This is a genomic window from Georgenia sp. Marseille-Q6866, from assembly GCF_965111665.1.
The window spans coordinates 1-50,440 of record NZ_CBCOOR010000023.1 but is presented as its reverse complement, the minus strand read 5'-3'; the positions used below and the strand labels follow the sequence as shown (position 1 = coordinate 50,440).

Below are 50,440 nucleotides of genomic sequence, written 5' to 3'. Positions count from 1 at the left end.
GGGTGGCAGCGACGAGCTGCGCGAGGGTCGCGGGCCCCGCCTCGAGGGCACCGAGAACCGTGGCGGCCTTGTCAAGGACGCCGACTCCGCTAGAGTTGTCCATGTGGCGATATTGGCATCTCACTCACTGAGATGCAAGCCCCCGGACCGAACAGGGTCCGGGAAGGGACGGAGAAGGGCCGCGGCTACCGCCGCGCCCGAGAGGTGGAGAACATGAGCGGCACCCTGGCGGAGAAGGTCTGGAACGCGCACGTCGTGCGCGAAGGGAGCGACGGGGCCCCCGACCTCCTCTACATCGACCTGCACCTCGTGCACGAGGTGACGAGCCCGCAGGCCTTCGAGGGGCTGCGGCTCGCGGGACGCCCGGTGCGCCGCCCGGACCTCACGATCGCCACCGAGGACCACAACACGCCCACGCTCAACATCGACCTGCCGATCGCGGACCTCACCAGCCGCACACAGATCGACACGCTGCGCCGCAACGCCGAGGAGTTCGGCATCCGCATCCACTCCCTGGGCGACGCCGACCAGGGCATCGTCCACGTCGTCGGCCCCCAGCTGGGGCTCACCATGCCAGGCCTCACCGTCGTGTGCGGCGACTCCCACACGAGCACCCACGGCGCCTTCGGTGCGCTCGCCTTTGGCATCGGCACGAGCGAGGTCGAGCACGTGCTCGCCACCCAGACCCTGCCGCTGCAGCCCTTCAAGACGATGGCCATCAACGTCGACGGCCAGCTCACCGAGGGCAGCACGGCCAAGGACATCATCCTCGCGATCATCGCCAAGATCGGCACCGGCGGCGGCCAGGGCTACGTCCTGGAGTACCGCGGCGAGGCCATCCGCTCCCTGTCGATGGAGGCGCGGATGACCATCTGCAACATGTCGATCGAGGCCGGCGCCCGCGCCGGCATGATCGCGCCGGACGAGACGACCTTCGAGTACCTCAAGGGCCGCCCGCACGCCCCCGAGGGCGCCGACTGGGACGCCGCCGTCGAGTACTGGAAGACCCTGCGCAGCGACGACGACGCCGTCTTCGACGTCGAGGTCCACCTCGACGCCTCCGAGCTCGAGCCCTTCGTCACCTGGGGCACCAACCCCGGCCAGGGCCTGCCGCTGTCCGCGACCGTGCCCAACCCGGCCGAGATCGGCGACGAGGGCGACCGCGTCGCCGCCGAGCGCGCGCTGGAGTACATGGGCCTGGAGCCGGGCACCCCGCTGCGCGACATCCCGGTCGACACCGTCTTCATCGGCTCGTGCACGAACGGCCGCATCGAGGACCTGCGCGCCGTCGTCGACGTCATCAAGGGCCGCAAGAAGCACGACGACGTCCGCGTCCTCGTCGTGCCGGGCTCGGCCCGCGTCCGCCTCCAGGCCGAGGCCGAGGGCCTGGACCGGGTCTTCCTCGACTTCGGTGCCGAGTGGCGCAACGCCGGCTGCTCGATGTGCCTGGGCATGAACCCCGACCAGCTCAAGCCGGGGGAGCGCGCGGCCTCGACCTCGAACCGCAACTTCGAGGGCCGCCAGGGCAAGGGCGGGCGCACCCACCTCGTCTCGCCGCTCGTCGCCGCCGCGACCGCCGTCCGGGGGACCCTGTCCTCGCCCGCCGACCTCGCGCCCGCCCGCGAGCTCGTCAACGCCTGAGAGAAGAAGCGCCATGGATAAGTTCACCCAGCACACCGGCGTCGGCGTCCCGCTGCGCCGCAGCAACGTCGACACCGACCAGATCATCCCGGCGGTCTACCTCAAGCGCGTCACCCGGACCGGCTTCGAGGACGCCCTGTTCGCCGCCTGGCGCGGTGACCCGGACTTCGTCCTCAACCAGGACGCCTACCGCAGCGGCTCGGTGCTCGTCGCCGGCCCGGACTTCGGCACCGGCTCCTCCCGCGAGCACGCCGTGTGGGCGCTCAAGGACTACGGCTTCAAGGCCGTCCTCGCCTCCCGCTTCGCCGACATCTTCCGCGGCAACTCCGGCAAGCAGGGCCTCGTGGCCGGCATCGTCGCCCAGGAGGACATCGAGCAGATCTGGAAGGTCCTCGAGACCGCCCCGGGCACCGAGGTGACCGTCGACCTCGTCTCGCGCACCGTGAGCTGCGGCTCCGTCGTCGCGCAGTTCGAGATCGACGACTACACCCGCTGGCGCCTCATGGAGGGCCTGGACGACATCGGCCTCACCCTCCAGCACGAGGAGGACATCACCACCTTCGAGGAGTCCCGCGCCGCCTGGCGGCCCCAGACCCTCCCGGCCAAGCACCTGCCGCCGGTGGAGATCGTCGCCGCCCGCCCCGTCGACGACGGCGTCCCCGCCCACGAGCAGGCCCCCTCCGCTGACAGGGCGCCCCCGACTCGCGAGAGCCGGATTCCTCCGCCGAGGAATCCGGCTCTCGTCTGGGCCTGTGCTGACCTCCCCGGTTCTCCTCCGACCTTCCCCGTTCGCACGGGTCCTGATGAGGGGGACCGGGTAGCTCAGTGCGGCGTGGCAGCGGCGGGCGACGCCGGGCCGACGGAGCCGCGGCGGACGACGGGGCAGGGGACGAGCATCTCCCCGGCGGGCTCGGCGCCGTCGCGCTCGGCGATGAGGGCCAGGGCGGCGAGCCGGCCCATCTCCCGGTGCGGCAGCGCCATCGTCGTCAGGCCGGGGGTGAGCTCGCTGGAGACGACGTAGAGGTCGTCGAAGCCGATGACGGACAGGTCCTGCGGGATGCGCACGCCCCGCGCGGCGGCGGCCCGGTAGACGCCGATCGCCATCTGGTCGTTGAAGGCGAAGATCGCCGACGGCGGCCGCTCGGAGTCGAGCAGCACCCCCGCGGCGCGGTCACCGCCCGCGGAGTCCGAGCGCTCCCGCACGACGAGCCCCGGATCCACCTCGAGCCCGTGGGCGGCCAGGGTCTCCTCGTAGCCGCGCAGGCGACGGTCGACGGCGGGGCCGTCGTGGAGGTCACGGACGAAGCCGATGCGGCGGTGCCCGTGCCGCACGAGCTCCTCGACCGCCGACTGCGCGCCCTGCTGCTCGTCGGGCACGACGAAGGTCGTCGCGCCCTCCGCCGGCCGCGAGTCCAGAAGCACGGTGGGCAGCCCGTCGAGCACCCGCGGAAGCGTCACCGAGCGGTGGTACATCGTCGCGTAGAGCGCGCCGTCGACCTGCTGCTGGCGCAGCGCCCGCACGGCGTGCTCCTCGAGCGTCTTGTCCCCGCCCGTGTTGACGAGCATGAGGAGGTACCCGGCCTCCCAGGCGGCGTCCTGCGCGCCCTGGATGAGCTGGCCCGCGTAGGGGGTGGTCGCGATGACGTCGCTGATGAAGGCGAGGGTCCCCGAGCGCTGCGTGCGCAGCCCCCGGGCCAGCGAGTTGGGCACGTAGCCGAGCTCGGCCGCGGCCGCCCGCACCCGGTCCCGGGTGCTGCCGGCCACCCGCGCGCCCTCGGTGTCGTTGAGGACGACGGAGACGGTCGACGGCGCCACACCGGCGAGCTCGGCGACGTCGCGGATGCGTGGCCTCCTCGTCACCCCGGTCCTCCCTCGTCGGCTGCTGGCCCCCACACTTTATGCCGGACGGGTCACCCGGATCGTCCCGTCCTCGTCCACGGACACGGGCATCGGGTCGCTGATGCGGCCGCCGAAACCGCCGTCGTCGTCCACGTGCTCCCATGCGAGGAGGTACCAGCTCCCGCTGTGCTCGACGAAGCGCCCCGCGTAGAGGCTGGCGGTCGCGTCCCCGAGGAGGAAGCGCTCGGTCTCGAGGCGGAACGGGCCGAGCGGGCCTGGGCCGGTGAGGACGTGGGTGCCGCCCTCCGCGACGAAGCCCGCGCGCGCCCGGCGGACCGCGCTGTGCTCCCCGGCGGTGAGGCAGAAGGCCACCCGCCACGCGCCGCCGATGTGGAGGAGCTGGGGGACCTCGAGGTGGTAGAAGTCGCCCGGCTCGGAGACCGGGGGCAGCGCCTCCCAGGTGCGCAGGTCGTCGGAGACGGCGTGCCCGACGACGCCGCGCCCGTCGAGCGGCCCGTGGTCGGCCCGGGCGGTGAGGTACATGTGGAAGCGGCCCGTCGTCGGCTCGTGCCACACCCATGGGTCGCGCCACGCCTCCTCCCGCACGCCGTCGTGGAGGCGCTCGTACCAGCGGGGGTCGGCCTCGAGGACCATGCCCTGCTTGGTCCACGTGAGCAGGTCGGGGGAGGTGGCCAGGCCCACGCGCTGGACCGCGCCGACCTCCGCCGTCGAGACGCCCGTGTAGAACATGTGCCACACACCGTCGTGGCGCATGACGCTTCCGGTCCACGTGGCGAGGGAGTCGAAGTCGTCCCCCTCCCCGGGACCGAGCGCGTCGGGCAGCACCTCCCAGCTGCGCAGGTCGCGGCTCACGGCGTGCCCGACCGTCGCGCTGTGGTGGCGCAGGTCGGGGTCGCCGAGCGAGCGCGGCGCCTGGAGGTAGAAGACGTGGACGTCGTCCCCGTCGTGGGCGAACCAGAAGTCCCAGACCCAGCGGTCGGGCAGGGCGAGAGGCATGCAGCTGCTTTCTTCTTGTGCGGGGAAGTGGGCGGGCGTCAGCCCTTGAGGCCCGAGGACGCCAGGCTCTGGACGAACCAGCGCTGGAAGAGGAGGAAGACGAGGAGGACGGGCAGCACCATGAGGACGCCGAAGGCGAAGATCTGGCCCCAGTCGTAGGGCGGCTGTCCCTGGAACACCGCGATCGCCAGCGGCAGCGGCCGCTTCTGCGGCTGGTCGATCATCATGACCGGCCACAGGAAGGAGCCCCACGTCGTGAGGAAGGACAGGATCGCCACCGTCGCGAAGACCGGCTTGGACATCGGCACGACGATGCGCAGGTAGGTGCGCCACACGCCGGCGCCGTCCAGGCGCGCGGCCTCCTCGATCTCCTTCGGCAGGCCGATGAAGAAGGAGTAGAAGAGGTAGATCGAGAAGGCGCTCGCGACGAAGGGCAGGATCTGGATGTAGTACGTGTTGCGGTGCTCGTTGAGGGCGTAGAACAGCGGCACCGCGATCGCCTCGAAGGGCAGGATCGTCAGGGCGACGACGCCGAGCATGACCGCGTCCCGCCCGCTCCAGCGCAGCCGCGCGAGGGAGTAGGCCGCCATCGAGTTGACGAGCAGACCGAGGACGACGACGCCGGTCGTGACGAGCAGCGAGGTGAGGAAGAAGTCGGAGAAGTACCCGGTGGCGGGGCTGGAGAAGCGACCGAGCATCCCGGTGTAGTTGTCGAGGGACAGGTCGCGGGGGACGAAGCCGCCGACGCCGTCGATGACCTCCGAGGACGGCTTGAAGCTGCCGACGACGAGGTAGGCGATCGGCGCGACGAAGACGAGCGCGAGGACCGTGAGGAGGAGGTAGCTGCCCGCGGTGCGCGCGGGACGGGAGCGGTGGGTGGTCATGCGATCTCACGCTCCTCGCGCAGCACACGGCGCTGGATCAGGGTGATGGTCAGGACGATGAGGAAGAACAGCACGGTGATGGCCGACGCCCGCCCGACGTTGTTCGCCGTGAAGGCGGTCGTCACGGCCTGGTACATGACCGTCGTCGTCGCGTCCTGCGGGCCGCCGCCGGTCATGATGTAGACCTGGTCGAAGACGCGGAAGGACAGGATGGTCGTCACCATCGCGACGAAGATCAGGGTGTTGCGCAGGCCCGGCAGGGTGACGTGGCGGAAGCGCTGCCACGGGCCGGCCTTGTCGAGGGCCGCGGCCTCGTAGAGCTCGCCCGGGATGCCCTGGAGGCCGGCGAGGAGGATGACCATCTGCAGCCCGACACCCTGCCAGATCGACATGATGATGATCGCGGCGAGCGCCGTGCTCGGGTTGCCCAGCCAGTCCTGGGAGGGGATGAGCCCGAAGGAGACGGTGTCGAGGACCGAGTTGAGCAGGCCCAGCTCGCCGCGGGTGTAGATGACCTTCCAGACCACGGCCACGAGGGCCATGGGGAAGACGACGGGCATGAAGAAGAAGGTGCGGAACACCGGCATGCCGCGCAGCGGCCGGTTGAGCAGGACGGCCAGCGCGAGGGCCAGGGACGTCTGCACCGGCACGACGACGGCCGCAAAGATGAGGTTGTTGCGCAGCCCGGTGAGGAACTCGCCGCGGAAGTCCGGGTCGAGGAGGATCCGCCGGTAGTGCTCGAGCCCGAACCACGACGGCGGCTGCGGGGTGTCGAGGCGCACGTTCTGCGTCGACAGCCAGCCGGCGAGCAGGAAGGGCAGCAGGACGAACAGGAGGAGCCCGATCGCGGCGGGCGCGATCATCGCCCAGCCCGCCAGGGTCTCCGGGCGCCGGGCGCGGGCCCGGCGCGTCACCGCAGTGGTCATCGTTGCTCCTCGTGAGGTGCCGTGGGCGGGAGCGGCGTGCTCCCGCCCACGGCGGTGTGTCAGCGCAGGCCGTAGCCGTCGTTGTCCTGGAAGTCCAGGTCGATGGTGCGGGCCGCGGTGTCGAGCAGCTCCTGGGCGTTGCCGCCCTCGTAGGCGCCGAAGAAGGCCTCGGAGAACTGCTGGCTGATGACCGGGTAGGCCGGGGTGATCGGGCGGGGGACGGCGACGCAGTCGGCGCTGGGCGCGGCGTCACCGCACGTGGCCTGGAGCGACTCGGCAAAGATCGCGAGCGGGCCGTCCGCACCGTAGAGCTCGCTGGACTCCAGGACCGTCGTCGTGGCCGGGGGAGCGGCGTTGGCGTCGGTCATGGCCGCGACCTGGTCGTCGGTGGTGAGGAAGTCGAGGAACGCCGCGGCGCCCTCGGCGTTGTCGCTCTCCGGGTTGACGCCCCACGCCCAGGAGCCCTGGCCGCTCTTGGGGCCGGCGCCGAAGTCCGGCAGCGGCAGGACGACGAGGTCCTCGCCCAGCGCCTCGGCGTACGGGTTGTACATCCAGTGGCCCACCCAGCTCATCGCGACGCGGCCGTCGAGGAAGGCGGCGTCGTCGGTGTTCGGGTCGATGTACTCGCGCCAGCCGGCGAAGCGCTCGACGGCGGCGACGACCTCGGGGCTGTTGAGGCTCCCGTCCGCGGCGTTGTCCTCGATGATGTTCTTCCCGGTCGACCAGGCGACCGGCAGGAAGCCGTATGTGGGCCACTCGGCGCCGTAGTTCTCCTTGATGTCGAGGACCTGGCCGTCCTCGTCCTCCGCGGCGAGCGCCTCGAGGGCGGCCTCGAACTCGTCGACCGTCCAGGCGTCCTCCAGGCCCTGCGGGTACTCGGCGCCCGCGGCCTCGAGCTTCGAGGCGCTGGCGTAGATGCCGAGGGAGGCGTCGAACTGCGAGACGCCGTAGACCTCGCCGTCGACGGGGTAGGTGTTCTGCGCGAGCGCGGAGTCGGTCTGGTTCTCCAGCGTCTCGGCCGCGACGAGGTCGCCGACGGGGGCGAGCTTCCCGGCGTAGACGAGCGAGGCCATCATCGGGCCGTCGTACTCGAGGACGTCGGGCAGCGAGTCGGCGGCGGTCGTCGTCACCGTGCTCGTGTAGTCGGCCTCGGGGACGAGCTGGAGGGTCGCCGTGTACTCCTCCTGGGAGGAGTTGAAGCCGTCGACGGCGGCCTGGAGGGCGTCGACCTCCGACTCCTGGCCCTGGTGGGCCCAGACGGTGATCTCACCGCCGCCCTCGCCGTCGCCCGACGAGGCGCCGTCGTCGTTGCTGCACGCTGTCAGTGCCAGTGCCGCCGCCAGGGCGATCCCGATGGGTGTCCGTCGATTGTTCATCTGCGCTCCCGACGCCTGTGTCCGATGGGGGTCCCGACCCGGCCGCTCCGGCGTGCCGAATCGATTCGGCAAAAGCGTGACACCGGTCACCGGGGCTGTCAAGACGACGGGCGCGGGGCCGGCGGGCCCGTCAGCGGCGACCTCCCCTGTTCTCCTCCGAGCTCCCCCGTCCGCACGGGTCCCGGCGAGGTGAACCGGGGAGGTCACCGCCGCGAGCCGGGCCGGGCCAGACGCGTGAGGTTGGGCACCTTCACGGACCCTTCACGTCCTCCCATCCCTCCCTCACATCGGCGGCTTATGCTGGACTGTCCGGGCCGCGCGGGTCCGACGTCGGCGATGAGGTGGGTATGAGCGCAGTACTGCAGGTGAACGGCGGGACGCCGCTGAAGGGCGAGATCAGCGTCCGCGGCGCGAAGAACTTCGTCTCCAAGGCCATGGTCGCGGCGCTGCTCGGCGAGGACCCGTCCGAGCTGCGCAACGTCCCGCAGATCAAGGACGTCGAGGTGGTCTCCGGCCTGCTGCGCCTGCACGGCGTCACGGTGGACTACGACGTCGAGGCCGGCGTCATCCGCCTGGACTCCAGCGACGTCGAGACCGCGCACGTCGCGGACATCGACGCCCACGCCGGCTCGAGCCGCATCCCGATCCTCTTCTGCGGCCCGCTGCTCCACCGCCTCGGGGAGGCCTTCATCCCCGACCTCGGCGGCTGCCGCATTGGCGACCGCCCGATCGACTACCACCTGTCGATCCTGCGCGAGTTCGGCGCCGTCGTGGACAAGCGCCCCCAGGGCATCCACATCACCGCGCCGCGCGGGCTCACCGGTGCCAAGATCCAGCTGCCCTACCCGAGCGTCGGCGCCACCGAGCAGCTCCTGCTCACCGCCGTGCGCGCCAAGGGCAAGACCGAGCTGAGCAACGCCGCCACCGAGCCGGAGATCATGGCGCTCATCGCCTTCCTCCAGCGCATGGGCGCGATCATCTCCGTCGACACCGACCGCGTCATCCGCATCGAGGGCGTCGACCGCCTCGGCGGCGCCACCTACACCGCGCTCACCGACCGCATCGAGGCCGGCTCGTGGGCCTGCGCGGCGCTGGCCACCGGCGGCGACATCATGGTCCGCGGCGCGGACCAGCACGGGATGATGGCCTTCCTCAACACCTTCCGGAAGGTCGGCGGCGACTTCGAGGTCACCGACGACGGCATCCGCTTCTGGCACCCGGGCGGCGAGCTCAAGTCGATCGTCCTCGAGACCGACGTCCACCCCGGTTTCATGACCGACTGGCAGCAGCCGCTCGTCGTCGCGCTCACCCAGGCCACCGGCCTGTCGATCGTCCACGAGACGGTCTACGAGAACCGTTTCGGCTTCACCGAGGCGCTGCGCGGCATGGGCGCCCAGATCCAGGTCTACCGCGAGTGCCTCGGCGGCTCGCCCTGCCGCTTCGGGCACCGCAACTTCAACCACTCGGCCGTCGTCTCCGGCCCGACGCCGCTCAAGGCGGCCGACATCGAGGTCCCCGACCTCCGCGGCGGCTTCTCCCACCTCATCGCGGCGCTCGCCGCCGAGGGCACCTCGCGGGTGAGCGGCATCGACATCATCTACCGCGGCTACGAGGACTTCATGGGCAAGCTCCACGCCCTCGGCGCGGACGTCCAGCAGCTCGACTGAGCAGGTCCACGGCCGGCCCATGACACGTGTCATGGGCCGGCCGTGCGCGTTCCACCCGAGGCGATGACGCCGCGCACTGCTGCGCGCGCGAACCCGGGTGGAGGGTGGAGACATGACCACCACCGACACCAGCTCCGTCATCACCGTCACCGGCATCCAGCGCCGCTACGGCTCCGGGAAGGCCGCCTTCACGGCGGTCCGGGGCGTGGACCTCACGGTCCGCCGCGGGGAGCTCTTCGCGCTCCTCGGCACCAACGGCGCCGGCAAGACCTCACTCCTCGAGGTCGTCGAGGGCATCGCGCCCGCCAGCGCCGGCACCGTCCGCGTCCTGGGCCGCGACCCCTACCGCGAGCGGCACCTCGTGCGCCCGCGCACCGGGATCATGCTCCAGGAGGCCGGCTTCCCCGCCGACCTCACCACCGCCGAGACCGCCCGCATGTGGCACGGCACCCTCGGTGCGCCCATGCCCGTGGCGCAGGCCCTCGAGCTCGTCGGACTGCGCCACCGGGCCACGGTCCAGGTGAAGTCCCTGTCCGGCGGTGAGCGGCGCCGCCTCGACCTCGCCCTGGCCATCATGGGCCGCCCCGAGATCCTCTTCCTCGACGAGCCGACCACCGGCCTGGACCCGCAGTCGCGCCGCGACGCGTGGGAGCTCGTGCGCCGGCTCCTCGAGGCGGGCACGACCGTCATCCTCACCACCCACTACCTCGAGGAGGCGGAGGAGCTCGCCGACCGACTCGCGATCATGCACGCGGGCCGGGTGGTCCGTGAGGGCACGGTCGCCGAGATCGTCGCCGGTGAGCCGGCACGCATCCGCTACCGCACGACGGCCGGTGAGCTCGCCGACCCGCGTGCGCTGCACGCCCTGCCCGCGCTCCTCACCGCCGGGCGCACCCGCACCGGTCTCGTCGAGATCGAGTCGCGCGACCTCCAGGCCACGCTCACCGCGCTCCTCGAGCGCGCCAACGCGGCCGGGGAGGCCCTCACCAACCTCGAGGCGAGCCACGCCTCCCTCGAGCGGGCCTTCCTCGCGGTGGCCGGGGAGGACGACGACGCCGCGGCGCCGTCGGTCCCCGAGCTCGCCACCGCCTGAGCCGCTCCCGTCAGACCTCACCCGAAGGAACCACGACCATGACCACCACCGCCCTGCAGCCCGCCACCGCCTCGGCCCCCCGCGCCGGGCGCGCGGCCCGCGTCCTGTCCCTCGTCCGCGCCGAGATGCTCCTCCTCGTGCGCAACCGCACCACCCTGTTCAACGCCGTCGCCCTCGCCCCGCTCACGGTGCTCTTCTTCGCCACCCTCGGGATGACTCCCGACAGCGGGGGCGCGGGTGTCGCCGGCATGCTCCTCACCATGCTCGTGGCGCTCGCTCTGGTCATCGTCGTCTACTACAACCTCACGACGACGATCGTCGCCCGCCGCGAGGAGCTCGTCCTCAAGCGGCTGCTCACCGGTGACGTCTCCCGCGGCGAGATCATCGCGGCCACCGCCGCTCCCGCGGTCCTCGTCCTGCTCGCCCAGCTCGTGCTCGGCGTCGTCGCGATGGCCGTGTGGCTGGAGGTGCCGACGCTGCAGAACCCGCTGTGGGTCGCGGCCGCCGTCATCGGCGGGATCGTCCTCTTCGTCCTCCTCGCGGCGGCCTCCGCCGGGCTCACCCGCACGGTGGAGACGGCGCAGCTGACGACGCTGCCGATCCTCATGGTCGCCACCGCGCTGTCCGGGCTCGCGATCCCGGTGCACATCATGCCCGACGCCCTTGCGACGGTTGCCCAGTGGACGCCGATGTTCCCGGTCGTCGCCCTCGTCCAGCACGGTCTCGGCGCCGTCGCCCTCGACGGGACGGTCGCCTCCGGGGCGTTCGCGGACGTCGCCCAGCCCCTCGCTGCCCTGGCCCTGTGGATCGTCCTCGGCGCCCTGGCCACCCGGCGCTGGATGCGCTGGGAGCCGCGCCGCTGACGGACCCGTCGACCGTCCCGCCCCGCGGCTGCTGAGAGGATGCGCCCATGCGACTAGTCGACTCGTGGCGCCGCCGCACCGGTCCGGAACGCTTCGAGACGTACACCCGATGGACGCTCTACCTCCTCCTCGGGATGGTCCCGCTCCTTGCGGCCTCGGTCATCGGGACCAGCGAGCTCGACCCGGACCGGGGCGCCGCGTTCACCGCCTACGCCGGTCTCGTCGTCGTCGAGACCGGCGTGGCGATCATCGTCATCCGCCAGGGGGTCACCGCCTTCCGCGACAGCACGCCGCTGCCGCGGGGGCCGGTGGCCCTCCTCCTCGCCCTCACCGCCGCCGCCGGGGCCGCCGCGATGGTCGGCTTGCCGCCCGCCGCGACCATCGGCTGGGACGGCAGGGGAGCGGGGCTGCTCCTCGCGCTCGCCACGTGCCTGTTCGCGGTGACGCCGGTGGTCACCTCCCCGGTGCTCGTCCCGTTGTCGCTCGTCGTCAGCGTGGTTGCCGCGCTCGCCAACCGGCCGGCGCTCGACTGGGCGCTCGTCCCCTCCACCGCGCTCCTCTTCGGTATCGTCATGGTCGCGATCACCCCGAGCTTCCGGATCTCGGTGTGGATGCTCGGGGTCGTGTGGGAGCAGGAGCGCACGCGCCAGCTCCACGCCCGCCTCGCCGTCGCCGAGGAGCGGTTGCGCTTCTCACGCGACCTCCACGACGTCCTGGGCCGGGCACTGTCGGCCATCGCGCTCAAGAGCGAGCTCGGCGCCGAGCTGAGCCGCCGCGGCCAGGGGGAGCGGGCCGCCGAGCAGATGCTCGAGGTCCGCGAGCTGGCAGGCGACTCGTTGCGGGAGGTGCGCGCCGTCGTCGCCGGCTACCGGCGGGCCGACCTCGCCACCGAGCTCGCCGGCGCGCGCTCGGTGCTCCGCTCGGCCGGCGTGCGCACCCGGATCATCGGCGAGGACACCACGCTGCCGCCGCGGGTCCAGTCCGCGCTCGCGTGGGTGGTGCGCGAGGGGGCGACGAACGTCGTGCGGCACTCCTCGGCCGACACGTGCACCATCGACGTCGCCGTCGTCGAGGCGGCCGGGGAGCGCCTCGCGCAGCTGACCATCGTCAACGACGGCGTGAGCGGCCCGCCGTCCACCGGCTCGGGTCTCGTCGGCCTCTCCGAGCGCCTCGCCGGCCTCGGCGGCACGGTGACGACCGAGGCCTCCGGGGGCACCTTCACCCTGCGGGCGCGCGTCCCGCTCAGCCGCGACGACGCCGGTGGCACGATGGGAGCACCATGATCCGCATCCTCCTGGCCGACGACGAGAACCTCATCCGCGACGCCCTCGCCGGCCTCCTCGGGCTGGAGGAGGACATCGAGGTCGTCGCGCAGGCCGCGTCCGGCCCCGAGGCCGTGGCCGCGGGGCGGCACCACCGCCCCGACGTCGCCGTCCTCGACCTCCAGATGCCGGGGCTCGACGGGATCGCCGTCGCCCAGCAGCTCGCCGCGGAGGTCCCCGGCTGCCGCTCGGTCATCGTCACGAGCCACGGCCGGCCCGGCTACCTCAAGCGGGCCCTGGAGGCCGGCGTCTCGGCGTTCCTGCCCAAGACGGTCTCGGGGCGGGTGCTCGCCGACGTCGTTCGCCAGGTCCAGGCGGGCGGGCGCTACGTCGACCCCGAGCTCGCCGCGGAGGCGATCAGCGCGGGCGACTCCCCGCTCACCCCGCGCGAGGCCGACGTCCTCGAGCTCGCCGCCGACGGCACGCCCGTGGAGGAGATCGCCCAGCGTGCCCACCTCAGCCCCGGGACGGTCCGCAACTACCTCTCCGCGGCCGCGATGAAGCTGGGCGCCGCCAACCGCCACGAGGCCGTCCAGGTCGCGCGTCGGCACGGCTGGATCTGAGCCCGTTCTTCTCCCGAGCGGCCCCGGGCACCCCTATGCCGCTGTGAGAAATCATCCTGCCGGCACGAGAAAATGCGTCGGACGCGGGATGACAAAAGGGTGCCCCGTGGTTTAGCGGAGACCTTTTCGACGGTTTCGGACAATCAAAAGGGCGCGGTCTTGCAGCAATGTCATTCATCGGGCGCGGCAGAAGTGTGCACGCCCGGTGAACACGGCATTGTCAGGCCCGGGAAAGGCCGCTAACCTCTCGCTCGTCGGGGGCCGTGATCGTGCTGGACGACGTCGTCCACCGGCATTTGAGAATCCGGATGTGATCGCGTTCTGTGTGCGCGTGAATAGCCGCATCCAGTCGCAGGACGTCATCACCACGATGAAGTGAGGATGTGCAGTCATGGCAATTCCCATCAGACGGGGGCGGGCGGTCGGTCTTACCGCCGTCGCGGCCCTCGCGCTCGGCGCCCTGGGCGCCGCCCCGGCGCTCGCCGCACCGGCCGACGCCCAGATCACCGACGCCGTCGTCCTCGTCGAGACCCTCGACGAGGGCGCCAAGGTGACGGCGCTCGCGGTCCAGTACTCCGAGGAGCTCGACTTCGGCGACGTGCCCCTGGACCCCGAGGCGTTCACCGTCACCGCCCGGCTCAGCGGCTCCACCCCCGGCAACACGAGCACCGGCGAGCGGACCGTCACCCACGCGTACCTCAGCGACGCGCCGGAGCGCTCCGCGGACCGGGCCGGCACGAGCGGGGGGTGGGTGATCCTCGAGCTGTCCCGCTACGACGCGAACGCCGGCGTCCTGTTCTACACGGGCATCAACAACCAGTACCCGCTCGACGGCGCCTACTCGGTGCGCCAGACCGAGGACCTCGTCGGCGACGACGAGACCGTCCCGGCCCGCTCGACGACGGTGGTCAACACCGAGGTCGTCCGCTCCGTCGTCGACGACTTCTCCGTCGAGCAGTGGACGGGGGAGGGCTCGGACTTCGCCTACCGGTTCTTCGAGCCGGAGGCGGTGCGCGACGGCGAGGGCGACGGGCGGCTCTACCCGCTCGTCCTCGCGCTCCACGGGTCGGGGGAGTCGGGCACCGACAACGCCGCCCAGCTCCTCGCCAACCGCCTCGTCACCTCCTGGGCCGAGCCGGAGGCGCAGGCAGAGCACCCCGCCTTCGTCATGGCGCCGCAGCGTCACCCCGACCTGTCGTGGCAGGACGAGGAGGGCCGCGCGGGCCTCTTCGCGATGGTCGAGCACGCCAAGGAGACGCTCCCCATCGACCCCGACCGGGTCTACATCACCGGCCTGTCGCTGGGGTCGATCGGCACGTGGAACCTCCTCATCGACGACTCCGACGTCTTCGCCGGCGCCGTCACCGTCGCCTACGGTCCCGGGGCGAACCCCGGCCTGGCGGAGCTGGTGGACTTCCCGATCTGGCAGTTCCACTCCGAGGACGACCGCACCGTCCCGGTGCAGGGTGTCTACGACAGCGTCACCGCCCTCGAGGAGCTCGGGGTCGACGTCGTCCAGCGGCGGTGGGCCGGCAACCTCCCACTCGCCGAGGCCGTCGCGCTGCAGACCGAGCAGCGTCGCGCCGCGCAGGACATCGGTGCCCACCACCTCGTCACCATCTTCGAGGCGGGCACGACCGGCACCCCGCCGGACGCGGACGGCCCGAGCATCCCGCTCAGCGGCCACTTCTCCTGGGTACCGGCCTACAACAACCCGGTCACCCACGACTGGCTCATGTCCCAGGTCCGCGGCGCCACCCAGCCGGTGACCGGGCAGACGACGGACGGCTTCGACGTCGAGGTCTCCATCCCGGAGACCGGCGGCCTCGCCGTGGCGGTCGGTGCCGACCGGGTGAGCCTCGGGACGGCCGGGCTCGAGACCGGGCTCAGCCACCTCGCGGCGTCGGGTGACCTGCCCACCATCACGGTGGCCGACACCCGCCCGGCCGACCCGGGCTGGTCGCTCACCGCCGAGGTGACCGACTTCCGGGCCGGGCCCGCGGTGCTCGAGGGCCGGTACCTCGGGGTCACCCCCCGCGTGCTGTCCGCCGCGCCCACCCAGGAGGTCACCGCCGGGGAGCCCGTCGCCCCCGGCGAGGGCTTCACCGAGGGCACGACCCTCGCCTCGGCCGCCCCCGGCGGCGGTCGCGGCACGACGACGGTCGGCGGGGAGCTGCTCCTGCACGCCCCCACCTCGACGGTGCCCGGTGACTACGTCGCCCGGGTGACCGTCACCGTCTTCTAGCGGGTCCGCCGGTGCGGGAGGGCCCGCCCTCCCGCACCGGCGCCCCGGACCGACCCCAAGGAGGACCCGATGAGACGTCTTGCCACCGCGGCCGCGATCCTCGCCGCCGCCCTGCTCGCCACCCCCGCCGCCGCGCAGGAGGCCCCGCCACCCGCCGCCTGGGAGGTGCTGCCCGCCCCCGACGACGACGGCCCGCGCCAGGCCTTCGAGCTCACCCTCGACCCCGGGCAGACGCACGAGGACACCGTCCTCGTCCGCAACCGCGGCGCGGAGGAGATCACCGTGGACGTGTGGGCGACCGACGCCGTCACCACACCCTCCGGCGACCTCGGCCTGCTCCTCGCCGAGGACACCCCGCGCTTCGCCGGTGCCTGGATCACGCCGGCGACGGCCCGCGTCACCCTCGAGCCCGGCGGGGAGAGCGCCGTCCCCTTCACCGTCACCGTCCCCGAGAACGAGCAGCCGGGCGACTACGTCGCCGGCGTCGTCGTGTCGATGCCGCGCGAGGAGACGACGAGCGCGGGCGAGCGGGTGCTCGTCGAGGCCCGCGTCGCCAGCCGCGTGTACCTCCGGGTGCCCGGTGAGCTCGCGCCCGCCGTCACCGTCTCCGACCTCACCCTCACCCGGGACGCCCCGTGGTGGAACTTCTGGTCCGGCGACACCCGGGTGGACTTCACCGTGGCGAACGAGGGCAACGCCCGGCTCATGCCCCAGTCGGCCGTCACGATCAGCAGCCCCTTCGGCCCGCTCGCCGAGGAGCCCGCGACCGTCCCGCTGCCCGAGCTCATGCCCGGGGACCGGCTGCGCGCCTCGGCGCTCACCGGGGTCGCGGACTCCCTCGCCCTGCCCGGCGTGCCCGCGTGGGGCCTGCTCAGCGCCGACGTCTCCGTCCTCGCGCGGCTGAGCACCGGCCCCGACGCCGTCCGCGAGACGGCCACCGTCACCGCCGTCGCGGTGCCGTGGGTGCCGGCCGCCGTCGTCGTCCTCGTCCTGGCGCGGGTGGCGTTCGGCGTCGTCCGCCTCGTGCGGCGGCGACGTGCCGCCCGCCGCCCCGTCCCGACGACGGCGCCCGCCCCGGCGGAGGGGGTGGTGGCGGCTCCCGCCGTCGGGAGCGCGTAGGGCGCGACGATACGATCCCCGGGTGACCAGACCCGTCCCTCCGATGTACCGCGTCATCGCCGGGCTGCTGCGCCCGCTGCTGCGGGTGACGATGCGCCGCGACTGGCGCGGCACCGAGCACCTGCCCGCCGAGGGCGGCTTCATCGCGGCCGGGAACCACCTCACCAACGTCGACCCGCTCGTCTTCGCGCACTACCTGTACAACCACGGCGCCGCCCCCCGCTTCCTCGCCAAGCACACCCTCTTCCGGGTCCCGGTCGTGGGCTGGGTGATCGGCAAGGCGGGGCAGATCGCCGTCGAGCGCGACAGCGCCTCGGCCGTCGCGGCCCTCGAGCCGGCACGGGAGGCGCTCGCCCAGGGGCTGTGCGTGGGGATCTTCCCCGAGGGCACCTTCACCCGTGACCCCGACCTGTGGCCGATGACGGCGAAGCACGGCGTCGCCCGTCTCGCGCTCTCGGCGCGGGTGCCGGTGGTGCCGGTCGCGCAGTGGGGGCCGCAGGACGTCCTGGCCCGCTACGGGCGGACGCTCCACGTGGTCCCGCGCCGCACCGTGCGGGTCGAGGCCGGCCCGCCCGTGCCGCTGGAGGACCTGTACGGCCGCGAGGACGACCCGCAGGCGCTGCGCGAGGCGACCGAGCGCGTCATGGCCGCGATCACCGAGATCCTCGCCGGCCTGCGGGGCGAGGAGCCCCCGGCCCGCCCCTACGACACCCGCCGCGACGGCGACCCGCACGCCGCCGACCTCGCGGCCCGCGCCGAGCGCAAGCGCGCCCGCCGCGCCACTCGCGCCCGCCGCACCACCCGCACCGAGAGGGATGCATGACCAGCACGACCACCGCCCCGGCCCCGCGCGCAGCGGTCCTCGGCACTGGCAGCTGGGGCACGACCTTCGCCGCCGTCCTCGCCGACGCCGGCAACGAGGTCACCATGTGGGGCCGCTCGCCCGAGGCGTGCCGCGAGATCTCCGAGGAGCACCGCAACGAGCGGTACCTGCCCGGCGTCACCCTGCCGGGCGGCGTCACGGCGACGACGGACCTGCGGGCCGCGCTCGCCGGCGCCGCCCTTGTCGCGGTGGCCGTCCCGTCCCAGGCCGTGCGTGCGGTGCTGTCCGGCTCCGCGGACGCGCTCGAGCCGGACGCCGTCGTCGTCTCCCTCATGAAGGGCGTCGAGCTCGGCACCCACGAGCGGATGAGCGAGGTGCTGCGCGAGGCGCTCGGCCTGGAGGAGGGGCGGGTCGCCGTCGTCTCCGGGCCCAACCTCGCCCGCGAGATCGCCACCCACCAGCCCACGGCCACCGTCGTCGCCGCGAGCGACGAGGCCACCGCCGCGCGGGTCGCGCACGCCTGCGCCACCCCGTACTTCCGGCCCTACACGAACACCGACGTCGTCGGCGTCGAGCTCGGTGGCGCGGTGAAGAACGTCATCGCGCTCGCCGTCGGCATGGCCCAGGGCGCCGGCTTCGGGGACAACACGACGGCGACGATCATCACCCGCGGGCTGGCCGAGACCACCCGCCTGGGCCTCGCGCTCGGCGCGCAGGCCGAGACCTTCGCCGGCCTCGCGGGCCTGGGGGACCTCGTCGCGACCTGCGCCTCACGGCTGTCGCGCAACAACACCCTCGGCCGGCACGTGGGGGAGGGGATGTCGCTGGAGGAGGCCGTGGCCGCCACCGGCGGGACCGCCGAGGGCGTGAAGTCCTGCCGCGCCGTCCTCGAGCTCGCCGCCGCGCACGGCGTCGACCTGCCGATCAGCCAGGCCGTCGCCGCCGTCCTCCACGAGGGCCTGCCGGTCCTCGCGATGACCGAGGCGCTGCTCTCCCGGCCCCGCAAGGCCGAGGGCGTCTAGCGCTCAGTCCTGCGGGTCGGCGATGTCGATGACGAGGCGGGCCGGGTCAGCGAGCGTGAAGACCCGGTAGTCCGCGGGCCCGTCGTCGACACCGATGAAGAGCTGGGTCAGCCCCTCGAAGGTCCCCAGGTAGTGGACCTCTTCGACGATGTCCGGGCCCTCGAGCGGCTCGCCGGGGACGTAGTGCTCCTCGCCCTCGTCGGGGTAGCGGGTGCCGGAGACGTAGACGGAGAGGATCGCCTCGCCGTCGACGTCCACGCGCTCGCCCCGGCCGTCCTCGATCGCCTCGTCGACGTACTCGACCTGCCAGCCGGGCACGCCCGCACCGGTGAGCTCGACGACGACCCGGTCGAAGCCCTCGTGGTCGCCCACGCGCAGGCCGACCGGGAGGAGGAGGTCACCGCTCGGCTCGGCGCTCTGCGCGGTGCCCGCGGGGCCGAAGGTGGGCGCGTCGGTCGGCTCCTCCGGGGCGGGGGTGTCGGTCGGCGCGTCGGTGCCCGGCTCCGGGCTCGCCGACGGGTCCTCGGTGGGGGAGGCGCCGGTCGTCGGCTCGGTGACCACGGGCGGCGGGTTCGTCGACGACGACGGCGAGGGCTCGCCGTCGTCGTTCGCGCACGCGGCGAGCGCGAGGGCGGCGAGGGAGGCGGCGGCGACGGTCCGGGTGGTGCGCGAGGCGGTCATGCCCCGATGCTAGACGGCGGCCGCCGCGGCCAGCCCGTGCTGCAGGTCGGCCCAGAGGTCCTCGACGTCCTCGACGCCCACGGACAGGCGCAGGAGGTCGTCGGGCACGGTGGGGGCCTCGGAGGCGAAGCGCCGGCGCCGCTCGAGGCTCGACTCGACGCCGCCCAGGCTCGTGGCCGGGACCCACAGGCGCACCGCGGAGGCGAGGGCGTCCGCGCCGGCCTGCCCACCGGCGGGGCGCAGCGTGATGATCGAGCCGTAGCCGTCCATCTGCGCGGTGGCGCGCTCGTGCTGCGGGTGGCTGGCCAGGGAGGGGTGGGAGACGGCGACGACGTGCTCGTGGCCCTCGAGGCGGCGCGCCAGCTCGGCGGCGTTGGCCTGGGAGCGCTCGACGCGCAGCGCGAGGGTGCGCAGGCCGCGCAGCGCGAGCCACGTCTCCCACGGTCCCGCGATGCCGCCGCCGATGTCGCGGCGCAGGCGCACGGCGTCGTAGAGCTCGCGCGAGCTCGTGAGGACGGCACCGAGGATGAGGTCGGAGTGGCCGGAGAGGTACTTGCTCACCGAGTGGACGACGACGTCGGCACCGAGCTCGAGGGGACGCTGCGCCAGCGGGGTGGCGAAGGTGTTGTCGACGACGACGACGGCGCCGGCCGCGTGGGCGGCGGTGCTGATCGCGGCGATGTCGGCGATCTCGAGCATCGGGTTGGTGGGCGTCTCGACCCACACGAGGGAGGTCGTGCCGCCCTCGATCGCGGCGACGACGGCGGCGGTGTCGGCGATGTCGACCTCGACGAGCTCGACGCTGCTGCGCTCGACGAGGTGCCGGGCCGCGACGAGGGAGGCGTGGTAGGCGTGGCGCGGGACGACCAGCCGTGTGCCGGGGCGGGTGAGGTCGAGCGCGGCGCTGACCGCAGCCATGCCCGAGGCGAAGACGAGGCCCGGCTCGGCGGCGCGCTCGAGGCCGGCCAGCGCCTCCTCGAGCGGCTCCCAGGTCTCGGTGCCCAGGCGGGTGTAGACGGGGGCTCCCGGCACGGCGGCGCCGCGGCCGACGTAGGTGGAGGAGAGGACCACCGGCGGGTTGACCGGCGCCCCCTCGGTGCGCTCGGGGCGCCCGGCGACGACGGCGTAGGTGGCGGGGCTGAGGTCTCGGTCGTTCACGGCGTCAGGGTAAACCTGCGCGCGAGCTGCCCCGTCACCCGTCCCACGACCGCGGCCGTCGCCCCGTGGGCGCGACGCCCACCGCCCCTCCCGCACCCTGCTGCCCCTGGTGCGACGCCCACCCCTCCCACACTCGGCTGCCCCTGGTGCCACCATGCGCCCGGTCGACCGCCCGCACGGTGGACCACCGGGCGCACGGTGCGGGAGGGAGCAGGGGAGAGCGGATGGGCGGCGCGCAGGGGCGGGGCCGGGGCAGCCGCGGTGAGGCTGCCCACGCGGGCGGCGGGTTGCCGGGGCGCTGTCAGCGACCGCCGGTAGTCTCACAGGCGATGAGCGACTCGACCCAGCCCGCGCCCCCTCCTGCCGCCGCCCCCGGCGCTGCCACCGGGCGCCGCGCCGCACCCGGGTGGCCCTCGTCTTCGGCGGGCGCAGCGGCGAGCACGCGATCAGCTGCGCCACGGCCGCCGGGGTGCTGCGCGCCCTGGACCGTGAGCGCTACGACGTCCTGCCCATCGGCATCACGCCGTCGGGCCAGTGGGTGCTCGCCCCGGACGACCCGGACGCCCTGTCCATCGCCGGCGGGGACCTGCCGCAGGTCGCGGAGGCCGAGGGCGACGTCGTCCTGCCCATGGCGGACGTGCGCCGCGAGCTCACCGTCACCGAGGCCGGCCAGCTGCCCCGCAGCCTCGGCGAGGTCGACGTCGTCTTCCCCGTGCTCCACGGGCCCTTCGGTGAGGACGGCACGCTCCAGGGGCTGCTCGAGATGGCCCAGCTGCCCTACGTCGGCTCCGGGGTGCTCGCGTCCGCGGCCGGCATGGACAAGCACTACATGAAGGTCGTCCTCGCGGGTCACGGGCTGCCGGTGGGGCCCTACACGGTCATCACGCCGCGGCAGTGGCGCACCGACGCCGACGCCGCGATGGAGTCCGTCGACAGCCTCGGCTACCCGGTCTTCGTCAAGCCCGCGCGCGCCGGCTCGTCCCTCGGCATCACGAAGGTCGACCGCCGCGCCGAGCTCGCCGACGCCATCGCCGAGGCACAGCGCCACGACCCCAAGGTCGTCGTCGAGGCGGCGCTCGAGGGCCGGGAGATCGAGTGCGCCGTCCTCCAGGGCCGCGGGGACGACGCCCCGCGCACCGCGCTCCCGGGGGAGATCGTCGTCGACGGCCACGCCTTCTACGACTTCGAGGCGAAGTACCTCGACGCCGCCCACGTCCAGCTCAGCTGCCCCGCCGAGCTGCCCCAGCACGTCATCGACGAGGTGCGGGTCGTCGCGGCGCGGGCCTTCGAGGCGCTCGGCTGCGAGGGCCTGGCCCGGGTGGACTTCTTCGTCACCGGCTCGGGCCGGGTGACCGTCAACGAGGTCAACACGATGCCCGGCTTCACGCCGTACTCGATGTACCCGCTCATGTGGGAGCGCAGCGGCCTGCCCTACGCGGAGCTCGTCGACGAGCTCATCCAGCTGGCCCTCAACCGCCCGGTGGGCCTCCGCTGACCCACCCCACACCTCGCGCATATGCGCGAAAATCACCGCCGGAGTGCGTGGACGCCTGCAGTATTTCCGCATATGCGGAAAGTAAGGGTGGGGTGGGGTTAGAGGTCGTCTATGCCGATGCAGCTGCGCTCGGGCGTCGTCCGCTCCACGGCCGACGCCAGGTCGACCAGGACCGCCGTGGGCTGGTCGCCGCCGCGCTCGGTCGGCACGACGACCTCCACCGCGGGCACGCGCCCGTAGGTGATGAAGGTCCACGAGCCGTTCTCGCGCCGGGCGTGGTCGGGCACCATGTCGTCGTCGGCCTCGAGGGCGAGCCAGTCGACGGAGGTCTCGCCCGACTCCACGGTGATGCAGCGCTCGGTGCTCGGGCCGGGGACCTCGACGCCGCAGCGCAGGGTGATCGCCGGCTCGCCCCAGCCGGCGATGGACTGGCTGCCGATCGAGCGCTCCTCACCACCGGCGAGCTCACCGGGCAGCGCCTGGAGCACCTCCCCGCAGACCGGGTCCGCGGCGTCGGGGCCGGCGGGCACCGTCACCGGTGAGGAGCACGCCCCCACCGCCAGCACCGCTGCCGCCACCGCCACCATCCGCCGTCGTCTCACGTCCCTCACGGTAACCCGCCGCCCGGGCGCGCCGGCGCCCCGGGTAGCGTGGCCGGGTGACCGACACGTCCGCGCTCCCCGTCAGTGCGCTGAGCGAGGGCGAGCTCCTCGCCCGCTTCACCCCGCTGCTCCCGCGCGGACGCGCCACGCTCGTCCCCACCGGTGACGACGCCGCCGTCGTGGCCGCCCCGGACGGGCGCTTCGTCGTGTCGACCGACGTCCTCGTCGAGGACCACCACTTCCGCCGCGGCTGGGGCACCGCCCGCGACGTCGGGGCCCGGGCCGCCGCGCAGAACATCGCCGACATCGCCGCCATGGGCGCCGTCCCGACGAGCACCGTCGTCGGCCTCGTCCTGCCGCCGACCACGCCGGTCGGCTGGGTCGAGGACCTCGCCCGCGGCCTCGCCGACGTGTGCGGGCCGCTCGGCGTCGGCGTCGACGGCGGCGACCTCAGCGCGGGGGAGCGGCTCGTCGTCGCCGTCACCGTCCACGGCGACCTCGAGGGCCGCGACCCCGTCCTGCGCTCCGGCGCCCGGCCCGGCGACGTGCTCGCCCACGCCGGCGCCATCGGGCGGGCGGCGGCCGGCCTCGCCGTCCTCACCGCCGGCACCGAGGATTACGGCGCCGCAGCCGTCGGGTCCGGCCACCTCACCGCTGGCACGGAGGACGACGACGGCGCGGCAGCCGCCGGGTCCGGCCACCTCACCACCGCCACCGAGGGCGACGACGACGCAGCAGCCGCCGCCGTCGGCGCCTTCCTGCGGCCCGCGCCGCCCTACGCCGTCGGGCCGGCCGCCGCCGACGCGGGGGCGAGCGCGATGATGGACGTGAGCGACGGGCTGCTGCGCGACGCCGGGCGGATGGCGCGCGCGTCGGGCGTCGAGATCGTCCTCGACCCGCTCGCCGAGTCCCTCGCGGGTGACCTCGCCGCCCTCGCCCCGCTCGGGGCGCGGCTCGGCACCGCGCCGGAGGCGTGGCTGCTCACGGGCGGTGAGGACCACGGCCTGCTCGCCACCTTCCCCGCGGAGGTGCAGCTGCCCGCGGGCTTCCGGCGCCTCGGCACGGTCCGCGCCGGTGGACCGGGAGTCGTCACGGCGCCGCAGGACGCCGCGCACGCTGCCGCCGTCGGCTGGGACCACTTCCGCCGGTAGGGGTCCCTCCCGGGGTTTGCCTGCCTACGCTGGAGGCATGACGAACCTCGAGCCCCGGCCGCAGGAGCAGGTGTGCGTCGCCGGCCCGGAGCCGGCCGCCGTCGAGCTCATCGAGCCGCGCGACGTCCCGCTCGGCGGGCCGCGGGCGATGACGGTGCGCCGCACCCTCCCGTCACGCGAGCGCTCGCTGATCGGGGCGTTCTGCTTCGCCGACCACTACGGCCCGGACGACATCGCCGTCTCCGGCGGGATGGACGTGCCACCGCACCCGCACACCGGGCTGCAGACGGTGACGTGGCTCTTCGAGGGGCAGGTGCTCCACCAGGACGCGCTCGGCTCGGTGCAGACGATCGAGCCGGGCCAGCTCAACCTCATGACGGCCGGCGACGGGATCTGTCACTCCGAGGAGGGGACCCTCGCCCGTTTCCCCGACCAGGGCCGCCTCCACGGCGTCCAGCTCTGGACCGCCCTGCCCGGCACGGCTCGCGCCGGAGAGCGTGCCTTCGACCACGTGCGGGACGTCCCGTCCTTTGCGGTCGACGGCGCCCTGGCGAGGGTCTTCATGGGCTCGCTCGGCGGGGTGACGTCACCCGCGCGGGCCTACTCCCCGCTCGTCGCCGCGCAGCTCGACATCCCTGCGGGCGCGACCGTCCGGCTGCCGGTGGACCCGGCCTTCGAGCACGGGGTGCTGCTGGACTCCGGGGAGCTGACCGTGGCCGGCACCCCCGTGGCCGAAACCTGGCTGGCGTACCTCGCGCCCGGCCGGGAGGAGATCCGCATCGAGGCCGGTGACACCCCGGTGCGCGCGGTCCTCATGGGCGGCACCCCCTTCGAGGAGGAGGTGCTCATGTGGTGGAACTTCGTCGGTCGCACGCACGAGGAGGTCGTCACCGCCCGCGCGCAGTGGCAGGCGGCGGTCGCGGGCGACCCCGACGGCATCGCCCGCTTCGGCCGGGTCACCGGGTACGACGGCGCGCCGCTGCCGGCCCCCGAGCTGCCGCAGGTGCGGCTCAAGCCCCGCTCCCGGCTAGAGCAGCCCGGCTCCCGCTGACCCCAGCTACGCCTCCGCGACGAAGAGCTCGCTCCGCACGTTGTAGTACCGCTCCGTCGTGCCGCGGTGCTCCATACCGATGCGCAGCGCCACCCGCTGGGAGGCCTCGTTCTCCGGGTACGTCACCGCCACCACGCGCGGGAGCCCGCAGGCCAGGGCGTGGGCCAGCACGGCGGCCGCCGCCTCGCTCGCGTAGCCGTGCCCCCACGAGTCCGGGTGGAGGTGCCAGCCGATCTCGGTGTCCCCGGAGGGTGCCAGCGGCAGTGTCGGGCCGGACAGGGGGATGTCCTTGAGGAGCAGCGTGCCGTGCCGCCGGCCGCCGTCACGGTCGGTGACGAGCCAGATGCCGTGGACGGGATGGTCGTCCAGGCTGCGGTAGCGTGCGACGCGCTCGAGCGCCTCGGCGCGGTCGGTGGTCACCCGCGGCTCGGAGCCGAGGAAGCGCTGGACCTCCCAGCGGGAGTGGAGGTCCAGGGCGAAGTCGACGTCGTCGTCGGTCCAGGGGCGCAGGAGGAGGCGGTCGGTCGTGAGCTCGGGCACCGCGACACACTACCCGGGCACGCCGAGAGGGCCGCCCGGTGGTCGGGCGGCCCTCTCGGTCAGGCTCTGGTCACCCGGCAGGCCGGGTGGGGCAGATCAGGCGCTGGTGGCGCGCTGCACCTTGCCGGCCTTGAGGCACGAGGTGCAGACGTTCATCCGCTTCGCGGTGCCGTTCACGTTCGTGCGCACGCGCTGGATGTTCGGGTTCCACCGACGGCTCGTCCGCACGTGGGAGTGCGAGACGCTCTTGCCGAAGCTGGGGTGCTTGCCGCAGACGTCGCAGGTGGCAGCCACGGTCTTCTCCTGAATCTCTTGCTGGCAACACGATCTGCTCGATCGTGGGGGTCTGTCGTGGTCGACGGCGCAGGCCGGCCGACCGCCCGTACGGGCAACCTGAGCAGGATACCCGACGGCGTGGGGCGCGCCCAAACGGGCTCGGGCGAGGTGCGTCACGGTGTCAGGGGCGGGCACTAACCTGAACGCGATCGACGATACCCGGGAGGACGGACGTGGCGGACACGCTCACCGTGCTCGGGCCCGCGGACGTGCGCCGCTGGTTCGAGCAGGGGCTGAGGTCGCTCCTCGCCGTCCGCCGGCAGGTCGACGTCCTCAACGTCTTCCCCGTCCCGGACGGGGACACCGGCACCAACCTCGTCCTCACCCTCGCCGGGGCTGCCCGCGCCGCCGGCCGCCTCGGCCCGGAGGCGGACCTCACCGCGCTCACCGCCGCCGCGGCCCGGGGCGCGCTCGTCGGGGCCCGGGGCAACTCCGGGGTCATCCTCAGCCAGGCGATGCGCGGCCTGGCCCGTTCGGTCGACGGCAGGGACTCGCTCGACGGCCCGGCCACCGCCGCGGCGCTCACCGCCGCCGCCCACGACGCCCGCCAGGCGGTGGCCCGCCCCGTCGAGGGCACCGTCCTCACCGTCGCCGCGGCCGCCGCCCGGGCCGCGGAGGAGGCCGCCGACCGGAGCCTGGCCGGCGTCGTCACCGCCGCCGCGCAGGGCGCCGCCCGCGCGCTCGGCGACACCCGCAGCCAGCTCCCGGTCCTCGCCGAGCGCGGTGTCGTCGACGCCGGCGCGGCGGGCTACACCATCCTCCTCGAGGCGCTCGCGGCCGTGGTCGACGGCGGCGCCCCCGCCACGGCCCGCGCCCGGGAGGCGCTGGCGAGCCTGCCCGCGCCCCGGCCGGCGGCTCACCAGGCGGCGTGCGCCCTCGGCGCGGGCGTCGTCGGTGCCGAGGACGGCGGGCAGGGGGACCTCGAGGTCATGTACGTCCTCCACGCGACGGCGCCGGAGGCCGCCGCCCTGCGCACCCGCCTCGACGCCGCGGGCGAGTCGGTCGCCGTCGTCGGCGGCAGCGAGGGAGCGGGGGAGCGCGGCCTGTGGCAGGTCCACGTCCACACCGCCGAGCCCACCGCCGTCCTGGCCGACGGCGCCGAGCAGGTGTGCGTCCGCTCGCTCACCGCCCCGCCCGCCGGTGTCGTCGCCTGCACGCGGCTGCCCGGGCTCGTCGCCCCGCTCGCCGCCACCGGCGCCGTCGTCGTCCTCCACCCCGACCCCGCCGGGCTCGAGCGCGGCATCGTCGACGCCGGCGCACGCGAGGTCCTCCTCCTGCCCTGCGACGAGGAGTCGGCGGCGCTGGCCGACCGGGTCCTCACCGACGGGCCCTTCCTCCCGCAGCGTGTCTCGGTGGCCGCCACCCGCTCCGAGCCCGCCGTCCTCGCCGTCGTCGCCGAGCAGCACCCCGGCGCGCCCGCCACCGAGCGGCTCGCCGCGGCCGACGACGTCGCCGGCAGGGTCCGCACGGCCAGCTGCGCCGTCGCCGGGCTCGAGGAGACGGTCGCCCGGCTCGTGCAGCCGGGGGACGAGCTCCTCACCGCCGTCGTCGGCACCGGCGCCACCGGCGTCGCCGACCGGCTGCGCACCGCCGCCTCGCCCGTGCGCCGGAGGCCGAGGTCCTCGTCCTCGACGCCGGCGTGCCCGTTCCCGAGCTGCTCCTGGGGGCCCAGTGACCGCCCTGACCACCCCGCTGGCCCGGCTCGTCGGGGACCGCACCGCCAAGGCGCTGGCCAAGCTCGGCATCGAGACGGCCTGGGACCTGCTGCGCCACTACCCGCGCCGCTACGGGGAGCCGGGCCGGCTCACCGACTTCACCGACCTGCCGGTGGGGGACCACGTCACGGTCAACGCCATGGTCGTGCGCACCTCGCTGCGCTCCACCCGCAACCCGCGGACCGCGATGCTCGACGTCACGGTGAGCGACGGGCGGCGCGAGCTGCTCCTGCGCTTCTTCGGCGGACGCGGCATGCTCACCACGCGCGAGAACCAGCTGCGCGGGGGCCGGGTGGGGCTGTTCACCGGCAGCGTCGAGGAGTTCGGCGGCCGGCGGATGCTCAAGAACCCTGACTTCCGCTTCGTCGACGACGAGGAGGAGACCGAGCTGGCGGCGCTGGAGCAGTCGCGGCCCATCCCCTTCTACCCGGCGAGCGCGTCGCTGCCCACGTGGCGGATCCGGGGCGCGGTCCAGACCGTCCTCGAACCGCTCCACGAGGCCGACGTCCCCGACCCCGTCCCCTTCCGCGTCCTCCAGCGCGAGAAGATGCCCACCCTCCTCGAGGCGCTGCGCCTCGTCCACGCCCCCACGTCCGAGGAGGACTGGCGCCGCGGCCGTGAGCGGCTGCGCTACGAGGAGGCCTTCGTCCTCCAGACGGCGCTCGCGGTGCGGCGCGCCGAGGCCGAGGCCACCGCCGCCACCGCCCGCCCCGCGCGCGAGGGCGGCATCCGCGAGGCCTTCGAGGCGCGGCTGCCCTTCACCCTCACCCACGGCCAGCAGGAGGTCGTCGCCGAGCTGTCCGCCGAGCTCGCCCGGCCCTGGCCGATGCAGCGCCTGCTCCAGGGCGAGGTGGGCTCGGGCAAGACCGTCGTCGCGCTCCTCGCCATGCTGCAGGTCGTCGACGCCGGGGGGCAGGCCGCGCTGCTCGCCCCCACCGAGGTGCTCGCCGCCCAGCACGCCCGCTCCATCACCGCGCTGCTCGGCCCGCTCGCCGAGGCCGGGATGCTCGGCGGCGCGGAGAACGGCACCCGGGTCACCCTGCTCACCGGCTCCATGCCGGCCGCCGCCCGCAAGAAGGCGCTCCTCGCCGCCGCCTCCGGGGAGGCAGGCATCGTCATCGGCACCCACGCGCTCCTCTCGGAGGACGTGCAGTTCGCCGAGCTCGGGCTCGTCGTCGTCGACGAGCAGCACCGCTTCGGCGTCGAGCAGCGCGACGCCCTGCGCGCCAAGGCCGCCACCGCCCCGCACCTGCTCGTCATGACGGCCACCCCCATCCCGCGGACCGTGGCGATGACCGTCTTCGGTGACCTCGAGACCTCCACGCTGCGGGAGATCCCCGCCGGCCGCTCGCCCATCCGCACCTTCCTCGCCCCGGCCAAGAACGAGCGGTGGACCGAGCGCACCTGGCAGCTGGCCCGGGAGGAGGTCGACGACGGCGGGCGCGTGTACGTCGTGTGCCCGCGCATCACGTCCGAGGGCGACGACGTCGAGACCGACCTCCTCACCGAGACCGACGAGCCGCCCGCCGAGGACGCGCCCGCCGGCAGCGGCGCCGCTCCCGCCCGGCCGCTGGCCGCCGTCGACGAGGTCGCCGCGCTCCTGCGCGAGCACCCCGTCCTCGAGGGCGTCGCGGTGGGCGAGCTGCACGGCCGGATGTCACCGGAGGACAAGGAGGCGGCCATGGCCGCCTTCGCCTCGGGTCAGGTGCCGGTCTTCGTGACGACGACGGTCGTCGAGGTGGGTGTCGACGTCCCCGAGGCCTCGGTCATGGTCATCATGGACGCCGAGCGCTTCGGCATCTCCCAGCTCCACCAGCTGCGCGGCCGGATCGGCCGCGGTGCCCGCCCCGGCACGTGCATCGCCTGGACCACCGCCGTGGAGGACACCCCGGCGATGACCCGCCTGCGGGCCTTCGAGGCCACGACCGACGGCTTCGAGCTGGCCCAGGTGGACCTCGAGCAGCGCCGCGAGGGCGACATCCTCGGCGCGGCCCAGTCCGGCCGCGGCAGCTCGCTGCGGCTGCTGCGCGTCCTCACCGACACGGCGGTCATCGAGAAGGCCCGCTGGGACGCGCGCGCGCTCGTCGACCAGGACCGCCTGCTCATGGACCACCCGGCCCTGCTCCAGGCGATCACCGAGCAGCTCGACCCCGAGCGCGCCCAGTTCCTCGACCGGTCGTGAGCCGGGCCGTGGACGCCACCGACCGGGAGCGGGACCTGCTCGAGCGTGCCGGCCTGGAGGTGACGGCGCACCGGGGCGACGTCCGCTTCACCTGCACGTTCGGGCGCTGGCCGGGGGGCGAGCTCACCGTCGCCGTCGACCCCCGCCACGTCGACGCCGTCGTCGCCGGCGCGGCGACGGACGTCGCGGACCTGTGGCCCTCCCGCGGCACCGAGGACGGCGCTCTCTCGCTCCTCGCCATCCACCTGGAGTCCCAGCTGCTGACGGCCGCCGCGCCCCCGGCACGGGTCTGGCTCGACGCCGGCGGCAGGTGGGTCCTGCGGGACGCCGACGGCGGCGCACCGGCCCCCCGCTAGGCTCGCCCCCATGCCCGACGAGCCGCTCCTTCGTGCCCGGTCCCTGAGCGTCGGCTACGGCGAGGAGCCGGTCTGTGCGCCCGTCGACCTCGACGTCCGGCCCGGCGAGGGCGTCGCCGTCATCGGCGCCAACGGCACCGGCAAGTCGACCGTCCTCCGCACCGTCCTCGGCCTGCAGGAGCCGCTCGGCGGCCGCGTGAGCCTGCTCGGCAGCCCGCCCGACCCACGCACCGGCGAGGTCCGCGCCGCGGTGGCCAGCGTCCTCGGCGACGACGCCTTCTTCCCGGCGCTCACCGTCACCGAGCACCTCCTCCTCACCGCCCTCGGCCACCGGGTCCCCGAGGCGCGGGAGATCGTCACCGACCTCGTCGAGGACTTCGGGCTCGCCGACCGCGCCGACGCGCTGCCCTCGGCCCTGTCCTCCGGGCAGCGCCGCCGCGTCCTGCTCGCCGCGGCCTTCGCGCGCCCCCGCTCGCTCCTCGTCCTCGACGAGCCCGAGCAGCGCCTGGACGCCGGCATGCGCAACCGGCTCGCGGAGATGCTCGTCCAGGAGCGCGAGGACGGCGGCGCCGTCCTCGTCGCCTCACACGACCCCGCGCTCGTCGAGCGGGCCGCCACGCGCGTCGTCCTCCTCCACGACGACGGCGTGCAGGTCCTGGACCCCGCCGCCGGCGCCGCGGCGATCGCCGCGCTGTGAACACCTCGGGCGCCGAGGGCTACCCGAGCGGCGGCGCCATGCGCCGCTGGACCCGCTTCGTGCTGCGCGCCCGCAGCAGCACGAGCGTCGGCGAGCTGCTCTCCGACGTCTACACGGTCGTCCTCACCCTGGCCGTGACGGTCGCGATGGTCGCCGCGCTGGCCCGCAGCCAGGGCCTGCTGCGCGCGGGCGCCCCGCCGTCCACCGAGCTCGACACCGCCTGGATCACCGTGCTCCTCGCCGTCGCCGTCCTCGGGGTGGCCACCGGTCTCCTCGCGCGCACGGGACCCGTGTCCCTCGGGGGCGCCCAGACGGCGTGGTGGCTGCCGCTGCCGGGGGAGCGCGGCTCCCTCCTGCGGCCGTCGCTCGTCGCGCCGACGGTCGCCTCGGCGACCGCCGGCGCCGTCACCGGGCTGCTCCTCGTCCTCGCGCTCGACCCCGCCGTCACCGCCGGGCACGCCGTGGCCGCGGCCCTCGCGGGGCTCGGGCTGGGAGCGGCGCTCGCGCTCGCGCTCGTGCCGCTGGAGGCGGCGGGACGACGGCGGGCGGCCGGCACCGCCGGGGACCTCCTCCTCGCGCTCGTCCCCGTCGCCGCCCTCGTGCTCGCCCTCGCCCCGCCCGGCCCGCTCACCGTGAGCGGCGCGTGGTGGCCGGCGGCCGCGGCCGCCGGGCTGGCCGTGCTCGCCGCCGTCGCCGCGCTGCGGTCGCTGCCGCGAGTCCACGACACCGAGCTGCGCGAGCGCGGCGCCGCCACGGTGGAGCTGCGCGGCGCCTCGCTGACGATGGACACCCGCGCGCTCGGCCGCGCCCTGGACACCCCGACGGGGCCGGCGCCGCGGCTCGGCCCGGTTCCGGGCCGTGCCGCGGCTCGTGCGCACGCTCGGGCCGGGCGTCGTCGTGGCCGTGGCCGACGCGCGCCTGCTCCTGCGGGCGCCGCGGCGGCTCGTCCAGATGGGCTGCGGCGCCGCGCTCGCGCTCCTCGCCCCGTTCGTGCCGTCCCTGCCGGCGCTCCTCACCGCGCTCCTCGTCGTCGCCGGGGCGTGGGTCGCGGCCCTCACCACCGCCCAGGGCGCCCGCGACGCGGAGGCGGTGCCCGCCGTCGACGCCCTCCTGCCCGTGGCCCAGCGCACCGTGCGGACCTGGCGGCTGGCGGTGCCGGTGCTCGCCATGCTCGTGTGGACGGTGCCCGTCTTCGCCGTCCTGGGGAGCAGCCACGGCGACGTCGCGGGCTGGCTCGCGCTCGGCCTGCTCGCCGCGCCCGTGTGGGCCGGGGGCGCGGTCCGCTCCGCCTACCGGCCCCAGGCCGACTTCTCCGGCCCGCTCATCGTCACGCCCATGGGCGTCTTCCCTCCCGGGATGGCGACGATCGCCAACACCGGCCCCGACGTCGTCCTCCTCGGGGCGATCCCGCTGCTCGTCGCCGTCCTCGTCGGCGCGGTCACGCCCGTCCTGCTCGGCCTGCAGGTCGCGCTCACCGCGCTCGCCGTCGTCCTCGCCGTCCGCCCGGCCCGCCGCAAGGAGCACGCGTGAGGTCCCCGCGCTGGGTGGCGTGGGCGGTGGCCGTCGTCGTCCTCGCCATGGTCGTCGTCGCGGTGCTGCTCGTCGCCGCCGTCGTCAGCCTGTCGCCGGGCGACCTGTCCGGCGCGGCGTAGGGTCGGTGCCGTGACGAGGATCGTGTCCGGGGTGTCGGGCGGGCGCACGCTCACCGTCCCCAAGGGGGCCACGCGCCCGACGAGCGAGCGGGTGCGCGAGGCACTGTTCTCGCGGCTGGAGCACCTGGGCGTCGTCGACGGCGCCCGCGTCCTGGACCTGTACGCCGGCTCCGGCGCACTGGGGCTGGAGGCCGCCAGCCGCGGCGCCGCGGGCGTCACGCTCGTCGACTCCGCGAAGCCTGCCGCCGCCGCCTGCCGGAGCAACGTCGCCGCGCTCGGGCTGCGGGACACCGCCGTCGTCGTCGCCGGCACCGCCCGCGGCTACCTCATGGGCGCGCCGAGCACCGCCTACGACCTCGTCCTCGTCGACCCGCCCTACGACGTCACCGAGACCGACCTCGGGGACGTGCTCGCCGCCCTCACGGCGTGGCTGGCGCCGGACGCCGTCGTCGTCGTCGAGCGCTCGCGCCGCAGCCCCGAGCCGACGTGGCCCCCCGCCCTCGAGCGCACCGACGAGCGCCGCTACGGCGACACGACACTGTGGTTCGCCTCCACCGCGCCCGGCGAGGAGCCGGTTACGGTGACCGACATGGGCGAGCGAGCGGGGGAGCAGCGATGAGCCTGGCCGTCTGCCCCGGCTCCTTCGACCCCGTCACCCTCGGGCACCTCGACGTCGTGCGCCGCGCGCGGAGCATGTTCGACGAGGTCGTCCTCGCCGTCGCGCACAACTCCCGCAAGACCTCCCTCTTCTCCCTCGAGCAGCGCGTCGCGCTCGCCCGCGAGGCGACCGAGGGCTTGGACGTGCGCGTGGACGTCGTCGACGGGCTGCTCGCCGACTACTGCCGCCGCGTCGGGGCCACCGCCGTCGTCAAGGGCCTGCGGGGTGGGGCCGACTTCGACGCCGAGCAGCCCATGGCCCTGATGAACCGGCACCTGTCCGGCATCGAGACGGTCTTCCTCGTCGGCGACGGCGCGCTCGCGCACGTCGCCTCCTCCCTCGTCAAGGACGTCGCCCGCCACGGCGGCGACGTCTCCGACCTCGTCCCGCCCGCCGTCGCGCACGCCCTGCGTGAGGCCTTCCCCCACCCTGGAGGACCGGAATGACCGCCCCCGCCGAGGACCACGACGGCGCCTCGCTCATCGCCATCCTCGACGAGCTCACCTCGCTCGTCACCGAGGCCCGGCAGATGCCGATGTCCGCGTCCGTGCTCGTCAACCGCGCGGAGGCGCTCGACCTCATCGCCGCGGCCAAGGCCGTCGTGCCGGGGGAGATCCAGGCCGCCGACGACGTCCTCACCGGTGCGGAGGACGTCCTCGCCGAGGCACGGGAGCGGGCGGCGCGCATCCTCCAGGAGGCCGAGGAGCAGGCCGAGCGGCTCGTCGCGCAGGAGAGCGTCGTCGAGATGGCCGGCCAGCGCGCCGAGCAGATCATCACGGCCGCCGAGGAGCGGGCCGCCGAGCTCGCCCGCGGCGCCAACGACTACTGCGACCGCCAGCTCGCCCAGTTCGAGATCGACCTCGGCGCCATCGCCAAGCAGGTCCGCGCCGGCCGCGACCGCCTCGCGACGACGGACCCGGCGCCGGAGTCCTGACCCCGCCCACCGCCGTCGCCAAGCGCCTGCGGTGTCGCCCACCTCACCACGTGGGGGAGGAGGGGGTGGGGTAGCGTGAAGCGGCTGCGGGCCGCCCGCGGCTCGCAGTCTCGCCGTCTCACCAGGAGTGACCATGGACTCTCGATCACCGTTCGTGATCAGCACCCACGACCTCGCGCGCCAGCCGGGGACGCTGCGGACGGTGGAGCGCGCGGTCCCCGCTCCCCAGGACTTCGGCACCGCCGTCATGTGGGTCGTGCCGACCTCCGACATCCGGCTCGACCTGCGGCTCGAGGCCGTCATGGAGGGCGTGCTCGTCTCCGGCGACGCCGCCGTCGAGCTCCAGGGCGAGTGCTCCCGCTGCCTGCGTGAGATCACCGAGTCGCGCACCATCGAGGTGAGCGAGCTCTTCTTCTACCCCGGCGCCCGCGCGGCCGCCCTCGCCGACGGCGACGAGGAGGCGGAGGACATGCTCGAGCTCGAGGGCGAGCTGCTCGACCTCGAGCCGGTCGTGCGCGACGCCGTCGTCACGGCCATGCCCTTCCGCCCGCTGTGCGAGCCGGGCTGCGCCGGCCTGTGCGCCGGCTGCGGCGAGCGGCTCGACGACCTGCCCGCCGACCACGAGCACGTGGACGTCGACCCCCGCTGGGCGGCGCTCGCGGGCCTGGCCGATCCTGAGGGCGACGCCGCCGCGGACGGGACCGACGGCGAGGCGCGCTGATGGGCCGGAAGGTGGCCGCCGGCCCGGCGCGTGACGACGTCGACGTGCTCCTCGAGCGGCTCGGCATCCACATCGACCCCGAGCTGCTCGTCCTGGCCCTCACCCACCGCTCCTTCGCCCACGAGGCGGGCGGCATCCCCACCAACGAGCGACTGGAGTTCCTCGGGGACACCGTGCTCGGGCTCGTCGTCACCGAGCGGCTCTACCGCGCCAACGCCGGGACCGCCGAGGGCGACCTCGCCCGCATGCGCGCCGCGACCGTGAGCCAGCGTGCGCTCGCCGGGGTCGCGCGCGAGCTCGGCCTGGGCGACTTCATCCTGCTCGGCCGCGGCGAGCTGGTGACCGGCGGGCGGGAGAAGGACTCGATCCTCTCCGACACCGTCGAGGCCCTCATCGGCGCCGCCTACCTGTGCAACGGCCTCGAGCCCACCCGCGCGATGATCGAGCGGCTCGTCGCCGGCCTCCTCGCGCAGGCCGCGACGCTCGGCGCGGGGCTGGACTGGAAGACGAGCCTCCAGGAGCTCGTCGCCTCCCGTGGGCTGCCCGCCCCGACCTACCAGGTCGTCGGCACCGGGCCGGACCACGCGCGCAGCTTCACCGCCACCGTCATCGTCGCCGAGCAGGCCTGGGGCACCGGCTCCGGCCCGGCGAAGAAGGTCGCCGAGCAGCAGGCCGCGGAGGACGCCTACGCCCGGCTCCTCGTCGAGAGCGCCTGAGGCAGACGGTGCCCGAGCTGCCCGAGGTCGAGACCGTCCGTGACGGGCTGGCCCGGCACGTGCTCGGCCGGCGGGTGGAGGGCGCCGTCGTCCACCACCCCCGGGCGGTGCGCCGGCACGCGGGCGGGGCGCTCGACCTGCCCGGGCGGCTCGCGGGGCGCACCCTGTCCGCGGCGGTGCGCCGCGGCAAGTACCTGTGGCTCGTGCTCGACGACGAGCCCGAGGAGGCCCTGCTCGTCCACCTCGGCATGAGCGGCCAGCTGCTCGTGCGCCGGGAGGACACGGCGGCGGTCACCCTGCCCCCACCCGAGCACCTCGTCCACCCACCGGCGGCGAGCCCCTCTGCCGTCGACAGCCGGACTCCTCCGGGCACGAGCGCACCCACCGCCGCCCCCGGCGTCCCGCCGGACCCGACCCGCCACCTGCGCGTCTCCCTCGACCTCGACGACGGCGCCCGGCTCTGGTTCGTCGACCAGCGCACTTTCGGCCACCTGCTCGTCGCCGACCTCGTCCCGACGGCGGACGGCGGGCCGGGCGGGCACGGTGCGGCGGTCCCCGCGCTGCCCGAGCCCGCAGCCCACATCGCTCGCGACCCGCTCGACCCGCAGCTGGACCGCGCCGCCCTCGGACGCCGGCTGCGGCAGCGGCGCACCGAGGTCAAGCGCGCCCTGCTCGACCAGTCGCTCGTCTCCGGCATCGGCAACATCTACGCCGACGAGGCGCTGTGGCGCGCGCGCCTGCACCCGCGGCGTGCCACCGACCGGCTCACCCAGCGCGCCGCGCTCGAGCTCCTCGACGCGGCCGAGGCCGTCATGCGCGAGGCACTGGCGGCCGGGGGCACGTCCTTCGACGCGCTCTACGTCGACGTCGAGGGGGCGAGCGGCTACTTCGCGCGCTCGCTGGACGCCTACGGCCGCGCGGGCGAGCCGTGCCGGCGCTGCGGCACCTCGATGCGCCGCGAGTCCTTCATGGGCCGGTCCTCGACCTTCTGCCCGCGCTGCCAGCGGCCCTCGCGGGTCTGACCGCGCGGCCCGGCCTGCCTGAGGACCAGGAGTCCACACCCAGTCGAGCCGGACCGGCCCCACACCCCGTCCGGTGGAGAGCCTCCTCAGAGCAGACGCCGCGCCAGCGCCCGCCGCACGGCGGTGAAGGGCGGGCGGATCGCGCCGAGCGTGTCCGGCAGGAGCGGCTTGCGCACCACCGGCTTGGCATGGCTGAAGGCCCGCACCGAGGCCTCCCCGTGGTAGGCGCCCGTCCCGGAGGCGCCGACGCCGCCGAAGGGCAGGGACGGCATCGAGGCCTGGACGAGCGGCACGTCGAAGCCCACCGCGCCCGACGACGTCTCCCGCAGCAGGCGGGCGCGCACTCCTTCGTCGGCGGTGAAGGCGTACAGCGCGAGGGGCTTGTCCCCGGCGCGGACGTGGGTGATCGCGGCGTCGAGGTCCGGGACGGGGACGATCGGCAGGACCGGGCCGAAGATCTCCTCGGCCATGACGGGGGAGTCGGGGGTGACGTCGGCGAGCACGGTCGGGGGCACGTAGCGCCCGGGCACGTCCGCCTCCCCGCCGACGACGACGCGCGCGCCGGCCGCGACCGACTCGCTCACCATCCGGTCCAGGCGCGCGGCGTGCTCGCTCGTGACGATCCGCCCGAAGTCCGGGCTGGTGGCCGGGTCGCTGCCGTACATGGCGCGGATCTCGCGGGCGAGGAGCGGCTCCAGGGCCCGGGCGACGTCGGGCGGGGCCAGGAGGTAGTCCGGCGCGACGCAGGTCTGCCCGGCGTTGACGAGCTTGCCCCACGCGATGCGCTTCGCCGCGGCGGGCAGGTCGGTCGTCGCGTCGACCCACGCGGGGGACTTCCCGCCGAGCTCGAGGGTGACGGGCGTGAGGTGCTCGGCGGCCGCCGTCATGACGATCCGCGCGACCCTGCCGCCACCGGTGAAGACGATGTGGTCGAAACGCTCGCGCAGCAGCTCGGTGGTGCGGTCCGGTCCGCCGGTGACGACGGCGACGCCGTCGAGGTAGCGGGGGACGAGCCGCTTGAGCACCTCGGCCGTGCGCGGCGCGAGCTCGGAGGGCTTGAGGACGGCGGTGTTGCCCGCGGCCAGCACGCCGACCAGCGGGCCGAGGAGGAGGAAGACGGGGTAGTTCCACGGCGCGATGACGAGGACCGTGCCGAGCGGCTCGAGGACGAGGGAGGCCCGGGCGGGCTGGTACTGCCACGGCACCCTCACCCGCTGCGGCGCGAGCCACCCGCGCAGGTGCTTGCGGGTGTGGCGGATCTCCTCGAGGAGCACGCCGATCTCGGTGAGGTGGCTCTCGGTGGGGGACTTGCGGAGGTCGGCGTGCAGCGCCCGCTCGATCTCCCCGGCGTTCTCGGTGAGCAGTGCGGCGAGCCGGTCCAGCTGCCCCAGCCGCCACGACAGCGGGCGGGTGACGCCGGTGTCGAAGCGCTCGCGCACGCGCTGGACGACGACGTCGGCGGTCTCGGTGGGGGCACTGGTCACCCGCCGAGGGTACGCGGGCGTGGTATTCCGGGGCGCACCGCCGAGCCGTAGCAGTCCGCGCCGCCGGGGGCGCTAGGGTCGAGGCGTGACCGAGCAGACCCCCTCCGCGGCGCGCGACATCCGCGTCATGATCATCGACGACCACGAGGTGGTGCGACGCGGCATCGCCGAGATCGTCGACCGCTCCGAGGGCCTCACCGTCGTCGCCGAGGGCGGCTCCGTCGCCGAGACGCTGCGCCGCGCGCCGCTCGTGCGCCCCGAGATCCTCCTCGTCGACCTCCAGCTGCCCGACGGCACCGGCATCGACATCATCCGCGCGCTGCGCGAGACCGTCCCCGAGGCCCGCGCCGTCGTCCTCACGTCCTTCGACGACGACGACGCGCTCGCCGAGGCCCTGGAGGCCGGCGCCCGCGCCTACCTCCTCAAGACGGTGCGCGGCGCCGAGATCGCCGACGTCATCAAGGCCGTGGCCGCCGGCCGCACGCTCCTGGACGACCGCACCGTCACCCGCCGCCGCGCCGACCACGACGACCCGACGGCCGACCTCACGCCCTCCGAGCGCAAGGTCCTCGACCTCATCGGCGACGGCCTGTCCAACCGCGAGATCGGCGAGAAGCTCGGTGTCGCGGAGAAGACGGTGAAGAACCACATCACCTCGCTGCTCGCGAAGATGGGCCTCCAGCGCCGCACGCAGGTGGCCGCGTGGGTCGCAGGCCAGCGCGCCAAGGGCTGGCGCGCCTAACCACCCTCTCGCTTCGTACGCACTCCCGGTCGCTTGGACGCCCATCCGACCACCTCCCCGGAGACCGGATGTGCGTCCCAGAGGCGTGGCAGGCGCCGGCGGCTCTCAGGTGAGCGGGACCTGCCAGGACAGCAGCGTGCCGTCGCCCGAGTCGCTGCGGCCGAGGGAGAAGGTGCCGCCGTGGCGGCGGGCGCGCACGGCGAGGTTGTCCAGCCCCGAGCGGCGCGTGGACGCGCGGTCCACGCCCACGCCGTCGTCCTCGACCTCGACGGCGACCCGCCCGTGCACGCCGGAGCCGCGGACGGTGACGCGCACCTGCACCGAGGACGCGCGGGCGTGGCGGGCCGCGTTGGCCAGCCCCTCGCGCACGACGGCGACGACGTCGTCGGCGATGTCGTCGTCCACGCGGGCGTCGAGCAGCTCGGCGGGGGAGGCGGCGAGGTCGAGCTCGTCGGCGACGTCGCGCACGAGGCGGCCGTCGACGGCGATGAGGAGGGAGGGCGCGAAGCCGAGCCCGGTGCGCGCGAGGGAGGTCTCCCGCCGCAGCCGCTCGACGAGCCCGACGGCCTCGTCCGGCTCGCGCAGGGAGTGGACGATGGACCGGATCTGGCGCACGCTCTCGTCCACGCTCGTGAGGGCGTCCTCGAGGCTCTCGGCGATCCAGGCCGTGTCCGGGTTCGCGACGGCGGCCACCCGGACCGTCTCGAGCTGCATGCCGGTGGCGAAGAGCTGCTGGACGGCGAGGTCGTGGAGGTCGCGGGAGATACGCTGGCGCTCCTCGAAGAGGGAGGAGACGTCCTCGGCGTGCCGGGCGGCCGCCAGCTCGAGCGCGACGGCGGCCTGCGCGGCGACGACCTCGGCGACCTCGAGCTCCGCGGGCGTGAACTCCGCCCCGCCCTGCAGCCGCAGGAGGATGAGCACGCCTCGGCCCACGCCCTGGGACATCATCGGCGCGTACAGCGCGGGCCCGTAGCGCGAGAGCTGGGGGACGCGCAGGGAGCGGGCGCGGGACATCGAGTCGACGATCGTGCCGACGCCGTTGGCCAGCACCGTGCGGGCGCGGCCCTCCGGGGGGAAGACGGCGCCGATGACGTCCTGGGCACCCTCTCCGTCGGCGATCTCGCACATCCACGTGTCGCCCACGGAGGGCAGCACGATGAGGGCGGCGTCCACGCGGGCGACCTCGCGGACCTTGGCGGCGATGAGCTCGAGCGCCTCCTCCTCCTCGGCGCCGGACAGCAGCTGACTGGTGATCTCCTGGCTCACGGTCACCCAGCGCTCGCGGTCGCGGGCGTCGGCGTAGCGCTGGGCGTTGACGACGGCGACGGCGGCCGCGGAGGCGAGCTGCTCCATGGCGCGGGCGTCGTCCTCGGTGAAGCCGCCCGGCTTGTCGGCGAGGTAGAGCCGCCCGAAGACCTGCTCGCGGATGCGCACCGGCACGCCGAGGAAGCCGTCCATGTGCGGGTGGGCGGCGGGCCAGCCGCCGAAGGCGGGGTGGTCGGTGATGGAGTCGAGGAGGAGGTGGCCGTGGGTAGGGATCTCGGCGAAGACGCCGTGGCCGTGGGGGGCGTGGCCGAGGCGCCGCTCGGTCTCCTCGTCGACCCCGTGCTGGACGAAGGTGGCGGTGTCGCCCCGGTTGTCGAGCACGGCGATGGCCGCGTAGCGCGCCTGGGTGAGGCCGGCGGCACTGTCGACGAAGCCCTTGAGGACGGTGTCGAGCTCGAGGCTCGAGGTGAGCCCGATGGCGGCGCGGAGCAGCCGGGCGCGGGCCTCCGGGTTGGGCATGGTGGTCCTCTCTCGCGCGTCCGGCCTCACCGTGCCTCCTGCTCCGCGGCCCACCGGTAGGAGGGCAGAGTCGCGAGGAGGTGCTCGTGAGGACCCCGTGCGAGCACGGTAGCCGGTCCCCCTGACGCGCCCAGCACGACGACCTCGTCCGCCGCCGCGAGCGGCGTGAGCCGGTGGGTGACGAGGAGGACACCTCGGCCGGAGTCGCGGGTGCCGAGCAGGTCGGCGACGAGACGGTCGGCCGTGTCCGGGTCGAGGTGCTCGCCCGGCTCGTCGAGGAGGAGGAGCGGCGCCCGGCTGGCGAGGGCGCGGGCGAGGAGGAGCCGGCGGCGCTCGCCGCCGGACAGGGACGTCGCGTCGCTGTCGAGGAGGGTGTCGACGCCGTCCGGCAGGGCAGCGAGCCACTCGGCGAGTCCCGCGCGGGCGAGCAGCTCGACGGCCTCCGCGGGGCTCACGTCACCGCGGGCTACCCGGAGGTTCTCCAGGACGGTCGTGCCGAAGACGTGCGCGTCCTCGGCGGTGAGGACGACGGCGCCGCTCACGGCCCGCCGGTCCAGCCCCGCGACGGGCGCCGCACCGAGGAGGACCTCACCGCCCCGCGGCGGGAGCAGGCCCGCGAGGGTGAGCAGGAGGGTCGTCTTGCCGATCCCGCTCGGCCCGACGACGGCGACGCTGCGGCCCGGCCGCAGCTCGAGGTCCAGTCCCTCCGCCACGACCCCGGTCCGCGGCCAGCCCACGGCGAGGTCCCGGGCCCGCAGGACGGGCGGGTCCCCGGCGGCGCGCGTGGCCGTGGCCGCACGGTCCTCACCCGCGCCGGTAGCGGCCCGCGGCGCACCGTCGGCCCGACCCGCACCGTCGGCCCGCCCCGCGCCGTCGGCCCGCCCCGCGCCGTCGGCCAGACCGTCGGCGCTGCGGCCCGCGCTCGCGCCGTCGAGCAGCTCGGTCACCCGCACGGCCGCCTCGGCGGAGCGGACGAGCTGGACGGCGGCCGGCCCGAGCAGGGCGGTGCCCTCGAAGGCCGCGAGCGGGGTGAGGACGACGACCGCGAGCTCCACCGCCTCCATCGTCCCGGCCACCGTCGCGTGGACGCCGAGGACGAGTGCAGCGAGGACCGCGACGCCCATGGCGAGGTGGTCGGTGCCGGCGGCCAGCGCGGCGGGGCGGGCGGCGGCGTCCTTGGCGCGGGCGAGTCGCTGCTCGGTGCCGGCGAGGGCGGCGCGGGCGCGCGGGAGCCCACCGGAGACGGTGAGCTCGGCGGCGCCCTCGACCATCGCCATCGCCCCGGCGGTCAGCTCGGTGCGCGCCCGCGCCTGGGCGAGCTCGTCGAGGCGGGCGGCCCGCACGGTGAGCAGGGGCCCCGCCACGCCGGCCAGGAGCAGGCACCCCGCGAGGACCGCGCCGATCCCGAGGTGGAGCCACGCGACGAGCGTCACCGTGCCCACCCCGACCGTGGCGGCCACCGCGGCGGGCAGCAGGGCGCGCACGACGACGTCCCCGACGGCGTCGACGTCGGCACCCGTGCGGGCGAGCACGTCCCCGCGCCGCAGCCCGGAGACGACGTCGGTGGGGGCGTCGGCGAGGGTGGTGTAGACGCGCTCGCGGAGCGTCGCCATCCCGCGCAGGGCGACGTCGTGGGACACGAGCCGCTCGACGTAACGCATGAGGCCGCGTGCGATCCCGAAGGTCCGCACCGCCACCGACGCGACGCCGAGCTCGAGGACCGGTGGCATCTGCGAGGCGCGGGTGATGAGCCACGCGGCGGTCGCGGACAGGCCGACGGCGCTGCCCAGCCCCGCCGTCCCGGCGAGGACGGCGAGGAGGAAGCGCCACCGGTCGAGGTCGAGGAGGCTGACGGCGCGCCGCAGGGCGAGCCGCTCGGCGGGGGACAGGGGCAGGTTCATGCCGCACCCCCGCGGGCGGTGGCGGCCACCGACTCCGCGTCGCGCGGGGCGCTGCGCACCTCGACGACGTCGTCGGCCAGCGTGACGAGCCGGGGCCGGTGGGCGATGACGAGGACCGCCCGCCCCTGGTCGCGCAGTGCCGAGACGACGTCGAGGACCCGCTGCTCGGAGGCGGCGTCGAGGTGGGCGGAGGGCTCGTCGAGGACGACGAGCGCCGCCGGGTCGAGCAGCGCCCGGGTGAGCGCCACGCGCTGGCGCTGCCCGAGCGACAGCCCGGTGCCACCCTGGCCGAGGGGCGTGTCCCAGCCCAGCGGGAGCGCGGCGAGGACCTCGTCGAGGCCGCTGGCGCGGGCCGCGGCCTCCGCCCGCCCGTCCACCTCCCCGGACTCCCCGACGACGGCGTCCGCCACCGTCCCCGGCACGAGGACCGGCCGCTGGGGCACCCAGGTGACCTGGGCGTGCCAGGACGCGGGGTCGAGGCCGGCGAGGTCGACCGGCTCACCGCCCGCGGCCGGCACGACGAGCACCCGGCCGGTGTCGGGGCGCAGCAGCCCCAGGGCGAGCATCGCCGTCGTCGTCTTCCCGCCGCCCGACGGGCCGACGAGCGCGGTGACGCGGCCCGGCGCGACACGCACCGACAGACCCGCGGGGGCGACGACGTCACGGCCGGGGGCGAGCACGCCCACGCCGTCGAGCACGAGGCCGCCGAAGGTGGGGGCGGAGCGGGTGCCGGCCGGTGGCAGGGGCCGCTCGAGGACGGCGAAGGCCTGCTCGGCGGCGGCCAGGCCGTCGGCGGAGGCGTGGAACTGGGTGCCGACCTCGCGGATGGGGCGGTACGCCTCGGGGGCGAGCATGAGGACGGCCAGGGCGGTCGTGAGGTCGAGGTCGCCGTAGACGAGGCGCATGCCCACCGTCACCGCGACGAGGGCGACGGCGATGGAGGCAAGGAACTCGAGGACCGCGCCGGAGAGGAAGGCGACCTTGAGCGTGCTCATCGTCGTGCGCGTGTAGGCGCGGCCCAGGGCGCGGACGCGGGTGCCGGGGCCGTGCTCGCGGCCGAGGGCCTTGAGGGTGGTGAGGCCGGCGAGGAGGTCGAGGAGCTGGGCGCCGAGCCGCTGCATCGCCACCAGCCGCTCCGCCGCGAAGCGCTGGGTGAGGACGCCGATGAGCCACATGAACACCGGGATGAGCGGGATCGTCCCGGCGACGATCGCCGCCGAGCCGAGGTCCAGGCCGGCGACGACGACGAGCGTGGCCGGGGTGAGCGTCGCGGCGAGGAGCAGCTGGGGCAGGTAGCGGACGAAGTAGGGCTCGAGGTCGTCCAGCCCGCGGGTGACGAGCGTGACGACCTCGCTCGGCTCGCGCAGCCCTCGCGGACCGAGGGCGACGGCGTGGGCGAGGACGCCCGCGCGCAGCTCGGCGACGACGTCGGCGGCCGCGCGGTGGGCGAGCGACTCCTGGACCACCGTGACGAGCACGCGCGCGAGGGCGACGACGGCAAACCACCCGACGAACGGGGCGACCTCCGCCCAGCCCGCGTCGCCGTCGACGACCGGCGCGACGGCCCCGGCGACGAGGATCGCCTGCGCGACGACGAGCCCCGCCGAGGCGAGCCCGAGGACCGTGGTGAGCGCGATGTAGCGGCGCGCCGCCCGGGCGTGGCGCAGCAGCCGGGGGTCGAGGGGCTTCACCTAGCCGCGACCCGCACTCGGCCCGGTGGCCGCCTCGGCGCGCTCCTCGGTGGGGTGCAGCCCCTCGTCACCGACGATGTCGCTCACCCACACGCGCTTGCGGAACACCCAGTACGTCCACCCCTGGTAGCCGAGGACGACAGGCACGAAGACGAGCGCGACGATGCTCATCACGGTGAGCGTGGGCCCGGTGGCGGCGGCCTCGGCGATCGACAGGGAGAAGGCCGGGTCGATCGACGAGGGCATGACGTTCGGGAACATCGTCGTGAAGATGAAGGCGACGGCGCCGACGATCCCCACGGTGTGGAGGGCGAAGGCCCAGCCCTCGCGGCCCCGGCGGGTGGCGGCGATGACGCCGATGAGGCTCACGGCGGCGACGGCAGCCGGGACGAGCGTGAGGAGGGTCGTCGAGTGCAGGGCCTGGGCCCACAGCACCCACACGAGGGCGACGAGCCCGGAGCCGATGGACAGCCGGTGGGCCAGCCGCGCGGCGCGCACGTGGATGGGCCCGGCCGTCTTGAGGGCGACGAAGATCGTGCCGTGGGTGAGGAAGAGCCCCAGGGTGACGAGCCCGCCGAGGAGCGTGAAGGGCGTGAGAAGGGAGAGGAACCCGCCGGTGAGCTGGTGGGTGCCGTCGACGAGCTCGATCTCCATGCCCTGGACGAGGTTGGCGAAGGCCACGCCCCAGAGGATCGAGGGCAGCCAGGAGCCGAAGGTCAGCGCCCAGTCCCAGCGGTCGCGCCACACCGGGTCGTTGATCTTCGCGCGCCACTCGAGCGCGCACACGCGGACGATGAGGGCGACGAGGATGAGGAGCAGCGGCAGGTAGAAGCCGGAGAACATCGTCGCGTACCACTCGGGGAACGCGGCGAAGGTCGCGCCGCCCGCGGTGAGCAGCCACACCTCGTTGCCGTCCCACACCGGCCCGATGGTGCGCAGGAGGACGCGGCGCTCCTTCTCGTCACGGGCGAAGGTGCGCAGCAGCATCCCGACGCCGAAGTCGAAGCCCTCGAGGGCGAGGTAGCCGGTCCACAGGACGGCGATGAGCACGAACCACAGCAGGGGCAGGTCCACGGTGGGGCTCCTCAGTACGCGAAGGACAGGGTGGGTGCGGGCTGCTCGTCGCGGTCGGGACCGTCCGGCTCGACGGGGGCGACGCCCTCCCGGACGTAGCGCCGGATGAGCCTGAACCACACGACGCCGAGGGCCGCGTACAGCAGCGTGAACACGACGAGGGAGGTGAGGACGGTGCCGGGGGAGACGACGGTGGAGACGCCGTCGGTGGTGAGCAGCATGACCTGGTCGACGGGGTTGGCCGGGTTGGGGTGGACCACCCAGGGCTGGCGGCCCATCTCGGTGAAGATCCACCCGAAGCTCGAGGCGAGGAAGGGCATGGGCAGCGCGACGAGGCACAGCCTCGAGAACCACACCGAGTCGGTGATCCGGCCCTTGCGCAGCAGCCAGAAGCCGGCGAGGGCGAGGGCGGCGGAGCCAGCGGCCAGGCCGATCATGAGCCGGAAGCTCCAGAAGGAGATGAAGAGGTTGGGGTAGAGCTCGGTGTCCTCGTCGACGCTGTCGAGGTGCCCGTACAGCTCCATCTGCTGGGCCTGGACGTCGGCGACGCCGGGCAGGTAGCTGTCCGGGCCGGTGAAGCTGCCGGTGCCGAGGAAGGAGGTGAGGAAGGGGATCTCGAGGACGTGGTTGATGTCCTCGCAGTCGTTGCTGCCCGGGATGCCGATCGACAGGAGGGAGAAGCCCACGCCCTCCCCGCCCTGGCAGACCGCCTCCGCGGCGGCCATCTTGCCCGGCTGCTGCTCGTACATGAGCTTGCCCTGGACGTCGCCGCTCGCGATGACGCCGAGGCCGGCGACGAGCGTCGCGACGAGCCCGAGGTACGCGCCGGGACGCCACACCTGGCGGGCCTCCTCGGTGTCCCCGGAGCGGGCGGCACGCACCATCCACCAGCCGCAGATCCCGGCGACGAAGGTGCCCGCCACGAGGAAGGAGGCGGTGATCGTGTGGGCGTAGGCGGCGACGAGGGTGTTGTTCGTCATCACCTCGAGGAAGCCGCCGACCCCGTCCAGCTCCGCGCGGCCGGTGTCGGGGTTGTAGACGGCGCCCACCGGGTGCTGCATCCACGAGTTGGCCGCGAGGATCCAGTAGGCCGACAGCGAGGTGCCGACGGCGACGGCCCAGATGCACGCGTTGTGCAGCCACCGCGGCAGCTTGCCCTCGCCGAAGATCCACAGGCCGAGGAAGGTCGACTCGAGGAAGAAGGCGGCCAGCGCCTCGATGGCGAGCGGCGCCCCGAAGATGTCACCGACGAAGCGGGAGTACTCCGACCAGTTCATCCCGAACTGGAACTCCTGGACGATGCCGGTCGCGACGCCGAGGGCGAAGTTGATGAGGAGGACCTTGCCGAAGAATTTCGTCAGTCGGTGCCAGTGGGCCTTGCCGGTCCGCACCCACGCGGTGTGCATGATGGCGACGAGCGGGGAGAGCCCGATCGTCAGCGGCACGAGCACGAAGTGGTAGACGGTCGTGATTCCGAACTGCCAGCGGGCCAGGTCGAGCGCTTCCACTGCGGGTCTCCTCGGTCGTGAAGGTGCCCCGACCGGGCACATCGCCACCGTAGGAATCAGGGGAAATGTCCCCGTGGGACCAAGGTCCCGGCGACGGGCCGGGTGTCCTTCGCGCCGCTGAGGACCCCCTGTGCGATACTTCTCGTGGTCGAGGGACAGGTCCACACCCCGTTCACCGGCCCGACGACGACGTAGGTACTCGCCTCGACTTCGCGCCGCCTCACCATCCGGGTGAGTGCGCTGCTTGCTGAAGCGGCGAGAGGCCTCGCCGGACGTCCTCCGGGACGGACGAGCGGCGCCTGCGAAGCCGTCGCCGTCCGAGCAGTGCCACCCGGCGCGGTGAGGACGTGAACAGATGACTTCCGTCCCCGGCTCCCGCCGGTGACGACGAATACGCTGCGGCGCTGGTGGTGTGGACGGCGACCGCGGCGAGGGAAACACTCACATGACGACCACACCTGACGCCGGTTCGGCACAGCCCGCGGAGCAGCCCAAGCGACGCCGCGTCACCCGGGCCACGACGGCCCCGGCGCCCGCCGAGCAGGCACCCGCCGAGCCGCAGACTGCGGCCGAGCCGCAGCCCGAGGCAGCGAAGGCGCCGCGCAAGCGCGCGCCCCGCAAGACGGCCGCCGCCGCGGAGACGACGGACGCCGCCGGCGCCGCCGACACCCCCGCCGACGAGAGGGAGACCGCCCCCGCCGCGCCCCGCAAGCGCGCCCCTCGGGCCCGCAAGGCGCCCGTCTCCGACGACGCCGCGACCGAGGAGACCGCTCCCGCCCCGACGAAGCGCGCGCCCCGGGCCCGCAAGACCGCTGCGACCGCCGAGTCCACCGACTCCGCCGCTGCCGAGCAGGCACCGGCCGCCGAGACGACGGCTCCCGCCGAGACCTCCTCGGCCCCCGCCGCCGAGGCGATGGCTCCCGCCGCTGAGACCACGGCCCCCGCCAAGCGCGCCCCGCGCCGCCGGACCGCCAAGGCCACCGAGCCCAAGGCCACCGAGCCCAAGGGCACCGAGCCCGCGGCCGCCGAGCCTGCGGCCGCCGAGCCCGCAGCCCCGGCCGCGAGCGACGCCGCCGCGGCCACCGACGCGCCGGCGACCACCGACACCCCCGCGCCCGCCAAGGCGCCCCGCAAGGCGCGTGGCGCCAAGGCCCCGGCCGCCGCGACGACGGAGGCGGCCGCCGAGGCCGCCCCGGAGACCGCAACGACGGACGCCGCCGACACCGCTCCCGAGAAGCCCGCCCGCGGCCGTAGCCGCCGCGCGAGCGCCGCCACCGGGGCACCCGCCGAGTCCGCCCCCGCCGACTCCGGTGCCGCCGCCGCGCCCGCGCGCAGCTCCCGTTCCCAGGTTCGTCCGGCCCGCGACGCGGATGCCGCCGAGCAGCCCGTCGAGGAGGCGGCGCAGCCCGCTGCCGACGAGACCGCCGAGCAGGCCCCGCCCGCACGGTCGCGCTCGCGCCGCCCGGCCCGTGACGCCGCGCAGAAGCTCGACGTCCTCGCCTCCTTCAGCGCCGCCGAGCCGGCAGCCACCGACGTCGACGAGGACGAGACCGAGGAGGAGGCGGAGGACGTCCGCCTGCCCGCGACGGCCCTGCTCTTCCAGGCGCCGGACCCCAGCCGCGCCCGCCGCCGCTCCCGCACCGAGGGCGGCGCCCGCGCCGCCGCACGGCCGCCACAGAGGAGCCCGCCGCCCCCGAGGAGCCCGCAGCCACGGCCGAGGCGCCCGCCGCCGAGGCCGCCCCGCGCCGGCCGACGAGCCCGCCGAGGCCACCGACGAGACCCGCACCGACACCGACTCCACCGACGCCGAGGCCGGCAACGGCGAGGGTGGCGGCGCGCGCCGTCGTCGTCGTCGTGGGGGACGGGGCCGCCGCAACCGCGGTGGGAACGGCCGCGACGAGTCGACCGACGAGTCCGAGGACTCCGACTCCACCGACGACACCGAGGACGAGGCCGCCGAGGCGGCCGATGGCCCGGACACCGACACGCACGCGTCGGACGCCCAGGACGACTCTGACGACGCGGACGACAGCGACGACCAGGGCGACTCCGACGACGACGGTGAGGGCGCGAGCCGCCGTCGCCGCCGTCGCCGCCGCAGCCGCGGTGACGACGGCTCGGCCACGTCCCGCGAGGGCCGCGCCGCGCGCGACGAGATCACCGCGCTCAAGGGCTCCACGCGCCTGGAGGCCAAGCGTCAGCGCCGCCGCGACGGTCGCGACGCCGGGCGTCGCCGCACGACGATCACCGAGGCCGAGTTCCTCGCCCGTCGCGAGGCCGTCGACCGCGACATGGTCGTGCGTGAGCGCGACGGCCGCACCCAGATCGCGGTCCTCGAGGACGGGGTGCTCGTCGAGCACTACGTCGCTCAGCAGACGCAGACCTCGATGGTCGGCAACGTCTACCTCGGCCGGGTGCAGAACGTCCTGCCGAGCATGGAGGCCGCCTTCGTCGACCTCGGCAAGGGACGCAACGCCGTCCTGTACGCCGGCGAGGTCAACTGGGACGCGATGGGCAAGGAGGGCCAGCCCCGTCGTATCGAGGCTGCGCTGTCCTCCGGGGACCCCGTGCTCGTCCAGGTCACCAAGGACCCGATCGGTCACAAGGGCGCCCGCCTCACCTCGCAGGTGACCCTCGCCGGCCGCTACCTCGTGCTCGTGCCCTCGGGCGCGATGACCGGGATCTCCCGCAAGCTGCCGGAGAACGAGCGCGCCCGCCTCAAGAAGCTGCTCAAGCAGATCGTCCCCGAGGGGGCGGGCGTCATCGTGCGCACCGCCGCGGAGGGTGCGAGCGAGGAGCAGCTGCGCGCCGACGTCGAGCGCCTCACCGCCCAGTGGGCCGAGATCGAGGCCGCGGCCGCGTCGACGAAGTCCGCGCCGGTGCTCCTCAAGGGGGAGCCGGAGCTCGCCGTGCGCGTGGTCCGCGACGTCTTCAACGAGGACTTCCGCTCGCTCACCGTCTCCGGTGACGGCGCGTGGGACACCATCTCCACCTACGTCCGTCAGCTGTCCCCGGACCTCGCCGACCGGATGCACCACTGGACCGACCAGCGTGACGTCTTCGCCGAGCACCGCATCGACGAGCAGCTGGCCAAGGGCATGGACCGCAAGGTCTACCTTCCCTCCGGCGGCTCGCTCGTCATCGACCGCACCGAGGCGATGACGGTCGTCGACGTCAACACCGGCAAGTTCACCGGCTCGGGTGGCACGCTCGAGGAGACGGTGACGAAGAACAACCTCGAGGCCGCGGAGGAGATCGTCCGCCAGCTCCGGCTGAGGGACATCGGCGGCATCATCGTCATCGACTTCATCGACATGGTGCTCGAGTCCAACCGCGACCTCGTGATGCGCCGACTGGTCGAGTGCCTGGGCCGCGACCGGACCCGCCACCAGGTGGCGGAGGTGACCTCGTTGGGGCTCGTCCAGATGACCCGCAAGCGGGTGGGCCAGGGCCTCGTCGAGGCCTTCAGCGAGCCCTGCGAGCACTGCGGTGGACGCGGCTTCATCGTCCACGACCACCCTGTGGAGAAGGGCTCCGGCTCCGCCGCTGAGGGCGAGGGCGGCAACCGTCGTCGCAAGCAGCGTGGCGCCGCCCCCACCGGTGGTCGTCCCGCCGAGGTGGCCGTCCCGGCCGCCGCGCCGGCTCCCGTCTCGGACGACCCCGAGGCCGTCGCCGCCCGGGAGGCCGTCAAGGCCACCCTCGCGACGATCGCCGCCGCGGCCGCCCAGGCGCACGCCGAGGACGAGGACGGCACGTCGGCCGACGCCGCACCGGACGCCGCGCCCGCGCAGCAGAAGGCGCCGGCCCAGGAGAAGGCACCCGCGCAGCAGAAGGCACCCCGACGCGAGCGCGCCGCCGAGCCGAGCACGGTGTCGCTGCCCGCGGCCCGGGCCTCCGAGCCCGCGCCCGACGCGTCCCGGTCCGCGGAGGAGGTGCGCGCCTCGCTCGAGGCCCTCGCCGCCGCGCTGCCCGCCGGACGCGAGGACGCCGCTCCGGCCCTCGAGAAGGACGGCGCGGTGCAGGAGGCCGCACCGGCCGAGCCCACAACAGGGTCGGCTCCCGCCGACGCACCGGCCAAGGCACCCCGGGCGAGGGGTGGACGACGCCGCACGACGGCCCCGACCACGGCTCCGGCACCCGCCCAGGACGCTGCGCCCGCCAAGGACGCCGCGCCCACCCAGGACGCGG

The 50,440-nt window shown here is 74.8% G+C and carries 42 protein-coding genes and 4 pseudogenes; 29 read left to right on the top strand and 17 right to left on the bottom strand.

Annotation, left to right across the window (positions count from 1 at the left end):
• Window positions 1-103: pseudogene (locus tag ACWPXV_RS15490) on the bottom strand (IclR family transcriptional regulator); the annotation flags it as partial.
• 110 nt (window positions 104-213) lie between these two features.
• On the opposite strand from ACWPXV_RS15490, the gene leuC reads away from it, so the two are divergent.
• Both leuC and leuD read left to right on the top strand, forming a co-directional pair.
• Window positions 214-1,641, top strand: a complete 1,428-nt coding sequence (gene leuC / locus ACWPXV_RS15485) for a 3-isopropylmalate dehydratase large subunit (protein WP_454086053.1) — start codon at window positions 214-216, stop codon at window positions 1,639-1,641.
• 13 nt (window positions 1,642-1,654) lie between these two features.
• Window positions 1,655-2,287, top strand: a pseudogene (gene leuD, locus ACWPXV_RS15480) (3-isopropylmalate dehydratase small subunit); the annotation flags it as partial.
• 176 nt (window positions 2,288-2,463) lie between these two features.
• On the opposite strand, the gene ACWPXV_RS15475 reads toward leuD, so the two are convergent.
• From ACWPXV_RS15475 to ACWPXV_RS15455, 5 genes are read right to left on the bottom strand one after another with little or no spacing between them, the layout of a single operon-like run.
• Window positions 2,464-3,501, bottom strand: coding sequence for a LacI family DNA-binding transcriptional regulator (locus ACWPXV_RS15475; RefSeq protein ID WP_454086052.1), 1,038 nt, complete (start codon window positions 3,499-3,501; stop codon window positions 2,464-2,466).
• A gap of 36 nt (window positions 3,502-3,537) precedes the next feature.
• The gene (locus tag ACWPXV_RS15470) at window positions 3,538-4,497 is read right to left on the bottom strand and encodes a glycosyl hydrolase family 32 (protein ID WP_454086051.1); all 960 of its coding nucleotides are present in this window, start codon (window positions 4,495-4,497) and stop codon (window positions 3,538-3,540) included.
• A gap of 38 nt (window positions 4,498-4,535) precedes the next feature.
• Complete coding sequence (locus ACWPXV_RS15465) at window positions 4,536-5,381, bottom strand: carbohydrate ABC transporter permease (protein WP_454086050.1); 846 nt, start codon at window positions 5,379-5,381, stop codon at window positions 4,536-4,538.
• The gene (locus ACWPXV_RS15460) at window positions 5,378-6,307 is read right to left on the bottom strand and encodes a carbohydrate ABC transporter permease (RefSeq protein WP_454086049.1); all 930 of its coding nucleotides are present in this window, start codon (window positions 6,305-6,307) and stop codon (window positions 5,378-5,380) included. The genes ACWPXV_RS15465 and ACWPXV_RS15460 overlap by 4 nt, the downstream gene beginning before the upstream one ends.
• A gap of 59 nt (window positions 6,308-6,366) precedes the next feature.
• Window positions 6,367-7,683: a sugar ABC transporter substrate-binding protein gene (locus ACWPXV_RS15455; RefSeq protein WP_454086048.1), complete on the bottom strand. Its 1,317-nt coding sequence runs from the start codon at window positions 7,681-7,683 to the stop codon at window positions 6,367-6,369.
• 347 nt (window positions 7,684-8,030) lie between these two features.
• Between ACWPXV_RS15455 and murA the strand changes: the two genes are divergently transcribed.
• The 9 genes from murA (at window position 8,031) to ACWPXV_RS15410 (ending at window position 18,400) form a co-directional block, all read left to right on the top strand.
• The gene (gene murA, locus ACWPXV_RS15450; RefSeq protein WP_454086047.1) at window positions 8,031-9,350 is read left to right on the top strand and encodes a UDP-N-acetylglucosamine 1-carboxyvinyltransferase; all 1,320 of its coding nucleotides are present in this window, start codon (window positions 8,031-8,033) and stop codon (window positions 9,348-9,350) included.
• Between the two features lie 112 nt (window positions 9,351-9,462).
• Entirely contained in the window at window positions 9,463-10,443 is a 981-nt protein-coding gene (locus ACWPXV_RS15445) for an ABC transporter ATP-binding protein (RefSeq protein ID WP_454086046.1), read from the top strand.
• Window positions 10,444-10,481: 38 nt separating this feature from the next.
• Complete coding sequence (locus ACWPXV_RS15440) at window positions 10,482-11,306, top strand: ABC transporter permease (protein ID WP_454086045.1); 825 nt, start codon at window positions 10,482-10,484, stop codon at window positions 11,304-11,306.
• 47 nt (window positions 11,307-11,353) lie between these two features.
• The gene (locus tag ACWPXV_RS15435; RefSeq protein ID WP_454086044.1) at window positions 11,354-12,589 is read left to right on the top strand and encodes a sensor histidine kinase; all 1,236 of its coding nucleotides are present in this window, start codon (window positions 11,354-11,356) and stop codon (window positions 12,587-12,589) included.
• A complete protein-coding gene (locus ACWPXV_RS15430; protein ID WP_110853818.1) occupies window positions 12,586-13,191 on the top strand; it encodes a response regulator transcription factor in 606 nt (201 codons plus the stop codon). Before ACWPXV_RS15435 ends, ACWPXV_RS15430 begins: the two co-directional genes overlap by 4 nt.
• A 391-nt stretch (window positions 13,192-13,582) precedes the next feature.
• Window positions 13,583-15,436, top strand: a complete 1,854-nt coding sequence (locus tag ACWPXV_RS15425; RefSeq protein ID WP_454086043.1) for a hypothetical protein — start codon at window positions 13,583-13,585, stop codon at window positions 15,434-15,436.
• A 69-nt stretch (window positions 15,437-15,505) separates the two neighbouring features.
• Complete coding sequence (locus tag ACWPXV_RS15420; RefSeq protein ID WP_454086042.1) at window positions 15,506-16,555, top strand: WxL protein peptidoglycan domain-containing protein; 1,050 nt, start codon at window positions 15,506-15,508, stop codon at window positions 16,553-16,555.
• Between the two features lie 22 nt (window positions 16,556-16,577).
• A complete protein-coding gene (locus ACWPXV_RS15415) occupies window positions 16,578-17,378 on the top strand; it encodes a lysophospholipid acyltransferase family protein (RefSeq protein WP_454086041.1) in 801 nt (266 codons plus the stop codon).
• On the top strand, window positions 17,375-18,400 hold the full coding sequence (locus ACWPXV_RS15410; RefSeq protein ID WP_454086040.1) for an NAD(P)H-dependent glycerol-3-phosphate dehydrogenase: 1,026 nt from the start codon (window positions 17,375-17,377) through the stop codon (window positions 18,398-18,400). Before ACWPXV_RS15415 ends, ACWPXV_RS15410 begins: the two co-directional genes overlap by 4 nt.
• A gap of 3 nt (window positions 18,401-18,403) precedes the next feature.
• On the opposite strand, the gene ACWPXV_RS15405 is transcribed toward ACWPXV_RS15410, so the two are convergent.
• Together ACWPXV_RS15405 and ACWPXV_RS15400 are read right to left on the bottom strand one after the other, a co-directional pair.
• Window positions 18,404-19,081: an AMIN-like domain-containing (lipo)protein gene (locus ACWPXV_RS15405; protein ID WP_454086039.1), complete on the bottom strand. Its 678-nt coding sequence runs from the start codon at window positions 19,079-19,081 to the stop codon at window positions 18,404-18,406.
• Between the two features lie 9 nt (window positions 19,082-19,090).
• Window positions 19,091-20,239, bottom strand: a complete 1,149-nt coding sequence (locus ACWPXV_RS15400) for a trans-sulfuration enzyme family protein (protein ID WP_454086038.1) — start codon at window positions 20,237-20,239, stop codon at window positions 19,091-19,093.
• A 406-nt stretch (window positions 20,240-20,645) separates the two neighbouring features.
• On the opposite strand from ACWPXV_RS15400, the gene ACWPXV_RS15395 reads away from it, so the two are divergent.
• Window positions 20,646-21,734 (top strand): D-alanine--D-alanine ligase family protein, encoded by a 1,089-nt coding sequence (locus ACWPXV_RS15395; RefSeq protein WP_454086037.1) that lies wholly within the window; start codon window positions 20,646-20,648, stop codon window positions 21,732-21,734.
• Window positions 21,735-21,832: 98 nt separating this feature from the next.
• Here the strand turns inward: ACWPXV_RS15395 and ACWPXV_RS15390 are convergent, their stop codons facing one another.
• Window positions 21,833-22,336: a DUF3515 family protein gene (locus tag ACWPXV_RS15390; RefSeq protein WP_454086036.1), complete on the bottom strand. Its 504-nt coding sequence runs from the start codon at window positions 22,334-22,336 to the stop codon at window positions 21,833-21,835.
• Between the two features lie 56 nt (window positions 22,337-22,392).
• Here ACWPXV_RS15390 and ACWPXV_RS15385 point away from each other — a divergent pair, with 56 nt between their 5' ends.
• Both ACWPXV_RS15385 and ACWPXV_RS15380 read left to right on the top strand, forming a co-directional pair.
• Window positions 22,393-23,487: a thiamine-phosphate kinase gene (locus tag ACWPXV_RS15385; protein WP_454086035.1), complete on the top strand. Its 1,095-nt coding sequence runs from the start codon at window positions 22,393-22,395 to the stop codon at window positions 23,485-23,487.
• A gap of 37 nt (window positions 23,488-23,524) precedes the next feature.
• Window positions 23,525-24,538, top strand: coding sequence for a pirin family protein (locus ACWPXV_RS15380; protein ID WP_454086034.1), 1,014 nt, complete (start codon window positions 23,525-23,527; stop codon window positions 24,536-24,538).
• A gap of 6 nt (window positions 24,539-24,544) precedes the next feature.
• Here ACWPXV_RS15380 and ACWPXV_RS15375 read toward each other — a convergent pair whose 3' ends face one another.
• Both ACWPXV_RS15375 and rpmB read right to left on the bottom strand, forming a co-directional pair.
• Window positions 24,545-25,078 carry a GNAT family N-acetyltransferase gene (locus ACWPXV_RS15375; RefSeq protein ID WP_454086033.1) on the bottom strand — a complete coding sequence of 178 codons (534 nt, stop codon included), beginning with the start codon at window positions 25,076-25,078 and terminating at the stop codon, window positions 24,545-24,547.
• A 96-nt stretch (window positions 25,079-25,174) separates the two neighbouring features.
• Entirely contained in the window at window positions 25,175-25,372 is a 198-nt protein-coding gene (rpmB, locus tag ACWPXV_RS15370; RefSeq protein WP_110853808.1) for a 50S ribosomal protein L28, read from the bottom strand.
• Between the two features lie 215 nt (window positions 25,373-25,587).
• On the opposite strand from rpmB, the pseudogene ACWPXV_RS15365 reads away from it, so the two are divergent.
• The 13 genes and pseudogenes from ACWPXV_RS15365 to mutM all read left to right on the top strand — a co-directional run.
• Window positions 25,588-26,502: pseudogene (locus ACWPXV_RS15365) on the top strand (DAK2 domain-containing protein); the annotation flags it as partial.
• 583 nt (window positions 26,503-27,085) lie between these two features.
• Complete coding sequence (locus ACWPXV_RS15360) at window positions 27,086-29,311, top strand: ATP-dependent DNA helicase RecG (protein WP_454086032.1); 2,226 nt, start codon at window positions 27,086-27,088, stop codon at window positions 29,309-29,311.
• An 8-nt stretch (window positions 29,312-29,319) separates the two neighbouring features.
• Window positions 29,320-29,667 (top strand): hypothetical protein, encoded by a 348-nt coding sequence (locus ACWPXV_RS15355; RefSeq protein WP_454086031.1) that lies wholly within the window; start codon window positions 29,320-29,322, stop codon window positions 29,665-29,667.
• A gap of 10 nt (window positions 29,668-29,677) precedes the next feature.
• Window positions 29,678-30,364 (top strand): ABC transporter ATP-binding protein, encoded by a 687-nt coding sequence (locus ACWPXV_RS15350; RefSeq protein ID WP_454086030.1) that lies wholly within the window; start codon window positions 29,678-29,680, stop codon window positions 30,362-30,364.
• Between the two features lie 38 nt (window positions 30,365-30,402).
• Window positions 30,403-31,239 (top strand): annotated as a pseudogene (locus ACWPXV_RS15345) (DUF6297 family protein); the annotation flags it as partial.
• A 76-nt stretch (window positions 31,240-31,315) separates the two neighbouring features.
• Window positions 31,316-31,894 (top strand): DUF6297 family protein, encoded by a 579-nt coding sequence (locus ACWPXV_RS15340; protein ID WP_454086056.1) that lies wholly within the window; start codon window positions 31,316-31,318, stop codon window positions 31,892-31,894.
• On the top strand, window positions 31,891-32,016 hold the full coding sequence (locus ACWPXV_RS15335) for a hypothetical protein (protein WP_454086057.1): 126 nt from the start codon (window positions 31,891-31,893) through the stop codon (window positions 32,014-32,016). The genes ACWPXV_RS15340 and ACWPXV_RS15335 overlap by 4 nt, the downstream gene beginning before the upstream one ends.
• 10 nt (window positions 32,017-32,026) lie before the next feature.
• Window positions 32,027-32,635: a 16S rRNA (guanine(966)-N(2))-methyltransferase RsmD gene (gene rsmD, locus ACWPXV_RS15330; RefSeq protein WP_454086029.1), complete on the top strand. Its 609-nt coding sequence runs from the start codon at window positions 32,027-32,029 to the stop codon at window positions 32,633-32,635.
• A complete protein-coding gene (gene coaD / locus ACWPXV_RS15325) occupies window positions 32,632-33,120 on the top strand; it encodes a pantetheine-phosphate adenylyltransferase (protein ID WP_454086028.1) in 489 nt (162 codons plus the stop codon). Before rsmD ends, coaD begins: the two co-directional genes overlap by 4 nt.
• Complete coding sequence (locus ACWPXV_RS15320) at window positions 33,117-33,608, top strand: hypothetical protein (protein WP_251840062.1); 492 nt, start codon at window positions 33,117-33,119, stop codon at window positions 33,606-33,608. Before coaD ends, ACWPXV_RS15320 begins: the two co-directional genes overlap by 4 nt.
• A gap of 133 nt (window positions 33,609-33,741) precedes the next feature.
• The gene (locus ACWPXV_RS15315; protein ID WP_454086027.1) at window positions 33,742-34,329 is read left to right on the top strand and encodes a YceD family protein; all 588 of its coding nucleotides are present in this window, start codon (window positions 33,742-33,744) and stop codon (window positions 34,327-34,329) included.
• On the top strand, window positions 34,329-35,045 hold the full coding sequence (gene rnc, locus ACWPXV_RS15310; protein ID WP_454086026.1) for a ribonuclease III: 717 nt from the start codon (window positions 34,329-34,331) through the stop codon (window positions 35,043-35,045). The genes ACWPXV_RS15315 and rnc overlap by 1 nt, the downstream gene beginning before the upstream one ends.
• A gap of 8 nt (window positions 35,046-35,053) precedes the next feature.
• Window positions 35,054-36,067 (top strand): bifunctional DNA-formamidopyrimidine glycosylase/DNA-(apurinic or apyrimidinic site) lyase, encoded by a 1,014-nt coding sequence (gene mutM / locus ACWPXV_RS15305; protein WP_454086025.1) that lies wholly within the window; start codon window positions 35,054-35,056, stop codon window positions 36,065-36,067.
• A gap of 86 nt (window positions 36,068-36,153) precedes the next feature.
• On the opposite strand, the gene ACWPXV_RS15300 is transcribed toward mutM, so the two are convergent.
• Window positions 36,154-37,551, bottom strand: coding sequence for an aldehyde dehydrogenase family protein (locus ACWPXV_RS15300; protein WP_454086024.1), 1,398 nt, complete (start codon window positions 37,549-37,551; stop codon window positions 36,154-36,156).
• A 127-nt stretch (window positions 37,552-37,678) separates the two neighbouring features.
• Between ACWPXV_RS15300 and ACWPXV_RS15295 the strand changes: the two genes are divergently transcribed.
• Window positions 37,679-38,293, top strand: a complete 615-nt coding sequence (locus tag ACWPXV_RS15295; protein WP_454086055.1) for a response regulator — start codon at window positions 37,679-37,681, stop codon at window positions 38,291-38,293.
• A gap of 105 nt (window positions 38,294-38,398) precedes the next feature.
• Here ACWPXV_RS15295 and ACWPXV_RS15290 read toward each other — a convergent pair whose 3' ends face one another.
• From ACWPXV_RS15290 to ACWPXV_RS15270, 5 genes are read right to left on the bottom strand one after another with little or no spacing between them, the layout of a single operon-like run.
• The gene (locus tag ACWPXV_RS15290; protein WP_454086023.1) at window positions 38,399-40,078 is read right to left on the bottom strand and encodes a GAF domain-containing sensor histidine kinase; all 1,680 of its coding nucleotides are present in this window, start codon (window positions 40,076-40,078) and stop codon (window positions 38,399-38,401) included.
• A 26-nt stretch (window positions 40,079-40,104) separates the two neighbouring features.
• Window positions 40,105-41,979, bottom strand: coding sequence for a thiol reductant ABC exporter subunit CydC (gene cydC, locus ACWPXV_RS15285; RefSeq protein WP_454086022.1), 1,875 nt, complete (start codon window positions 41,977-41,979; stop codon window positions 40,105-40,107).
• Window positions 41,976-43,670: a thiol reductant ABC exporter subunit CydD gene (gene cydD / locus ACWPXV_RS15280; RefSeq protein WP_454086021.1), complete on the bottom strand. Its 1,695-nt coding sequence runs from the start codon at window positions 43,668-43,670 to the stop codon at window positions 41,976-41,978. Before cydD ends, cydC begins: the two co-directional genes overlap by 4 nt.
• Entirely contained in the window at window positions 43,671-44,744 is a 1,074-nt protein-coding gene (gene cydB / locus ACWPXV_RS15275; protein ID WP_454086020.1) for a cytochrome d ubiquinol oxidase subunit II, read from the bottom strand. It abuts the gene before it with no gap.
• Window positions 44,745-44,755: 11 nt separating this feature from the next.
• Window positions 44,756-46,252, bottom strand: coding sequence for a cytochrome ubiquinol oxidase subunit I (locus ACWPXV_RS15270; protein WP_454086019.1), 1,497 nt, complete (start codon window positions 46,250-46,252; stop codon window positions 44,756-44,758).
• A 1,031-nt stretch (window positions 46,253-47,283) separates the two neighbouring features.
• Between ACWPXV_RS15270 and ACWPXV_RS15265 the strand changes: the two genes are divergently transcribed.
• Window positions 47,284-50,440: Rne/Rng family ribonuclease (locus ACWPXV_RS15265; protein WP_454086054.1), on the top strand; the 3,157-nt coding region annotated here is incomplete at its 3' end.

Coding starts and splice junctions, on each gene's coding strand:
- leuC (WP_454086053.1), top strand. CDS start 214: ATGAGCGGCACCCTGGCGGAGAAGGTCTGGAACGCGCACGTCGTGCGC.
- ACWPXV_RS15470 (WP_454086051.1), bottom strand. CDS start 4,497: ATGCCTCTCGCCCTGCCCGACCGCTGGGTCTGGGACTTCTGGTTCGCC.
- ACWPXV_RS15465 (WP_454086050.1), bottom strand. CDS start 5,381: ATGACCACCCACCGCTCCCGTCCCGCGCGCACCGCGGGCAGCTACCTC.
- ACWPXV_RS15460 (WP_454086049.1), bottom strand. CDS start 6,307: ATGACCACTGCGGTGACGCGCCGGGCCCGCGCCCGGCGCCCGGAGACC.
- ACWPXV_RS15455 (WP_454086048.1), bottom strand. CDS start 7,683: ATGAACAATCGACGGACACCCATCGGGATCGCCCTGGCGGCGGCACTG.
- murA (WP_454086047.1), top strand. CDS start 8,031: ATGAGCGCAGTACTGCAGGTGAACGGCGGGACGCCGCTGAAGGGCGAG.
- ACWPXV_RS15445 (WP_454086046.1), top strand. CDS start 9,463: ATGACCACCACCGACACCAGCTCCGTCATCACCGTCACCGGCATCCAG.
- ACWPXV_RS15440 (WP_454086045.1), top strand. CDS start 10,482: ATGACCACCACCGCCCTGCAGCCCGCCACCGCCTCGGCCCCCCGCGCC.
- ACWPXV_RS15435 (WP_454086044.1), top strand. CDS start 11,354: ATGCGACTAGTCGACTCGTGGCGCCGCCGCACCGGTCCGGAACGCTTC.
- ACWPXV_RS15430 (WP_110853818.1), top strand. CDS start 12,586: ATGATCCGCATCCTCCTGGCCGACGACGAGAACCTCATCCGCGACGCC.
- ACWPXV_RS15425 (WP_454086043.1), top strand. CDS start 13,583: ATGGCAATTCCCATCAGACGGGGGCGGGCGGTCGGTCTTACCGCCGTC.
- ACWPXV_RS15420 (WP_454086042.1), top strand. CDS start 15,506: ATGAGACGTCTTGCCACCGCGGCCGCGATCCTCGCCGCCGCCCTGCTC.
- ACWPXV_RS15410 (WP_454086040.1), top strand. CDS start 17,375: ATGACCAGCACGACCACCGCCCCGGCCCCGCGCGCAGCGGTCCTCGGC.
- ACWPXV_RS15405 (WP_454086039.1), bottom strand. CDS start 19,081: ATGACCGCCTCGCGCACCACCCGGACCGTCGCCGCCGCCTCCCTCGCC.
- ACWPXV_RS15380 (WP_454086034.1), top strand. CDS start 23,525: ATGACGAACCTCGAGCCCCGGCCGCAGGAGCAGGTGTGCGTCGCCGGC.
- ACWPXV_RS15350 (WP_454086030.1), top strand. CDS start 29,678: ATGCCCGACGAGCCGCTCCTTCGTGCCCGGTCCCTGAGCGTCGGCTAC.
- ACWPXV_RS15340 (WP_454086056.1), top strand. CDS start 31,316: ATGGGCTGCGGCGCCGCGCTCGCGCTCCTCGCCCCGTTCGTGCCGTCC.
- coaD (WP_454086028.1), top strand. CDS start 32,632: ATGAGCCTGGCCGTCTGCCCCGGCTCCTTCGACCCCGTCACCCTCGGG.
- ACWPXV_RS15320 (WP_251840062.1), top strand. CDS start 33,117: ATGACCGCCCCCGCCGAGGACCACGACGGCGCCTCGCTCATCGCCATC.
- ACWPXV_RS15315 (WP_454086027.1), top strand. CDS start 33,742: ATGGACTCTCGATCACCGTTCGTGATCAGCACCCACGACCTCGCGCGC.
- rnc (WP_454086026.1), top strand. CDS start 34,329: ATGGGCCGGAAGGTGGCCGCCGGCCCGGCGCGTGACGACGTCGACGTG.
- ACWPXV_RS15295 (WP_454086055.1), top strand. CDS start 37,679: ATGATCATCGACGACCACGAGGTGGTGCGACGCGGCATCGCCGAGATC.
- ACWPXV_RS15290 (WP_454086023.1), bottom strand. CDS start 40,078: ATGCCCAACCCGGAGGCCCGCGCCCGGCTGCTCCGCGCCGCCATCGGG.
- cydC (WP_454086022.1), bottom strand. CDS start 41,979: ATGAACCTGCCCCTGTCCCCCGCCGAGCGGCTCGCCCTGCGGCGCGCC.